Source organism: Salinibacterium sp. dk2585 (genome assembly GCF_008001035.1).
Taxonomy (GTDB): Bacteria; Actinomycetota; Actinomycetes; order Actinomycetales; family Microbacteriaceae; genus Homoserinimonas.
This window is the reverse complement of sequence record NZ_CP042856.1, coordinates 1-54,416: the sequence shown is the minus strand read 5'-3', so window position 1 is coordinate 54,416 and position 54,416 is coordinate 1. Positions and strand designations below refer to the sequence as shown.

General features: G+C 66.3%; 60 protein-coding genes (1 of these 60 running past the window's edge). 19 read left to right on the top strand and 41 right to left on the bottom strand.

Translation table 11 applies throughout. From position 1 onward, the window contains the following. Positions 1–573, top strand: partial view of a heme oxygenase (biliverdin-producing) gene (locus FVA74_RS00295; RefSeq protein WP_147719796.1) — the 3' portion only. Its footprint begins 78 nt before the window's first position; only the last 573 of its 651 coding nucleotides appear in the window; the start codon falls outside the window, past its left edge; the stop codon is at positions 571–573. An 89-nt stretch (positions 574–662) separates the two neighbouring features. On the opposite strand, the gene FVA74_RS00290 is transcribed toward FVA74_RS00295, so the two are convergent. Continuing rightward, entirely contained in the window at positions 663–1,952 is a 1,290-nt protein-coding gene (locus FVA74_RS00290) for an ATP-dependent RecD-like DNA helicase (protein WP_147722986.1), read from the bottom strand. Positions 1,953–2,055: 103 nt separating this feature from the next. On the opposite strand from FVA74_RS00290, the gene FVA74_RS00285 reads away from it, so the two are divergent. Further along, complete coding sequence (locus FVA74_RS00285) at positions 2,056–3,099, top strand: hypothetical protein (protein ID WP_147719795.1); 1,044 nt, start codon at positions 2,056–2,058, stop codon at positions 3,097–3,099. On the opposite strand, the gene FVA74_RS00280 is transcribed toward FVA74_RS00285, so the two are convergent. Next, positions 3,096–5,063: a cytochrome c oxidase assembly protein gene (locus tag FVA74_RS00280; protein ID WP_147719794.1), complete on the bottom strand. Its 1,968-nt coding sequence runs from the start codon at positions 5,061–5,063 to the stop codon at positions 3,096–3,098. The two genes, FVA74_RS00285 and FVA74_RS00280, sit on opposite strands and share 4 nt — an antisense overlap. A 321-nt stretch (positions 5,064–5,384) precedes the next feature. On the opposite strand from FVA74_RS00280, the gene FVA74_RS00275 reads away from it, so the two are divergent. Then, entirely contained in the window at positions 5,385–6,203 is an 819-nt protein-coding gene (locus FVA74_RS00275) for an MBL fold metallo-hydrolase (protein WP_147719793.1), read from the top strand. A 72-nt stretch (positions 6,204–6,275) separates the two neighbouring features. Here the strand turns inward: FVA74_RS00275 and FVA74_RS00270 are convergent, their stop codons facing one another. After that, positions 6,276–7,151 carry a manganese catalase family protein gene (locus FVA74_RS00270; protein ID WP_147719792.1) on the bottom strand — a complete coding sequence of 292 codons (876 nt, stop codon included), beginning with the start codon at positions 7,149–7,151 and terminating at the stop codon, positions 6,276–6,278. A gap of 146 nt (positions 7,152–7,297) precedes the next feature. On the opposite strand from FVA74_RS00270, the gene FVA74_RS13855 reads away from it, so the two are divergent. Further along, the gene (locus FVA74_RS13855; RefSeq protein ID WP_147719791.1) at positions 7,298–8,782 is read left to right on the top strand and encodes an alpha/beta fold hydrolase; all 1,485 of its coding nucleotides are present in this window, start codon (positions 7,298–7,300) and stop codon (positions 8,780–8,782) included. 22 nt (positions 8,783–8,804) lie between these two features. Here FVA74_RS13855 and FVA74_RS00260 read toward each other — a convergent pair whose 3' ends face one another. From FVA74_RS00260 to FVA74_RS00240, 5 genes are all read right to left on the bottom strand, one after another. Further along, a complete protein-coding gene (locus FVA74_RS00260) occupies positions 8,805–9,008 on the bottom strand; it encodes a CDGSH iron-sulfur domain-containing protein (RefSeq protein WP_147719790.1) in 204 nt (67 codons plus the stop codon). Further along, positions 9,005–10,108 (bottom strand): iron-containing redox enzyme family protein, encoded by a 1,104-nt coding sequence (locus FVA74_RS00255; protein ID WP_370454466.1) that lies wholly within the window; start codon positions 10,106–10,108, stop codon positions 9,005–9,007. The genes FVA74_RS00260 and FVA74_RS00255 overlap by 4 nt, the downstream gene beginning before the upstream one ends. 149 nt (positions 10,109–10,257) lie before the next feature. Then, positions 10,258–10,848: a DUF3618 domain-containing protein gene (locus tag FVA74_RS00250; protein WP_147719788.1), complete on the bottom strand. Its 591-nt coding sequence runs from the start codon at positions 10,846–10,848 to the stop codon at positions 10,258–10,260. Continuing rightward, the gene (locus FVA74_RS00245; RefSeq protein WP_147719787.1) at positions 10,845–11,255 is read right to left on the bottom strand and encodes a phage holin family protein; all 411 of its coding nucleotides are present in this window, start codon (positions 11,253–11,255) and stop codon (positions 10,845–10,847) included. The genes FVA74_RS00250 and FVA74_RS00245 overlap by 4 nt, the downstream gene beginning before the upstream one ends. Next, positions 11,252–12,310: a hypothetical protein gene (locus FVA74_RS00240; RefSeq protein ID WP_147719786.1), complete on the bottom strand. Its 1,059-nt coding sequence runs from the start codon at positions 12,308–12,310 to the stop codon at positions 11,252–11,254. The genes FVA74_RS00245 and FVA74_RS00240 overlap by 4 nt, the downstream gene beginning before the upstream one ends. A 176-nt stretch (positions 12,311–12,486) precedes the next feature. On the opposite strand from FVA74_RS00240, the gene FVA74_RS00235 reads away from it, so the two are divergent. Next, complete coding sequence (locus tag FVA74_RS00235) at positions 12,487–13,584, top strand: YihY/virulence factor BrkB family protein (protein WP_370454464.1); 1,098 nt, start codon at positions 12,487–12,489, stop codon at positions 13,582–13,584. Between the two features lie 65 nt (positions 13,585–13,649). On the opposite strand, the gene FVA74_RS00230 is transcribed toward FVA74_RS00235, so the two are convergent. The 8 genes from FVA74_RS00230 to FVA74_RS00195 all read right to left on the bottom strand — a co-directional run bounded on the left by FVA74_RS00230 (position 13,650) and on the right by FVA74_RS00195 (position 18,162). Continuing rightward, entirely contained in the window at positions 13,650–13,937 is a 288-nt protein-coding gene (locus tag FVA74_RS00230; protein WP_147719785.1) for an HU family DNA-binding protein, read from the bottom strand. 132 nt (positions 13,938–14,069) lie between these two features. Then, entirely contained in the window at positions 14,070–14,375 is a 306-nt protein-coding gene (rpsN, locus tag FVA74_RS00225) for a 30S ribosomal protein S14 (protein ID WP_147719784.1), read from the bottom strand. Positions 14,376–14,377: 2 nt separating this feature from the next. Then, positions 14,378–14,545 (bottom strand): 50S ribosomal protein L33, encoded by a 168-nt coding sequence (gene rpmG / locus FVA74_RS00220; protein WP_147719783.1) that lies wholly within the window; start codon positions 14,543–14,545, stop codon positions 14,378–14,380. Then, positions 14,545–14,781, bottom strand: coding sequence for a 50S ribosomal protein L28 (gene rpmB, locus FVA74_RS00215; protein ID WP_147719782.1), 237 nt, complete (start codon positions 14,779–14,781; stop codon positions 14,545–14,547). Before rpmB ends, rpmG begins: the two co-directional genes overlap by 1 nt. Before the next feature lie 267 nt (positions 14,782–15,048). After that, positions 15,049–15,432, bottom strand: a complete 384-nt coding sequence (locus FVA74_RS00210) for a Fur family transcriptional regulator (RefSeq protein ID WP_147719781.1) — start codon at positions 15,430–15,432, stop codon at positions 15,049–15,051. Next, positions 15,429–16,322, bottom strand: coding sequence for a metal ABC transporter permease (locus FVA74_RS00205; RefSeq protein ID WP_147719780.1), 894 nt, complete (start codon positions 16,320–16,322; stop codon positions 15,429–15,431). The genes FVA74_RS00210 and FVA74_RS00205 overlap by 4 nt, the downstream gene beginning before the upstream one ends. Beyond that, a complete protein-coding gene (locus FVA74_RS00200) occupies positions 16,319–17,191 on the bottom strand; it encodes a metal ABC transporter ATP-binding protein (RefSeq protein ID WP_147719779.1) in 873 nt (290 codons plus the stop codon). The genes FVA74_RS00205 and FVA74_RS00200 overlap by 4 nt, the downstream gene beginning before the upstream one ends. Then, positions 17,188–18,162 (bottom strand): metal ABC transporter solute-binding protein, Zn/Mn family, encoded by a 975-nt coding sequence (locus FVA74_RS00195; RefSeq protein WP_147719778.1) that lies wholly within the window; start codon positions 18,160–18,162, stop codon positions 17,188–17,190. Before FVA74_RS00195 ends, FVA74_RS00200 begins: the two co-directional genes overlap by 4 nt. Before the next feature lie 241 nt (positions 18,163–18,403). Here FVA74_RS00195 and FVA74_RS00190 point away from each other — a divergent pair, with 241 nt between their 5' ends. After that, positions 18,404–19,909: an ABC transporter substrate-binding protein gene (locus FVA74_RS00190; protein WP_168220001.1), complete on the top strand. Its 1,506-nt coding sequence runs from the start codon at positions 18,404–18,406 to the stop codon at positions 19,907–19,909. Positions 19,910–19,929: 20 nt separating this feature from the next. Here FVA74_RS00190 and FVA74_RS00185 read toward each other — a convergent pair whose 3' ends face one another. From FVA74_RS00185 to FVA74_RS00170, 4 genes are all read right to left on the bottom strand, one after another. Continuing rightward, positions 19,930–21,252 (bottom strand): dihydrolipoamide acetyltransferase family protein, encoded by a 1,323-nt coding sequence (locus FVA74_RS00185; RefSeq protein ID WP_147719776.1) that lies wholly within the window; start codon positions 21,250–21,252, stop codon positions 19,930–19,932. A 23-nt stretch (positions 21,253–21,275) separates the two neighbouring features. Beyond that, entirely contained in the window at positions 21,276–22,295 is a 1,020-nt protein-coding gene (locus tag FVA74_RS00180) for an alpha-ketoacid dehydrogenase subunit beta (protein ID WP_147722984.1), read from the bottom strand. Positions 22,296–22,309: 14 nt separating this feature from the next. Next, entirely contained in the window at positions 22,310–23,425 is a 1,116-nt protein-coding gene (locus FVA74_RS00175) for a thiamine pyrophosphate-dependent dehydrogenase E1 component subunit alpha (protein WP_147719775.1), read from the bottom strand. A gap of 67 nt (positions 23,426–23,492) precedes the next feature. Beyond that, the gene (locus FVA74_RS00170) at positions 23,493–24,596 is read right to left on the bottom strand and encodes a histidinol-phosphate transaminase (protein ID WP_240792256.1); all 1,104 of its coding nucleotides are present in this window, start codon (positions 24,594–24,596) and stop codon (positions 23,493–23,495) included. 91 nt (positions 24,597–24,687) lie between these two features. On the opposite strand from FVA74_RS00170, the gene FVA74_RS00165 reads away from it, so the two are divergent. Continuing rightward, a complete protein-coding gene (locus tag FVA74_RS00165; protein WP_147719773.1) occupies positions 24,688–25,089 on the top strand; it encodes a phage holin family protein in 402 nt (133 codons plus the stop codon). A 4-nt stretch (positions 25,090–25,093) separates the two neighbouring features. Here FVA74_RS00165 and FVA74_RS00160 read toward each other — a convergent pair whose 3' ends face one another. Then, the gene (locus FVA74_RS00160; protein ID WP_147719772.1) at positions 25,094–26,506 is read right to left on the bottom strand and encodes a hypothetical protein; all 1,413 of its coding nucleotides are present in this window, start codon (positions 26,504–26,506) and stop codon (positions 25,094–25,096) included. After that, complete coding sequence (locus FVA74_RS00155; protein WP_147719771.1) at positions 26,503–26,736, bottom strand: hypothetical protein; 234 nt, start codon at positions 26,734–26,736, stop codon at positions 26,503–26,505. The genes FVA74_RS00160 and FVA74_RS00155 overlap by 4 nt, the downstream gene beginning before the upstream one ends. Positions 26,737–26,895: 159 nt before the next feature. On the opposite strand from FVA74_RS00155, the gene FVA74_RS00150 reads away from it, so the two are divergent. Together FVA74_RS00150 and purB are read left to right on the top strand one after the other, a co-directional pair. Next, positions 26,896–27,417 (top strand): low molecular weight protein-tyrosine-phosphatase, encoded by a 522-nt coding sequence (locus FVA74_RS00150; RefSeq protein ID WP_147722983.1) that lies wholly within the window; start codon positions 26,896–26,898, stop codon positions 27,415–27,417. Continuing rightward, entirely contained in the window at positions 27,414–28,799 is a 1,386-nt protein-coding gene (gene purB / locus FVA74_RS00145) for an adenylosuccinate lyase (RefSeq protein ID WP_147719770.1), read from the top strand. Before FVA74_RS00150 ends, purB begins: the two co-directional genes overlap by 4 nt. Positions 28,800–28,917: 118 nt before the next feature. On the opposite strand, the gene FVA74_RS00140 is transcribed toward purB, so the two are convergent. The 4 genes from FVA74_RS00140 to FVA74_RS00130 form a co-directional block, all read right to left on the bottom strand. Further along, entirely contained in the window at positions 28,918–29,172 is a 255-nt protein-coding gene (locus FVA74_RS00140; RefSeq protein ID WP_147719769.1) for a hypothetical protein, read from the bottom strand. Beyond that, complete coding sequence (locus FVA74_RS00135) at positions 29,169–29,771, bottom strand: hypothetical protein (RefSeq protein WP_147719768.1); 603 nt, start codon at positions 29,769–29,771, stop codon at positions 29,169–29,171. Before FVA74_RS00135 ends, FVA74_RS00140 begins: the two co-directional genes overlap by 4 nt. Before the next feature lie 79 nt (positions 29,772–29,850). Beyond that, positions 29,851–29,991, bottom strand: coding sequence for a hypothetical protein (locus tag FVA74_RS13495; RefSeq protein WP_168220000.1), 141 nt, complete (start codon positions 29,989–29,991; stop codon positions 29,851–29,853). Between the two features lie 214 nt (positions 29,992–30,205). Continuing rightward, positions 30,206–30,934 (bottom strand): SUMF1/EgtB/PvdO family nonheme iron enzyme, encoded by a 729-nt coding sequence (locus tag FVA74_RS00130; RefSeq protein WP_147722982.1) that lies wholly within the window; start codon positions 30,932–30,934, stop codon positions 30,206–30,208. 237 nt (positions 30,935–31,171) lie between these two features. On the opposite strand from FVA74_RS00130, the gene FVA74_RS00125 reads away from it, so the two are divergent. Then, on the top strand, positions 31,172–31,471 hold the full coding sequence (locus FVA74_RS00125; protein ID WP_147719767.1) for a DUF1778 domain-containing protein: 300 nt from the start codon (positions 31,172–31,174) through the stop codon (positions 31,469–31,471). Further along, positions 31,468–31,968 carry a GNAT family N-acetyltransferase gene (locus FVA74_RS00120; RefSeq protein ID WP_147719766.1) on the top strand — a complete coding sequence of 167 codons (501 nt, stop codon included), beginning with the start codon at positions 31,468–31,470 and terminating at the stop codon, positions 31,966–31,968. Before FVA74_RS00125 ends, FVA74_RS00120 begins: the two co-directional genes overlap by 4 nt. On the opposite strand, the gene FVA74_RS00115 is transcribed toward FVA74_RS00120, so the two are convergent. The 6 genes from FVA74_RS00115 to rpsF form a co-directional block, all read right to left on the bottom strand. Further along, the gene (locus FVA74_RS00115) at positions 31,956–33,281 is read right to left on the bottom strand and encodes a hypothetical protein (RefSeq protein ID WP_147719765.1); all 1,326 of its coding nucleotides are present in this window, start codon (positions 33,279–33,281) and stop codon (positions 31,956–31,958) included. The two genes, FVA74_RS00120 and FVA74_RS00115, sit on opposite strands and share 13 nt — an antisense overlap. A 139-nt stretch (positions 33,282–33,420) precedes the next feature. After that, entirely contained in the window at positions 33,421–34,800 is a 1,380-nt protein-coding gene (gene dnaB / locus FVA74_RS00110) for a replicative DNA helicase (RefSeq protein WP_147719764.1), read from the bottom strand. Positions 34,801–35,300: 500 nt separating this feature from the next. After that, the gene (gene rplI, locus FVA74_RS00105) at positions 35,301–35,753 is read right to left on the bottom strand and encodes a 50S ribosomal protein L9 (RefSeq protein ID WP_147719763.1); all 453 of its coding nucleotides are present in this window, start codon (positions 35,751–35,753) and stop codon (positions 35,301–35,303) included. An 11-nt stretch (positions 35,754–35,764) separates the two neighbouring features. After that, complete coding sequence (gene rpsR / locus FVA74_RS00100) at positions 35,765–36,025, bottom strand: 30S ribosomal protein S18 (protein WP_147719762.1); 261 nt, start codon at positions 36,023–36,025, stop codon at positions 35,765–35,767. Positions 36,026–36,073: 48 nt separating this feature from the next. Then, positions 36,074–36,586 carry a single-stranded DNA-binding protein gene (locus FVA74_RS00095; protein WP_147719761.1) on the bottom strand — a complete coding sequence of 171 codons (513 nt, stop codon included), beginning with the start codon at positions 36,584–36,586 and terminating at the stop codon, positions 36,074–36,076. Between the two features lie 3 nt (positions 36,587–36,589). Continuing rightward, on the bottom strand, positions 36,590–36,979 hold the full coding sequence (gene rpsF, locus FVA74_RS00090) for a 30S ribosomal protein S6 (RefSeq protein ID WP_147719760.1): 390 nt from the start codon (positions 36,977–36,979) through the stop codon (positions 36,590–36,592). Positions 36,980–37,136: 157 nt separating this feature from the next. Between rpsF and FVA74_RS00085 the strand changes: the two genes are divergently transcribed. Further along, entirely contained in the window at positions 37,137–38,210 is a 1,074-nt protein-coding gene (locus FVA74_RS00085; protein ID WP_147719759.1) for an inositol-3-phosphate synthase, read from the top strand. 83 nt (positions 38,211–38,293) lie between these two features. Here the strand turns inward: FVA74_RS00085 and FVA74_RS00080 are convergent, their stop codons facing one another. Then, positions 38,294–39,724 (bottom strand): CCA tRNA nucleotidyltransferase, encoded by a 1,431-nt coding sequence (locus FVA74_RS00080; RefSeq protein ID WP_147719758.1) that lies wholly within the window; start codon positions 39,722–39,724, stop codon positions 38,294–38,296. Between the two features lie 113 nt (positions 39,725–39,837). On the opposite strand from FVA74_RS00080, the gene FVA74_RS00075 reads away from it, so the two are divergent. The 6 genes from FVA74_RS00075 to FVA74_RS00050 all read left to right on the top strand — a co-directional run bounded on the left by FVA74_RS00075 (position 39,838) and on the right by FVA74_RS00050 (position 47,132). Continuing rightward, positions 39,838–41,541, top strand: a complete 1,704-nt coding sequence (locus FVA74_RS00075; protein WP_147719757.1) for a DUF6049 family protein — start codon at positions 39,838–39,840, stop codon at positions 41,539–41,541. Further along, positions 41,538–43,205, top strand: coding sequence for a murein biosynthesis integral membrane protein MurJ (murJ, locus tag FVA74_RS00070; RefSeq protein ID WP_240792254.1), 1,668 nt, complete (start codon positions 41,538–41,540; stop codon positions 43,203–43,205). The genes FVA74_RS00075 and murJ overlap by 4 nt, the downstream gene beginning before the upstream one ends. Before the next feature lie 95 nt (positions 43,206–43,300). Then, a complete protein-coding gene (trxB, locus tag FVA74_RS00065; protein WP_147719755.1) occupies positions 43,301–44,281 on the top strand; it encodes a thioredoxin-disulfide reductase in 981 nt (326 codons plus the stop codon). Positions 44,282–44,307: 26 nt separating this feature from the next. Further along, positions 44,308–44,634: a thioredoxin gene (trxA, locus tag FVA74_RS00060; RefSeq protein WP_147719754.1), complete on the top strand. Its 327-nt coding sequence runs from the start codon at positions 44,308–44,310 to the stop codon at positions 44,632–44,634. Between the two features lie 153 nt (positions 44,635–44,787). After that, the gene (locus tag FVA74_RS00055) at positions 44,788–46,125 is read left to right on the top strand and encodes a PLP-dependent aminotransferase family protein (RefSeq protein ID WP_147719753.1); all 1,338 of its coding nucleotides are present in this window, start codon (positions 44,788–44,790) and stop codon (positions 46,123–46,125) included. A 44-nt stretch (positions 46,126–46,169) separates the two neighbouring features. Beyond that, positions 46,170–47,132, top strand: coding sequence for a D-alanine--D-alanine ligase (locus FVA74_RS00050; RefSeq protein ID WP_147719752.1), 963 nt, complete (start codon positions 46,170–46,172; stop codon positions 47,130–47,132). A gap of 26 nt (positions 47,133–47,158) precedes the next feature. On the opposite strand, the gene FVA74_RS00045 is transcribed toward FVA74_RS00050, so the two are convergent. From FVA74_RS00045 to rpmH, 8 genes are all read right to left on the bottom strand, one after another. Next, the gene (locus tag FVA74_RS00045) at positions 47,159–48,124 is read right to left on the bottom strand and encodes a ParB/RepB/Spo0J family partition protein (protein ID WP_147719751.1); all 966 of its coding nucleotides are present in this window, start codon (positions 48,122–48,124) and stop codon (positions 47,159–47,161) included. A gap of 50 nt (positions 48,125–48,174) precedes the next feature. Further along, the gene (locus FVA74_RS00040; RefSeq protein WP_147722981.1) at positions 48,175–49,146 is read right to left on the bottom strand and encodes a ParA family protein; all 972 of its coding nucleotides are present in this window, start codon (positions 49,144–49,146) and stop codon (positions 48,175–48,177) included. A 254-nt stretch (positions 49,147–49,400) separates the two neighbouring features. After that, a complete protein-coding gene (rsmG, locus tag FVA74_RS00035; RefSeq protein WP_147719750.1) occupies positions 49,401–50,033 on the bottom strand; it encodes a 16S rRNA (guanine(527)-N(7))-methyltransferase RsmG in 633 nt (210 codons plus the stop codon). 184 nt (positions 50,034–50,217) lie between these two features. Further along, entirely contained in the window at positions 50,218–50,712 is a 495-nt protein-coding gene (locus FVA74_RS00030; protein WP_240792374.1) for a R3H domain-containing nucleic acid-binding protein, read from the bottom strand. Between the two features lie 42 nt (positions 50,713–50,754). After that, positions 50,755–51,699 carry a membrane protein insertase YidC gene (gene yidC, locus FVA74_RS00025; protein ID WP_147719748.1) on the bottom strand — a complete coding sequence of 315 codons (945 nt, stop codon included), beginning with the start codon at positions 51,697–51,699 and terminating at the stop codon, positions 50,755–50,757. 8 nt (positions 51,700–51,707) lie between these two features. After that, positions 51,708–52,043, bottom strand: coding sequence for a membrane protein insertion efficiency factor YidD (yidD, locus tag FVA74_RS00020; protein ID WP_147719747.1), 336 nt, complete (start codon positions 52,041–52,043; stop codon positions 51,708–51,710). Further along, entirely contained in the window at positions 52,040–52,417 is a 378-nt protein-coding gene (rnpA, locus tag FVA74_RS00015) for a ribonuclease P protein component (protein WP_147719746.1), read from the bottom strand. Before rnpA ends, yidD begins: the two co-directional genes overlap by 4 nt. A 19-nt stretch (positions 52,418–52,436) precedes the next feature. Further along, positions 52,437–52,574, bottom strand: coding sequence for a 50S ribosomal protein L34 (rpmH, locus tag FVA74_RS00010; RefSeq protein ID WP_147719745.1), 138 nt, complete (start codon positions 52,572–52,574; stop codon positions 52,437–52,439). Positions 52,575–52,906: 332 nt separating this feature from the next. On the opposite strand from rpmH, the gene dnaA reads away from it, so the two are divergent. After that, positions 52,907–54,316 carry a chromosomal replication initiator protein DnaA gene (gene dnaA / locus FVA74_RS00005; protein WP_147719744.1) on the top strand — a complete coding sequence of 470 codons (1,410 nt, stop codon included), beginning with the start codon at positions 52,907–52,909 and terminating at the stop codon, positions 54,314–54,316. Positions 54,317–54,416: the final 100 nt, after the last annotated feature.

The following is a 54,416-nucleotide window of genomic DNA, read 5'->3' as shown; positions in this document are numbered from 1 at the left end:
TTCATGACCGACCTCATGAAGGGCACCGGCACGCTCGACGACTACACGCAGCTGGTCGTGCAGCACTGGTACATCTACGACGTGCTCGAGCAGGTCACCGCGGGCATGGCTGACGATCCCATGGTCGGCGCGATCATCGCCCCGGAGCTCGTGCGCATGCCGGCGATCGAGGCCGACCTCGACCACCTGATGGGTGACGGATGGCGCGACCGCATCAGCCCCGTGCCCGCGACGATCGCCTACTGCGAGCGCATGCGCGAGGTCGCCGACTGGAACGGTGGCGTCATCGCCCACCACTACACGCGCTACCTCGGCGACCTCTCGGGCGGCCAGCACATCGGCAAGCTCATGCAGCGCCACTTCGGCCTCGGAGACGAGGGCGTCGCGTTCTACCGCTTCGAGAGCATCCCCTCGGTGACGGAGTTTAAGGACGCCTACCGCGACGCCCTCGACGCGATCGAGTGGACGCCCGAGGAGCGCGAGCGGGTCATCGACGAGGTGCTCGTCGCCTACGACTTCAATACGCAGCTCTTCCACGACCTCGACGCGCAGAAGGCCTCCGCCGTCGCGTAGCGTTCACAATTCAGGAAGGACGCCTTCCCTTCCTGAATTGTGAAAGCCCGCTCCTGAGTTGTGAACGCTGACGCTCGCTGCTCAATCCGCTATTGCGCCGCGATGCCCGGCGTCATCGCCGCCCGCGACATGAAGCGGCGCACGTTGTCGTCGACGATGATGTCGGATGGCCGCAGCGGCCTCGTCATGTAGAGCCCGTCGAGCGCCGTGATGCGGCTGAGGGCCACATAGGTCTGCCCGGGGGCGAAGGATCGCTGCCCCAGGTCGACGATCGCGCGATCGTAGGTCTTGCCCTGGGACTTGTGGATTGTGACCGCCCACGCGAGCCGCAGAGGAAACTGCGTGAACTCCGCGACGATGTCGCGCCGCAGCTGCTTGGTCGCGGGCGAGTAGGTGTACTTGATCTTCTCCCACACCGCGGGCAGCACCTCGTGCTCCTCCCCGTCGACCTCGACGCGCACGGTGTCAGCGATCCGCGTGACGGTGCCGACCGTGCCGTTGACCCAGCGCTGGTCGGGGTCGTTGCGCAGGAACATGACGCGGGCCCCCACCTTGACCTGCAGGTTCTCGTCAGCGGGGTAGGCGCGGCCCCCGAAGTCACCGTTCACTTCTGCCGTCGCCGTGAGGGCGCGTCCGGGCAGTCGGGCGAGGGATGTCGCGTTGATGCGATTCACGGTGTCGTTGCGGGTCGCGAGGGTGATCGCGTCATCCTCTGGCGGCGTTCGGGCACCCATCTCGTTGAGTCGCTGCGCGATCTCCGCGGTGACCATGCCGTGGCGCACCGCGTTGAGCATGAACTTGAACTCCTCCTCGTGCTGCCGGTGGATGACCTGCAGTTCGAAGATGCGCAGCTCCGCTTCATCCCACACCTTCGCGTCGAAGAACCACATCGACTTGTAGGTGTCGGCGAAGTAGGCACGCTCGTCGGCGTCACCGGGCACGGGGGCCAATTGGTAGGGGTCGCCGAACATGACGACCTGCACGCCGCCGAATGGCTCGTTGCGTCGCTGCCGGGCCTGGCGCAGGCTGCGGTCGATCGCATCGACGAGATCGGCGTTGACCATCGAGACCTCGTCGATCACGAGGGTGTCGATCGTGTTGAGAAGTTTGCGCAGCTCGGTGCCCTGCTCGATGTCGTGGTCGGCGATGACCCCGATCGGCAGCCGGAACAACGAATGGATCGTCTGCCCGCCCACGTTGAGCGCGGCCACGCCGGTCGGCGCGCAGATAACGACCTGCTTGGAGGTGTTCCATGCGAGGTGGTTGAGGAGGGTCGACTTTCCCGTGCCCGCACGGCCGGTGACGAAGATGTGGTCGCGCGTATTCTCGATGGCGTCGAAGACGGCGGACTGCTCGGCCGAGAGTGAGAGCCCAGACATCCGCACCTCCTCAACGCCGAGCGTCGAGCGCGCGATCGGCCCGTCCAATCTACCCGCCGGGGCACCGATCTCGCGGTCGAGGGCGCCGTCTAGGATTGGGCCCATGACGACGGGCACCGTGGAGGAGACGACGGGCCCGCAGCATCCGTCACCCGAGCGGATGCCCGGGGTTCCCGGCCCCCGCGCGCGCTTCGCTGTCACGTGGGGCGTGGCCCTCGGCCTGCTGCTCGTGGCCTTCGTCGCGACGATCATCACCCTGAACTCGACCGTGTACTCGGCCTCGGGCTTCGTCTCCGCCTACCTGCAGTCCCTCTCCCGGCACGATGTCGCGTCGATCGTCGCGATGCCGGGCGTCGTCGTCGATGACGACGCCGACGACGCGCTCCTGCGCCGGGATGCCCTCGCCCGCCTCTCGCAGGTGGAACTCGTCGACGATGAGGACCGGGGCGATGGAGAGCACCACGTCACCTTCTCGTACCGCGTCGACGGCCTACCCGGGCAGACGACCTTCGCCGTGCAGCACACGGGCGCGCGCCTCGGCTTCTTCAACGCGTGGGAGTTCATCGAGTCGCCGCTCACAACCCTCGAGGTGGTGCCGCGCAACACGGTCGAGTTCGCGGTCAACGGCGTGCACGTCGTTGCGACCGCGGGTGCCGGAGAGGTCAATCCCCTGCAGGTGCTCGTGCCGGGCGCCTACTCCTTCAGCCACGAATCGCTCTACCTCGAGGCGGAGGAGACGGTGCTCCCCGTCACGTCAACCGAGCGGGTCGAACGCTTCGTGCTGAATGTGACCGCGAGCGACGCCTTCGAAGACGCGGTCGAGAAGGAACTCGCCGCGTACCTCGACCGCTGCGCCGAGGAGGAGGTGCTGCAACCGACCGGATGCCCGTTCGGCAAGGAGATCGCCAACCGCGTCGTCTCGCCTCCGCAGTGGGAGGTATCGGACTATCCGCGCGTGGAGATCATCCCGGGCGAGCAGATCGGCACCTGGATCGTGCCGCCAGCCCACGGCGCTGCGCGCCTCGACGTCGACGTGATGTCGCTCTTCGACGGAAGCATCGCCTCGTTCAGTGAAGAGGTGCCGTTCACGGTCTCCTACCTCGTGACCTTCACGGCCGATGGCGGACTGACGCTCACCCCCCGCTAGCGCTTTCCCGCGTCATCCCGCGCCGCCGCCTTCGCGAGCATCGCGTTGTAGGCATCCAGTTCGGTGTCTCCGTCACGGTCAGCCCTGCGGTCGAGTCGCTTCGTCAGCTTGGCGTCACTGCGCGACCAGGAGATCGCGACCGTGATCGCGAGGATGATCGTGGGGATCTCGCCGACGCTCCACGCGATGCCGCCGCCGACCCGCTGGTCCTCCAGCGCATCCGTGCCCCACCCCATGGCGCCGTACCAGTCGGCGAGCAGCAGCCCTTCGCCCATCATGATGCTGAGCCCGAAGAAGGCGTGGAACGCCATGGTGCCGAGCAGCAGGATGAGCCGCAGCGGGTAGGGCGCCTTATAGGGCACGGGGTCGACGCCGATGAGGGCCATGACGAAGATGTAGCCGCTGAGGAGGAAGTGCACGATCATCCACTGGTGGCCGAGGTGGTCTTCGGCCGCCCAGCGGAACAGCGGTGAGTAGTAGAAGAGCCAGAGCGAGCCGACGAAGATGACGGCCGCGACGATGGGGTTCGCGAGCACGGCGGCATAGCGGGAGTGCACGGCCCAGAGGATCCATTCGCGCACGCCTCGGCTGCCGTCGTTGCGCTTGCGGATGGCGCGGGAGGCGAGCGTGACGGGCGCGCCAGGCACGAGCAGCACGGGAATCATCATGCCGAGCAGCATGTGTCCCATCATGTGCATGCTGAAGAGGTAGCGCTCGTAGACGTTGAGGGCGCCGTTGGTGACGTAGAAGAGCAGCGCGAGACCCGCGAGCCAGCTCACGGTGCGCAGCACGGGCCAGCGGTCGCCGCGCTTGTGCAAGCGCCAGACGCCCGCGAGGTAGAAGAAGGCGAGGAAGACGGGGATGAGCGTCCACAGAGGGTCGAAGCGCCACTCCGTGAGGAAGCTCATTGCCGTGACGGGCGGCGGCAGGGGCTCCCCCGTCAGGATGAGGGCTGGCGTCGAGTCGAGGTACTCCTCCTGCACCGGCGTGGCCGTGCGGGCCAGGGCGGATGCCACGCCCGAGGCGATGCCCATGAAGCCGAGCTCCGCGACCACGAGCCACCAGAACCATCCGCGTGCCTTGTCCGACGCGGCCATGCGCCGGATGACGGAGCGCCGGTAGAGGGCGCCGAAGACCCCGAGTGCGAGCAGCGCGAGCACCTTGACGATGACGAGGATGCCGTAGGGCGTCATGAGGGCGTCGAACTCGCCGACGCGGAGGGCCGCACTGACGTAGCCGGAGATCGCGACGACGATGAAGCTCAGGAGCGCGATGGTCGAGTAGCGCTCAAGCACCGTGACGAGCCGCTCGCCCTTGAGGGTGCGCTGCAGCATCACCAGCGTGAGGAGTCCGCCCAGCCACAGGGCGGCGAAGACGAGGTGCAGGCCGAGGGCATTGACCGCGGTCGCGTGCCCGGCCGTGCCTGCCGCGTGGCCCTGGGTCGCCATCGGCACGAGGCCGGCACCGGCGAGCGCGGCCGTGACGGCGACGGCGGTCGGAGGCCGCACCGCGAAGGCGAGGGCGGTGACAGCGGCGGCAATGAGCGTCGTCACGAGCCACGCGATGCCGAGCTCGGTCTCGGTGACGAACTGGCCGAGCAGGCGCCCGAACTCGGGGTCGGCCGAGACGGGCTGCTGGTAGATGCTGAGGAAGGTGAGGAAGGCCGTGGCGGCCGCGGCGACCGTCCACACGGCCGCTCCGGCGGCGGCGACGTCGATCGCGGTCCCCCACGCCGGCTCGTCACGGGAAAGCGCGAAGCTCGCGAGCACGAGGGCACCGATCGCCGTCGCGGCACCGAGGTTGACGAGCAGCTTGGCGACGGGGAGCCCGTAGCGCACGAGCTCTCCGGGGTCGGCCAGGGCCTGGGCATCCGCGCCGCCACCGAACGCGAGCGAGGCGAAGGTCGCGATGAGGGCGACGACGAGCAACACGGCGGGGCCGGCGACACGTACGAGCCTGATCACCCATCAAGCCTAGGCGAGCAGACCCTGTGTGGATTCCCGCGGTGGTTGCGCCGAGGATCCTCCGCTGCCCCCGTCAGAGAGCTCCATCCGACGGCGGACCACCACGACCGAATGGCGGGACCTGGGTCCCGCCGAGAGTCATTCCCCATGCGCCGACGCTATCCCACCCGTCCCATGCCTCCGTCGTCGAGTTGTCGCAGGCTGCCACGCAAAGTCGGAGATCCGGCGACACGCCGACGATGGATGCCGCGGCGCCCGGCGCGCCGCCGAATCTCCGAGTTTCTGCGGGTAGGCGCCGCCTTTCCGCAGTAGGAAGGACGCATGACCGACTTCGTCATCTGTGCCACGTGCGCCGTCGAGCATTCCGAACAGGTCGAGGTGTGCGCGATCTGCACCGATGAGCGCCAGTACGTGCCCGAGGAGGGGCAGCAGTGGACCACGCTCGACGAGCTCATCGCGCGCGGCGTGACGGCGAGCATCCGTGAACTCGAACCGGGGCTCTTCGGCCTCACGACGAACGAGAGCGTCGGTATCGGGCAGACCTCAAAGCTCGTGCGCACGCCGGAGGGCATGCTGCTCTGGGACCCCCTCGGCTTCGTCGATGACGACATCGTCGCCCGCGTGCAGGAACTCGGCGAGGTGACGGCGATCGCCGCCAGCCACCCGCACATGTTTGGCGTGCAGCTCGAGTGGAGCCGCGCGCTCGGCGGTGTACCCGTCTACGTCGCCGAAGCCGACCGCGAGTGGGTGCAGCGAGCGGATGCCGCGATCCAGGCCTGGGGTGACGACCTCGAGATCCTCCCCGGCGTGACCCTCACGCAGCCCGGCGGCCACTTTCCCGGCAGCGCCGCGGCGCACTGGGCGACCGGCGCGGGTGGCGGCGGCGTGCTGCTCTCGGGCGACACGCTCTTCCCCAACCCAGACCGCAGCTCGGTGAGCTTCATGCGTAGCTACCCCAACCGCATCCCGCTCTCTGCCGCGGTCGTCGATCGGATCGCGCGCCACCTCGACCGCTTCGACTACGAGCGCGTCTACGGCAACTTCGACAATGTCATCCCGGCGGATGCGCGTGCCATCGTGCGCCATTCGGCCGACCGCCACATGGCGTGGGTGCGCGGCGACTACGACCACCTGACCTGAGCTCCCGCCAGCAGAAACGGGCCATTCTCCGGAGAGAATGGCCCGTTTCTGCAGGCTGGCTGAACGGAGCGCTCAGCTCAGCGCATCCTTCACCGCGCCGGCAGCCTTCGCGATGGGTCCCTTCGACAGGGGCATCGTGCCATGCAGGTTGACATCGGGCTGCGTCGCCGGCGGCATGGGCGCCGAGGTCGTCGGGCCGTCGTGGTAGCTGAACTCCCCCTTGCCATCTGGCGTGGGGCCGGATGCCCACTTGCCCTCGGCTGCCGCGGCGCCGTCGGAGAAGTTGAGGTACTGGTACGAGACCTCGCGGTGCTCCTTGCTGATCGGGAAGGTGCTGGGAACGGGAAGCTCCTCGTACCCCTCCTCCTGCAGCTCCGCGGCGGCGGCGATCCACTGGTTCTGGTGCATCGTGTCGCGCGCGAGCAGGAAGGCGAGCAGGTCTTTCACGCCCTTGTCCTCCGTCATGTGCCACAGCCGCGCGACCTGCACACGCCCCTGCATCTCAGCATTGACGTTGGCGGTGAAGTCGGCGAGGAGGTTGCCACTGCAGGTGATGTACGAGCCCTGCCAGGGGTTGCCGTTGCTGTCGACTGGGCGCGCACCCGCACCCGCGACGATCGCGTGCTGCACGTCGCCGCCGCTGATGACCGCCTTGAGGGTGGGGTCCTGGATGGCGTCCTCCGCGTCGTCCTTGGGGCCGCCCTCGAGCAGCTGGGCGATCATGATCGCAAGCATCTCGACGTGGCCCATCTCCTCCGCGCCGATGCCGTAGAGGAGGTCGCGATACTTGCCGGGTAGGTGTGAATTCCAGGCCTGGAAGCCGTATTGCATTGCCACCGAGATCTCGCCGTACTGGCCGCCGAGCACCTCCTGCAGCTTCCGGGCGAAGATGGGGTCGGGCCGGTCAGGCTTGGCCTTGAATTGCAGTTCCTGCTTGTGAAAGAACATTGGTGTTCCCTCTCTCATCTCGGGTCCCTGCCCACGCACAGACGGGTGAGTCGTGCCTTCCGGGGACGTCTGGGCGGCACGCTAGGCGCGGGTACTGGGCGATGCAAGGGGGGTAACCCCACGGTTTGCCTGCGTATCCTCTGGGCATGCGCCCACCTCGCTCACGCCGCGCCGTGACCATTGACGGCACTCGGCGCGACGTCGACGTCTTCACAACCCGCGCCCCGTCTGGCTCCCCCGTCATCGCGCTCGTCCACGGCATCGGGATGTCTCACCGCTACTACGCCCGGCTGCACGACCAGCTCTCAGCGACCGCGACTGTCCACTCGATCGACCTCCCCGGCTTCGGCGCGACCCCGCACCCCGAGCGCGCCCTCTCGGTGGAAGACCATGCGCGCGTGCTCGCCGCCACGCTCGACGACCTGGGCGTGACATCCTGCACCGTCGTCGGCCACTCCATGGGAAGCCAGTTCGTGCTGGAACTCGCCCGCCAGAGGCCAGACCTCACGGAGCGGGTCGCCCTCCTCGGCCCCGTCGTCGACCCGCGGCGACGCACTGTCCTGCAGCAGGCCCTCTCGCTCGGCCTCGACAGTCTCCGCGAGCCGCCGTCTGCCAACTGGCTCGTCTTCACCGACTACCTGCGCTGCGGCCTGGGATGGTACCTGCGCACACTCCCGTCGATGATTGACTACCCGACCGAGGAACGCATCCGCGACGTCACCTGCCCCGTGCTCGTGCTCCGCGGCGAGCGCGACCCGATCGCCCACCCCGAGTTCTGCCGCCAGCTGGCGGCGACCGCACCGAGGGGGCGGATGCTCCAACTCCCCAATCACGCGCATGTGCTGCATCATTCGGCACCCCGCTCGGTCGCGGCAGCACTCACCCGCTTCATCGCCGAGGAGGAGCCCGCGCCCAGGGCGCAGCGGGTGCCGCCGGCGCGCGGCGTCGCGTCACTCGTCGCGCGGGCGTGGTGGTGGACGATCGACTACGCCTACGCGGGATGGTGGCAGGTGCGGGCGTTGCTGCCCGGTGCCCAGCCGGGAAGCTTCACGAGCGGCGACCGGCGACCGGTTGTCGTGATCCCGGGGGTCTATGAGACCTGGCGATTCATGCAGCCGCTCGTCTGCCGGCTGCACGCTGCCGGCCATCCCGTGCATGTCATGCCGAACCTGCGTCACAACCTCGGCAGGGTGCAGGATGCCGCTGCCCTCGTCGCCGCACAGCTCGAGCAGAGCGAGCTGCACGACGTCGTCGTGGTCGCCCACAGCAAGGGCGGGCTCATCGGCAAGGCGCTCATGCTCGACCCGCGCGTCGCGGAGCGCGTGACGGCGATGGTCGCCGTCGCCACGCCATTCTCCGGCTCGCGCTATGCCCGACTCTTCTGGGTGCCGAGCCTCCGCAGCTTCTCGCCCTACTCGCCCACGACCGTGCAGCTGGGGCGAGAGCGCGGCGTCAACTCGCGCATCCGCTCGCTCTTCGGGGTCTTCGACCCGCACATCCCGGAGGGCAGCGAGCTGCCCGGCGCTGAGAACGTGCGGGTGCCGGTTGGCGGCCACTTCCGCATTCTGGCCCACCCCCGCACGGTCGAACTCGTGCTCGACGCGGCGGCCAACGGTGTGGGCGCGCCCTAATCACGCTCCCTCCTCGCGCGCTTCAGTCGTCCGAGCGGAATCCCGTCATCTTGTGGGTGCCGTCGCAGAAGGGCTTGATGGCGGATGCCCCGCAGCGGCAGAGCGCAACCGTGTTGCGTCCATGCCGGTCTATGGGCTCGCCGTCTGGGGTCTCAAGTGCCGCGTCGCCCCGCACCAACAGCGGCCCGTTGGGGCAGGCGACGATCGCGGGCGGGCGGCCGCTCATCGTTCCGCTCCGCTCGGCATGGGCACCCGCAGCGCCGAACGCCCCGCCTCCCAGTGGGCAAGCGCCTCAGCGGAACCCCAGCCGTCCACGAGCAGCGAGCAGTTCGCGCCCCACATGATGTCGGCGAGGAGCGACGGCTCGGCCTCGGCCAACCCGCCGGAGAGGTCACGGCCGGCGATCTGCTCGTGCACCGCATCAGCCTCGACATGCTCGTCGAAGTACCAGGCGATGTCGTCGCTGAAACCCAGCCTGCGCACCCCCTGCGCGATGTAGCGGTTAGGAATCGAGGAGGTCATCTCATAGGCCGAGAAGTGCCCCGCCGTCGCACCCCGCAGACTGCGGTTGAGGCCGAACATCGTCATCATCGTGAACGACGCGATCGTGACCGCCGGGACGCAGTCGATGTAACTGCCGTAGCGGTCGTCGAGGCCCAGGCCGCGCATCGCCCGCGCGAAGATTGCGGAGTGCATCCGCTCCGGGTCACCAGCCCCGTACTCGTCGGTCTGGATCTCCATGAGCGCCGCCTTTGCCCGGGCCGGCAGCCGCGGCACGGCCCACGTCTGCGCGTCGGCTTCCTTGAGGGTGTAGACGGAGCGCAGCACGAGGTACTCGCGCAAATGCTCCTCGCTCGCCTTTCGGGCTACGTAGCGTGAGAAACTCGGGCCCGCGGTCGGCTTGGTCAGTTCGAACAGGGCCGCCGCGACATCCTCGGCCGAAGGGTTCGGCAGCTCGGGAACCGGCACCTGACGGCGTAGTTCCGCCTCGAAGGCCCGCTCGATCGCGACGCGAGCCGCGACGAGGGCCGGATGCCACTCCCAGTCGTCGTCCGATTCGACGACGCCCCCGTAGTGCAGTCCGTGGAGAATGAGCAGCGCGAGCTGCAGGTCGTCATCGCGAACAATGTCGGGCGAGGCCGCGATCGCCACACGAGTCGAATGCTCGAGGTCGCCGAGGCTGTCGCCGGCCGCACGGATGCCACAGGCGAGGGCGTTGAGGATGGTCGAGCTGATGGGCCCACGCGCCGAAAACCGGGGCGGGGCATAGCGCGCCTGCGTCGTCGTGGTGGCGGGCGAGGCGGTGGATGCTGCGAGGCTGTTCACGCGCCCCATGCTGGGCCCGGTCGCCGCCCCCGGCAACCCCGCAATTTCCCAGTCACGAGTGGCATGGGCAGCGGCGTGAGTAGCGCGCTTCGGGTGATGGCAATCGCGCCAGCGATTGCGCGAACCGCGCTACTCACGCCGCGGGGCCGTCAGGACTGTGTGCCCTGTTCCTTCACGTGCTGCGCCGCCGAGGTTCCGTGATCCCTCACCTCGGAGGCCGCGCTCGACGCCTCGCCCTTGACGTGCCCGGCCGCCTCGGATGCCGTGGACTTGACCGATTCCATGGCCTCCTTCGCGGGCTCCTTGAGGTCATCCGCGACCGCCTTGGCGGCCTGCTTGGCCTCATCCACGAGCGGCTCGGCCTTCTCCTTGATGGTGCTGCCGAGGCGCGACTCCTTGTCACTCGCGGGCAGCAGGGAGGAGGCGAGCCAGCCGACGCCGAAGGCGATGAGTCCTACGGCGAGCGGATTGCCCTCGGCAGCCTGCTTCGCCCTGTGGGGCAGCTCGGCCGCGCCGTCCTTGAGGTCGTGCGCCGTGCTCCCCACACTGTCACGGGCGTCACTCGCGACGCCGAAGACGCGGTCACGCAGCCCGCCGACCGCGCCCTTCACCTTGTCGGTCTGTCGGTGCACGATTTTCGACGGCGTCACCTTGTCGGCGAGGGCATCCACATCGGTGCCCAGTTCGTGTCTCGTGCGTTCGATGTCTTCCCGGATCGCATCCGGATCTGTATTGCTCATGAGTTGTCCCCATTCGGTTTCAGTGTGTCTGGAATCTTCTTTGCGGTCTGCAGGGTCTGCGGCATACCGCGGATCTGCTCGAACTCCTTGCGACCCATGACGGCGAGGACCGCCGCGACGATGCCCCACAGCACGGCCACGATGAGTGCGGCCCAGCCCGCAGCCATCACTTCAGAGAGGCCCGCCCAGAGCGCAATCGAGAGGAACAGCAGCACGAAGTGGCCCGCCACTCCCGCGCCGCCGAACATGCCCGCGCCCTTACCGCCGCGCTTCGCGCTCTCGCGCAACTCCGCCTTCGCCAGCTCGAGCTCTTGGCGCATGAGCGTCGAGAAGTCCCGCGTGACCTCGCCGATCAGGTCGCCGAGCGACTGCTTGGGCGCATCCTGGCCAGGGCCTGTGTCGGTCATGGCGTCGCCCCTGGGGTGCGTGTGGTGCCGGAAGCGCCGCCCGGGGTTCCACCGCCCATCGAGCCTGGAACGCCAGTCGCGCCAGGTGCACCAGTCGAGCCGGGTGCGCGCGTCGACGGGGGCGTGCTCTGCGCGGGCATCGACGTGGTCGCGGAAGGCGGCGTTGCCGTGCTTGACGGAGTCGCCGCAGTGTGCGACTGGGAAGCGCCAGAGACCGAGCCGCCCGACGAGTCAGCCGACATGACGGCCTTTGTGATGCGACCCGCGGCAACACCGGCGATGGCTGCGGCCGCGATGAACACGCCTGGCTTGCGCCGCGCGAAGTCCTTGACCTCGTCAAGCAGGTCGCCGGGCTCGCGGTCCTCGAGCCACGAGGCGACCGCGCTCGCACGCGTGCCCGCCATCTGCACGAGTTGGCCGGCAAGGCCGGAGTCCTCTCGACCCTCGCCCATCTGCGCGAACTCGTCGCTGATGGAGCGCAGGCCGGATGCCACGCGGCCCTGCTGCTCGGAGGCCTGGCTCACTGCCTGCGCCCTCGCCTGGTCGAAGAGGTCCTTGGCCTGGTTGCCGGCCTCCTTGACCACGTGCGCGACCTCCTCCTTCGCGGTGCCGGCGACCTGCTTGCCCGCCTCACCCGCGTGGGATGCGACATCCGCTGCTTCGCTCTTCGCAGTGTCGGCGGCGCCGGAAGCGCCGCCGCTTGGCACCGAGCTGCCTTGCCGGGTGCCGCCGCTGGCGCCCGTGCTGCCGGGGGGTGTGCTCCCGGCACCCGTGCTGCCCATTCCTGAGCTGCTCGTTCCTGCACTGCTCGCGCCGCTAGTGCCGGGCACGCCACTCGTCGCGGGCGGCGGGGTGAACGGCGAGCCAGTGGCGCCCGCGCCAGTCGAACCTGCGCTGCCTGTGAATGGATCGGCCATGGGCGCCTCCTCAGCGTTCTCGTCGTCGCGGGGAATCTGCGACTGCGGCGAGCCCGGCTGGGGGGCGGGGTTACCGAGGGGATCCTGGGAGTTCCGCCCCGGGATGCCGGGGTCTCCGGCTCCGAAATTCGTACTCACGATGTGTCGTCCTTCGCTGAATCTGCTACTGACCGACTCTCGGTCCCGGCCTATGCTGCTCCCCCCTTTCGGGGGCCACAATCCCTTGAACTTTCAGGCTTTGGGGCGGACCATGCGAGGAGAAGAGCGGGGGAGCCCGTGACGACCGACCAATGGACCCTCAAAGGAGGCCGCTCATGGCAATGCGACAGGGCAAGGCAGTATCGGGACCCGGAGCGAGCGACCGTCACGGCGCCACGGCGCCCCACCCCGAAGACCCTCGCAAGCCCGACGACCTAACGGATGTCGCGGCCCCCGCCTGGGGCTATGTGATCAGGCGCAGCATCCGCGAGTTCATCAAAGACAGGTGCACCCACCTCGCCGCGGCACTCACCTACTACGCGCTGCTCTCGCTCTTCCCCGCGCTCCTCGCGCTCGTCTCGACACTGGGACTCTTCGGGCAGGGGCAACAGACCGTCGACGCCCTGCTCGGCGCGATCACCTCACTGACGGATGCCTCGGTGGCCGACACGCTCCGGGGTCCAATCGAGCAGCTAGCCGATTCATCCGCCGCCGGTTTCGCCTTCATCGCCGGCCTCGCGGGCGCCCTGTGGTCGGCGTCGGGATACGTGACGGCGTTCGCACACTCCATGAACACCATCTACGAGGTGGAGGAGGGGCGTCCCATCTGGAAGCTGCGGCCGATCATGCTCCTGATCACGGTCGTGCTGCTGGTCATCGCCGTCGTCATGGTGCTGTTGCTCCTGCTCTCGGGCCCCGTCGCCGAGACCATCGGTGCCGCGCTTGGCCTGAACGAGACCGTCGTCACCGTGTGGAACATCGCAAAGTGGCCCGTGCTCGTGGCGTTCGCCGTGCTGCTTGTAGCCGTGCTCTACCACGCGACCCCCAACGTGAAGCAGCCGAAGTTCCGCTGGGTCAGCCCCGGCAGCATCGTGGGCCTGCTCGTGCTCGCCATCGCCACGCTCGGCTTCTTCTTCTACGTCGCCAACTTCGGCAACTACAACGCCACCTACGGCAGCATCGGTGGTGTCATCGTGCTGCTCCTGTGGTTCTGGATCGTCAACCTGGCGCTCCTCTTCGGCGCCGAGTTCGACGCCGAGCTCGAGCGCGGGCGCGAACTGCAGGGCGGCATCGAGGCGGAGGAGACCATCCAGCTGCCGCCGCGCGACACGAGGCAGATGGAGAAGAACGAGGAGAAGGAACAGAAGTTCGTGCAGCAGGGACGCGAGCTGCGCGAGGAGCACGCGCACGAACACCGCGACGACGACAAGTAGTTCCTGAAACGACGAAGGCGCCCACCCCGTGCGGGGTGGGCGCCTTCGTGTGAGGCTGGCGAAAATTACTTCGCGGCGGCCTTGAGCTTGCTTCCTGCGCTGACCTTCACGCCGTAGCCAGCAGCGATCTGGATCGCCTCACCGGTGGAGGGGTTGCGGCCCGCACGAGCGGCACGGTGGGTGCGCTCGAAGGAAAGCCATCCGGGGATGGTGATCTTCGTGCCCTTGCCGACCTCTTCGGCGACGGTGTTGAAGAGGGCGTCGAGCGTCGAGTTGACGGCAGCCTGGCTCTGGCCAGAGGCAGCTGCGACGGCAGCGACGAGCTCGGTGCGGTTGAGTGACTTGTCAGCCATTTAGGAGTCCTCCTCGGACATTGTGCTCTGCGGTACGACCATGGCTGCTCATGAGAACAGTCGGTGTATTCGATCGGTTGGCTTGAATCTGCACGGCCACCACGCGGCGACCGGTCTGTATCCGGACTGAACTTACCAGCTTGACTTGGTGATTCCGGGCAATTCGCCACGGTGAGCCATGTCACGGAAGCGCACACGCGAAACGCCGAACTCGCGGAGGAAGCCGCGGGGGCGACCGTCGATCGCGTCACGACCACGCACACGGACGGGCGAGGCGTTGCGCGGCAGCTTCTGCAGACCCAGGCGGGCCTCCTCGCGCTGCTCGTCGGTCGAGTTGGGGTCAACGAGCGCCTTCTTGAGCGCAGCGCGCTTCTCGGCGTAGCGGGCCACAACGACCTTGCGCTGCTCGTTCTTGGCAATCATGCTCTTCTTCGCCATGTTTAGCGCTCCTCACGGAATTCGACGTGCTGGCGGATGACGGGGTCATACTTCTTCAGCACAAGACGGTCGGGGTTGTTGCGGCGGTTCTTACGGGTCACGTAGGTGTACCCGGTGCCCGCCGTGGAGCGGAGCTTGATGATGGGGCGGATGTCCTGCTGCTTGGCCATTAGATCTTCTCCCCACGTGCGAGCAGGTCCTTGACGACCGACTCGATGCCGCGTGCGTCAATCACCTTGATGCCCTTGGCGCTGAGCGTCAGGGTCACGTTGCGGCGAAGCGACGGCACGTAGTACGTCTTCTTCTGCACGTTCGGGTCGAAGCGGCGCTTCGTACGACGGTGCGAGTGTGAAATGTTGTGTCCGAAGCCGGGTGTGGCTCCGGTCACCTGGCAGTTTGCTGCCATGGCTGTCCTCTTCTCAATACCGTAAGGCGGGGTGCCTTACCCAAGATCTCTTGTCGGCATGACCCTGCCCCGGAATGGTGCATTTGGGGTGGGGTCACACGGCGAGCAGATTGCTCAACCTGAACATCCTACGCGGCGAGCCCTGATTCCCCAAACTCCCGGTTTCATTGCGGCCCACCGCGCGTTGCTTCGGTGGTCATGCGTGCGCTTGAGGGCGCACTTGGCCCGCGAACCCGCACACGGCTCCCCGGTAGCCGCGAACGCGAGTCACGCCCGGCTGCAGTCGGGGCACAGCCCGAACACGTCGACGACGTGGGCCGGTGCCGTGAAGCCGTGCTGCGCCGCGACGGCGCGCGCCCACGCCTCGACCGGTTCCGCCTCCAGCTCAGCCGTCGTGCCGCAGCTGCGGCAGATGAGGTGGTGGTGATGGTGCTCGGTGGCGCACGCCCGGTAGAGGCCCTCGCCGTCGAGCTGGAGGCTGTCGATCTCGCCGCCCTCCGCCAACTTGGCGAGCGTGCGGTACACGGTCGCGAGGCCGATGGGGCTGCCGGCATCCCGCAGTTGCCCGTGGAGGGCCTGCGCGCTCACGAAACCGGTGTTCTCGGCGAGGGCTTCGGCGACAGCATCCCGCTGCCAGGTACGTCGCTTCATGCCGCCACCGGTTTTGTCGACACGCGGCGCCCGCTGGCCCCGCTGCGGTCTCGCCGCCATCCGATGAGGCGGCAGGCCAGGTAGATCGTGAAGGAGATCGTCGTGACGAACGGGCTGATGGGCAGCGCCCCGCCGAGCGAGAGCATGATGCCGCCGACAACGGAGACGACGGCGAACACGACGCTGAGGATCGGGGTGATGAGCGGCGATGCCGTGACCCGCATGGCCGCGGCCGCGGGCGTCACGAGCAGCGCGAGCACGAGAAGGGCCCCCACGATCTGGATGCTGATGGCCGTCGCGAGGCCCAGCAACACCATGAAGGTGATCGAGATGGCGGTGACGGGCACGGCGCGGGCGCGCGCGACATCCGGGTCCACGCTGGAGAAGGTGAGGGGACGCGACATGATGACGAGCCCGACCACGACGATCGTCCCGATCACGAGCAGGAGGCCGAGCTGCGGGTTGTCGACGGAAACGATCTGGCCCGTGAGCAGGCCGAACTTGTTGGCCGCTCGCCCGTCATAGAGCGCGAGGAACAGGATGCCGAGGCCCAGCCCGAAGGGCATCATGACGCCCACGATGGAGTTGCGTTCGCGGGCCCGGTTGCCGAGCAGGCCGATGATGAGGGCCGCGAGCAGCGAACCCCCGATCGACCCGGCCACGACGTTGATGCCCAGCAGGAGCGCAGCGGCGGCGCCCGCGAAGGAGAGCTCGCTGATGCCGTGCACCGCAAAGGCGAGGTCGCGGCTCATGACGAAGGGGCCGATGAGTCCTCCGACGATGCCGAGCACGGCGCCCGCGATGATCGAGTTGCGCACGAGCACGAGCAGTTCGCCGTAGTCGGTGAAGTCGAACAGGGCCGCGTTGACCGCTGAGAGCAGTTCGATCATCGCTGCCACCTGTCGTCGATGTGGTGCTCGAGGTGGTCGTGCACGCCGTAGCCCTCGGGTGCCCCGAGCACGGCCACGCGGCCGCGCGTGCGGATGACCTCGATGGGCGTGTTGTACATGTACGAGAGCACCTCGGAACGCAGCACCTCGTCTGGGGTTCCGATGCGGAAGCGCCCGCCCGCGAGGTAGAGCACGCGGTCGACCTTGTCGAGCACGGGGTTGATGTCGTGCGTCACGAAGACGACGGCGGAACCGATCGCCCGGCGGCGCTCGTCGATCAGGTCGCTCACGACGCGCTGGTGGTTGAGGTCGAGCGAGCTGAGCGGCTCATCGCAGAGCAGCAGGGCCGGGTTGCTCGCGATCGCCTGGCCGACGCGGATGCGCTGCTGTTCGCCTCCCGACAGCGTCGCGACCGGCACGTTAGCGAAGGAGGTGGCGCCGACGCTCTCGAGCACGCGGTCGACCTGCTGCCTCGTCCTGCGCCCCGTCACGGGCAGGCCCCACCGGTGCCCGTTGATGCCGAGCGTGACGAGGTCGCGGGCGCGCAGGGGCGTGCCCTGCTCGATGAGTCGCTGCTGCGGGATGTAGCCGATGCCGCGGTGGCCGCGCCGCACGGGCTCGCCGAGCAGCTCAATGCTGCCCGACGAGAGTTGCTGCTGCCCCAGGATCGCCTTGAGCAGGCTCGTCTTGCCGGTGCCGTTCGAACCCAGCACCGCCAGGAACTCTCCCGGCTTGACCTCAAGGTTGAGGTTCTTCCACAGCACCCGGTCGCCGTAGGCGAGCGTCGCCGACCGCAGGCTCAACACGGGCGTGTCAGCCTTGCTCGTCTCCAGGACCGCGGATGCCGCGGGGTCGGCGCGTTCGGTCATGCGAGTGCGGCACCCACCTCGTCGAGCACCGTGCTCATCCATTCGAGGTAGCCCATGCCCTCGGGGAGGGTCTCCGCGACCGGCACGATGGGCAGCCCTGCGGACTCGGCGAGCGCCAGCACGCGCTCCGTCTCGGGGCCGGCGGTCTGCTCGTTGTAGGCGAGGAGTGCGAGCGTGCCGCTCTCGATGAGGCGTTCCATCTCGAGCAGCACGGAGGGCGCGACATCCGAACCGTTCTCGATGGCGGCGCTGAAGTCGGCGGGGGTCTCGTTCACGAGGCCGAGCTGCTCGAAGAGCAGGAGGGGGGCCGCTTCGGTAACCGCGATGGGCGTGCCGTCGTGCTCGGCCCGGAGCTCGCCGGCCCGCTGTTCGAGCTGCTCGAGTTCGCTCGTGAATGCGGCGAGGTTTGCCTCGAACTCTTCGGCTCCTGCGGGGTCGAGTTCGCTCAGCTGGGCCGCGAGCTCTCCTGCGAGGGCCTCGATCGTGGTGAGCGAGTACCAGACGTGCTCGTTGCCGTCAGCGTGACTGTGGTCGTGCCCCTCGTGGGAGTGGTCGTCATCCGAGCTGTGGTCGTGAGCGTGCTCATCCTCGTGAGCGTGCTCCTCAGCGGCGTCCTCGGTGAGTTCGGTCACCGTGACGACAACGGGCGGTTCGTCCTGGAGCCCGTCGAGCAGCGTGTGGATGAAGGGGTCGAAGCCGCCGCCGTTCTCGATCACGAGGTCAGCGCGAGAGAGGGCCAGTTGGTCGCGGGCCGTGGCCTCATAGCTGTGGGGGTCCTGCGTCGTGCCGGAGATGATCGCGCTCACGTCCGCGCGGTCGCCCGCGATCTCGGAGGCGATATCGGCGTAGACGTCGGTCGAGGAGACGATCGTGAGCCTGCCATCGGCCTCGGAAGGTGCGCTCGAACATCCTGCGAGGGCAAGGGCTGCGAGGCTGAGCGTGGCGATGGCGGTGCGGGTGTATCCCGTCATGGGGGTTACCTGTCTAATTCGGTGTGATGGCTGGAAAGCCAGCGTCAACGCTAATTGCTACTGATAACCATTGTCAAAACCGCGCATAACAATTTACGTGCCCGTCACCTACCGCATCCCAGGAACGCGCTAACCTAACGCCCGGGCGGTCAGGGGGACTCGCCCGCGGGGGACTCGGGGAATCACGTCCATGGGACGGTCGGGCACTCGCTGTCCGTCTACGCCTCTCGGGAGACGCTTCATGACCAAGAACCGCCTGCTCCGCTCGCTGCCCGCCGCCGCGCTGCTCGGCACCCTCTTTCTCTCGGGGTGTTCTGGCGTTCCCGGCCAGGCCGAGGCGAGTGAGCCAAGCGGCGTGCTGCGGGTCAACTGGGGCGGTCTGCCCGAGAACTGGGCACCCGGTCACCAGACGGAGGCCGGCTACATCCGCGTTCCCTATGAGACGCTCACCTCGCGCAACCGCGACGGCGCAGTCGTCCCCATGCTCGCGACCGAGTGGGAACAGAGCGACACCGAACTGACGCTCACCCTGCGCGAAGGGGTCACCTTCCATGACGGGGAACCGCTGACCGCTGATGCCGTCAAGGCGAACCTCGAGGCGATCCAGGCTGCACCGCTGGGAGGCCCGCTCCTCGGGGTCAGTGCGATCGACGCCGTCGACGAGCTGACGGTGCGACTCACGCTCTCCGCGCCCAACTCGAGCCTGCTCACGACCCTCTCCACCGTCATCGCCCCCATCGTGAGCCCCGCCTCGCTGGAGGACGGCAGCATCGCCGAGGTTCCCGTCGGCACGGGGCCGTGGGCCTACGACGCTGAGGCATCCGTGCCCGGCAAGAAGATGAGCTTCACCGTCTTCGACGACTACTGGGGCGCGTCCGTCGGCTACGAGACCATCGAGCTCGTGGGCCTCGGAGACGACGCCGCCGCGGCCGCCCTCATCGCAGGCACGCTCGATGTCAGCGACGCGGAACCCGAGATGCTCACCCGCTTCGCCGATACCCCGGTTCGCACCATGCAGTACCCGGCGAGCCGCACGAGCCTCATGTTCTTCGATCGCGGCCCCGGCGGAGTCTTCGAGAGCCGCGAACTGCGCCAGGCCGTATGCCACGCCATCAACGTCGACGCTGTCAACGAGCTCGAGGGCGCGGGCACGAGCGCGACGCAGTACTTCACGGAGGGCACGGCGGGGCACTTCGATGCACCCGGCTACGCGCACGACGAAGCGGCCGCCAAGAAGCTTTACCAGCAGGCCGGGAGCCCCGAACTGTCCGCCCGACTGGTCGCATCCACCGACAACAACGCCCAGGTCTCCCTGTACATGGACCAGGTCGCGCAGGCCCTCAGCGGCGTGCGCGCGACCGTGTACGAGCTACCCCCCGTCAAGTACAACGCCTCATGGAACACGGGCGACTACGGCCTCGGTGTCGGCATGAGCACCTCGCTGACCCCCTACGACTGGTACCGCACCTGGTTCGCGGCCGATGCCCCCGGCAACCCGGCCGGTGTCGAGAGCGAGGCACTGCGGGAGGCCGCCGACCTCGCGACGAACGCGGGCATCAGCGACAAGGCCGATGCACTGTGGTCGGACGCCATGGAGATCGTCTCCGACGAGGCCCTCAGCTGCGCACACCGCGTCGAATCCGAGATCCTCGCGTGGAACTCCACGACCGTGACAAGCGTCAGCAACCCGGTTGAACCGTGGGAGCCGAACTCGATCAACTACCGCAGCCTCAAGCCGCTCGGCTGAGGCCGGCTGTCGGCGGCGGCTCAGTCGAGCAGCAGGGCCGGTTCCTCGATGATGCTCGCAACATCCGCAAGGAATCGGCTCGCGACATCCCCGTCGACGACCCGGTGATCGAAGCTCGCCCCGAGCGTCGTGACGTAGCGCGGCCGCACCTCGCCGTCGACGACCCAGGGCTTCTGCTTGATCGTGCCAAGCGCGACGATGCCGACCTCGCCCGGGTTCAGGATGGGCGTGCCCGTGTCCATGCCGAAGACGCCGATGTTCGTGACCGTGATGGTGCCGCCCGACATGTCGGAGGGCTGCAGCTTGCCGTCGCGCGCGATGTTCGTCATCGACTCGATCGCCTGTGCGAGGTCGCGCAGCGAGAGCTCCTGAGCGTCCTTGATGTTGGGCACGACGAGGCCCCGCGGCGTCGCCGCCGCGAAGCCGAAGTTCACGTAGTGGTGCACGATGATCTGCTCATCCGTCCACGTCGAGTTCACCGTGGGGTTGCGCCGCACGGCCCAGATCATCGCCTTCGCCATGACGAGCATGGGGGAGACCTTGATGCCCGCGAAGTCGGGGGAGTTCTTGAGCCGCTTGACGAACTCCATCGTGCGGGTCGCATCCACATCGACGAAGACGCCAACGTGCGGTGCCGTGAAGGCACTCTGCACCATGCCGGTCGCGATCGCCTTGCGCACGCCCTTGACGGGGATGTACTCCTCGCGCTCCTCGCCCCAGGCGGGCGTCGCGATGTTGCGGAAGACGCTCGCCTGCGACGCCTGCCGCACGACATCGTCGCGCGTGATCTCACCCGCGAGTCCCGTCGGGTTCACCTCACTGAGGTCGACGCCGAGGTCCTTTGCGAGCTTGCGGATGGGCGGCTTCGCGATGACGGATGCCGCGGCCGCAGCCGGCACGCGTGACGCCCTCAGCGGCGCCGAACCGGCATCCCCCGTTGCCCGACGTCGCCGTGAGTTCACCTGGCCCTTGACGCCATAGCCAACGAGCACAGCGCCGGAACTCTCACCCGAACTCTCATGGGAGATCGTTTGCGCCGTGTCGGCGACCGTCTCAGCCAAGGCATCCGTCGCCGTCGTCGCGGCGGGCTGCTCGGCCTCGGCGCCCGTCGTGACCTGGATGATCGGGCTGCCGACGTCGACCGTCGCACCCTCCTCGACCAGCACGGCGCTGACCGTGCCACTGAAGGGCGACGGCAGCTCCACGATCGACTTGGCGGTCTCGATCTCGACGATCACCTGGTTGACCGTGACGGTGTCGCCCGGCTTGACCTTCCACGACACGATCTCTGCCTCGGTGAGGCCCTCCCCGACATCGGGGAGGAGAAATTCGGAGGTGCTCACGGTGGTGTCCTTGTCTGTCGGGCTCAGTATGCGAGCGCCCGGTCGACCGCTTCAAGCACGCGGTCGGCGTCGGGCAGGTAGGCCGTCTCGAGCTTGGCCGGCGGGAAGGGCACGTCGAAGCCCGAGACCCGCAGCACGGGCGCCTCGAGCGAGTAGAAGGCCTGCTCGGTCACGGTCGCGGCGATCTCCGAGGGGATGCTGACGAAGCCGGGCGCTTCGGACGCGACGACGAGCCGGCCCGTCTTGCGCACCGACTCGATGATGGGCGCGTAATCGATGGGGGAGAGTGAGCGCAGGTCGACGACCTCGATGCTCGTGCCCTCGCCCGCCGCGATCTCCGCCGCTTGCATGAGCACGTTGACCATGGCACCGTGCCCGACGAGCGTCACGTCCTCGCCCGTGCGCACGACCTTGCTCGAGTGCAGCGCGGCGGCGTTGGAGGTGAGGTCGACGGGACCCTTGTGCCAATAGCGGCTCTTCGGCTCGAAGAACATTACGGGGTCGTTGCTCGCGATGGCCTCCTGGATCATCCAGTAGGCGTCGTGGGGAGTGCTCGGGCTGACGAGCCGCAGGCCGGCCGTGTGGGCGAAGTAGGCCTCGGGGCTCTCCTGGTGGTGCTCGACCGCGCCGATGTGGCCGCCGTAGGGCACGCGGATGACGACCGGCATCGTGACGGCGCCCTGGTGCCGGCTCGTCATCTTGGCGAGCTGGGTCGTGATCTGGTCGAAGCCCGGGAAGATGAAGCCGTCGAACTGGATCTCGCAGACGGGCCGGTAACCGCGCATGGCGAGGCCGATCGCGGTGCCGATGATGCCCGATTCCGCGAGCGGCGTGTCCATGACCCGCTTCGGCCCGAAGTCCCGGTGGAGGTGCTCCGTCACCCGGAACACCCCGCCGAGCGGTCCGATGTCCTCACCCATGAGGAGCACGCGGTCGTCGTCCTCCATCGCCTTGCGCAGGCCCGCGTTGAGGGCCTTGGCGAGGGGAAGCTCCTGTATTTCGCGCTCAGTCAGGGTCGCGACATCCGCCCCCTTGTCGGTCATGGTGCCGTGCTGGCTCATGCGTCACCTCCGAGGGATGCCTCGTATTCGCGCAGCCACTCGTATTGCGACTGCGTCACCGGGTGGGGCTCGCTGTAGACGTGCTCGAAAGCGACGGATGCCGGTGGCGCCTGCAGCTCGAGCGTGCGGCGTCGCACATCCGCCGCCAGGTCTGCGGCCTCCTCGGCAACGCTCGCGAAGAAGGCATCTGACTCGCCGCGGCCGCGCAGGTAGGCCTCAAAGCGGGTGATGGGGTCGCGGGCGAGCCACGACTCCGTCTCGTCGTTCGTGCGGTATTTCGTGGGGTCGTCGGAGGTCGTGTGTGCGCCCATGCGGTAGGTCATCGCCTCGATGAGGCTGGGGCCGCGGCCGGCGCGGGCGTCGTCGAGGTGCTTCGCGGAGACGGCGTAGCTCGCGAGCACGTCGTTGCCGTCGACTTGCACGCTCGGGATGCCGAAGCCACGCGGGCGAAGGTAGAGGGGGATGCGTGACTGCACGCTGACCGGCACCGAGATCGCCCACTGGTTGTTCTGGATAAAGAAGACCTGCGGCGTCTGGTAGCTCGCGGCGAAGACGAAGGCCTCGCTCACGTCGCCCTGCGAGGTTGCGCCGTCGCCGAAGTAGACGATCACGGCCTCGTCTCGCTCGGCATCCCCCGTGCCTGTCTTGCCGTCGAGGCCGATGCCCATCGCGTACCCGGTCGCGTGGAGGGCGTGCGAGCCGATCACGAGCGTGTAGAGATGGAAGTTGCCGGTCTCGGCCGGGTCCCACCCGCCGTGGCTGTTGCCGCGCATCATCTCGATGAGCTTCACAGGGTCGAGGCCGCGGATCATGCCGACGGCGTGCTCGCGGTAGGCAGGGAAGATGTGATCCTGGCGGCGGGCGGCTCGGGCGGAGCCGACCTGGGCTGCCTCCTGCCCGCGGTTCGGTGGCCACAGTGCCATCTGGCCCTGGCGCTGCAGGTTCTCAGCCTCCGCGTCGAAGGCCCGGCTCCTGACCATGTCGCGGTGGAACCCGCGGAGGTCTTCATCGCTGAGCGCCTCGACGTACTGCAGGTACTCGGCAGCGACGCCGCTCGTTGCGAGCTCTCCCGATGGGGTCAGCAACTGCACCATGTCTTCCGTCTGCGCCATGCCGCTGACCTCGCTGTCCTTGTGTCGTGAGCTTCGGTGCGTGTGCCGCCGGGGGGCGGGCAAGCATCTAATCTAACGCGGGCCCCTGTGACCCCGTTGCTAGGTTCTCCACAACCTCCCGCGCGGCGCTTAGGAGTTTCTCGACAGATTCGACCTCGCCGATTGTGACCCTGACGCCGTCATCGCCGAGTGCCCTGGCGACGATTCCGTGGCGCAGGAACACCTCGGCGACGGATGCCGCTGCGCCGGGAGCAGGGAACCACACGAAGTTTCCGTGCGGTTGCGGCACGGAGACTCCCGTCTCGGCCAGCCGCCGCCAGGCCTCGTCGCGGCGCGCCGAGAGCTCGCGGACCTGCTCGAGGAGTTCGTCCTCGTGATCGAGGGCGGCGAGCGCCCCGCGCTGTGCCGCCTCCGTGACGGACAGCGGGATCGCGGTCGTGCGCGCGGCACCCAGCACGACGGGGTCCCCGAGCGCGTAGCCGATGCGGAGGCCCGCCAGGCCGTAGGCCTTGGAGAAGGTGCGCAGTACGACCAGGTTGCGGTGGCGGTCGAGGAACTCCGGTCCGCGCACGGCGGAGTCGTCGCCCACGAACTCGATGTAGGCCTCGTCGAGCATGACGAGCACGTCGGCTGGCACCGCGGCCATGAGTCGCTCGAACTCCTCGCGGGTCACGATGGTCCCGGTGGGGTTGTTGGGGGAGCAGACGATTACGGCGCGGGTGCGCGGGGTGATCGCGGCGATCATGGCGTCGATGTCGTGCCCGTGGTCCGCACGCAGTGGCACCATGACACTCGTCGCACCGGCCACCGTCACGAGACCCGGGTAGGCCTCGAATGACCGCCACGCGTAGACCACCTCATCCCCCGGCCCTGCGACGGCGGAGATGAGCTGCGCCAGCACGGCAACGGAACCCGAGCCGACGTGCACCCGCTCCGTGTCGATGCCATAGCGCTCGGCGAGCCTCGCCCGCACGCCGCCCGCGAGGGCATCCGGGTAGCGGTTGGGTTCGGTCGCCGCGATCGCCGCCATGACCGCCGGATGCGTCGGGTACGGGTTTTCGTTCGATGACAGCTTGAAGGCATCCGCCGGCGCCGGCTTGCCCTGCTGGTAGGCGACGGCCTGCAGGATCTCGGGGCGGATGCGGACGGGGCTGCTCTCGGGGTGACTCACGTCGTCAACTCTATTGTTCGGTGGCCAGCTGCTCCCCGTCAGACCCCTGGATATCATTGCCTCGCCGGGTGGGCACTGGGATAGTGGAGCCATGCTCTTTCTCGTGCGACTCCTCATCAACGCCTTCGCCCTTTGGCTGACAACACTCATCGTCGCGGGCGTGCATGTCGTCTCGTTCGAGCCGGGCGACACGACGGCGACCGTGCTGACCTTCCTTCTCGTGGCGCTCATCTTCGGCATCGTCAACGGCGTCATCGGCAACCTGATCCGCATCGTTGCGTTTCCCCTCTACATCCTCACGCTCGGGCTGATCTCGTTCGTCGTGAATGGGCTGCTCCTCCTGCTCGTGGCGTGGATCTCCGAGGGGATCGGCTTCGGCCTCGTCGTGGACGGCTTCTGGTGGGGCGTGCTCGGGGCTCTTGTGCTCGGCTTCCTCTCCTGGCTCATTTCGATCGTCGTGCGCCCCGCGGTGGGGCCCAGCGCGCGGCGCTGAGGCGCTAGTCCTCCTTGCGCCGGGCCAAGTACCGCTCCGAGGAGACACCCACGGCCCCCTTCGTGAAGTCCCTGGTCTGGTCGACAAACGACGCCACGCGGTCTTCCTTTGCGTCATCGAGCAGGGCAGCTGTCTCCTGGTAGCGCGCAAGTTCATGCGCAGGCAGCACAGACGTCGTGGGGATGTCGCCGTCGCCGAACAACGATCGCCGCACGACGATCGTGTCGGGGTCGCGGTGCACCCCTCCTAGGGCGGTCACGATGTCCTCCTCGTGCTCGAGCGCGAGGTACAGCACATCGTCGGGGATCGGCAGCTCTCCCGTCGGGCCGCCGACCGTGAACACCGAGTGCACGGCGAAGTCACTCGAGTTAGCGATGTTGAGCGCCGCCATCGCTCCCTGCGAGTACCCCGCGATCTGGATGGGGTTCTCCGGCGTCACGCCAGCCTCCTTCAGCGCCAGTTCGACAGCCCGGGTCACCGCTGCGGAATCCCGGGAGAAGGGCGAGCTCTCCCCCATACCGGCGAGGTTGCTCGTCATGTCGAAGGGCTCGCTGCCGGGATGCAGTCCGCCCTCTTTCGTGCCGCCCACGTAGACCACGAAACGGTCCGGCCCCTCGGGCACCTCATAGCGCTCGATCGTGATCTGCGAGTTGCTCGACGGTATCCGCTTCGCCTGCTCCGCAAGCCCGGCGGGAGCCTCGACCAGGGTGCTGTGCTTGGTGCGGACGACCGTCACTGGCGTCTCCCGGGCTAGCCCGACGCCCCGCAGGGCATTCGTCACGACGACCGCTGACGTCGAGAGACCCACCACGCCGAGCACGTCACTCAGCAACCAGTGGACGTCCCTGCGCAGTTGAAGCGCCCCCGAACCGAACTCGTCGACGCTCGAGACTGCGAGCCGCACGATGTCGACCAGGCGCGAGTCATTCAGCACTCTGGGGTTCTGCGCCACGAGGTCGAGAAGTGCCTCGCGGCCGTGCTCAGGCGTAACGGCCCATGTCGCTGCCGCGCCCAGCGCGGTGGGCGTCAGCCACGCGAGCAGGAATGGGTAGGCGCCGCCAAGTCGTCGCGCGACTTCGCCAGCCGCAAGGCGCATGAGTTCTCGCGACATCTGCTCTGCCGCGCCGTAGACGTTCGCGGTGGCGTCTAAGGCTCCCGCGATGCCCTCTGCCTGCGCCCGTACAGAGCGGAGCATGGCATCACAGTCATCGAGGGCCTGGCTGGCGGTTGCGGCAGAGATCGGCGCGTCGGCGGCGACGAGGACCCTGTCGCTCAGGGTGCGATCGAGGAATGCCAGGTGGAAGCTGGTGCCGCCGGCCACAGAGGCAAAATCGCGAAGCTGCGCCGCATCGCTCGAGATCTCCTCGGTCGACACCTTCACCCTGCCGCCGCCGTAGACGGTGAGGTCGTCGCTCATCGCGTTCCCACTGTCGTCATTGCACGCTCGGTCGCGTCGAGCGCGAACTGCAGCTTCTCGATCGCGGCGGTGACCTCGATATGCAGCTTGACGAGGCAGATCGAGTACGCCTCTCGCGCGAGCCCCCTCCATTCGTGCCATTCCGGGGTGGGCAGCTGCGCCCTGGCTTCGATCAGTTGGCTGAGCTCGGAAGCGATGATGTTCTTCTGCATGGCGAGGAGTGCGTCCACGCTGCTCCTTTCGTGGGGATCGGGTCGGTGTCCGAGCGTCGCAGGACCCCGGGGGACGCAATGCGTCTCGTCGGAGCGCAGGGGAGAGCCGCGGCATCCGTCGCCTGGGGAGGAAGCCCGCTGCTGCGGCCCGACGAGAACTGCGAGACAATGAGCGGCATGAGCTTCGATCGGCCACTTGACGATTCGGCGCTCTTTCGTATCTGCTTCGTGTGCACGGGCAACATCTGCCGCTCTCCCATGGCCGAGACCGTGTTCCGCGACATCGTGAGCAAAGCGGGATGCGACTCGCTCATCTCCGTCACGTCGGCGGGCACCGGCGACTGGCATGTTGGGGAGCGCTCCGATACCCGCACCCTGACGGCGTTGAGCGAGCACGGCTATGACGGGGCGTCGCACCGGGCGCGGCAGTTCGACCCGGACTGGTTCCAGCACTTCGACCTCGTGGTCGCCTTCGACCGCAGCCAGGAACGCATCCTCAAGAACTGGGCGCAGACCCCCGCCGACCGCAGCAAGGTGCACCTGCTGCTCAGCTTCGACCCCGACGAGCATCTCGTCGATGTTCCCGACCCGTACTATTCCGACGCGGCCCTGTTCGACAGGGTGCTGAGGATGATCCACCAGGCAAGCGCGGCACTGTTCCGCCAGATAGAGCCGGCCCTCCGGCGAGGAGTTTCATGACCCCCCTACCCCTCCAGCCCCTCAGCCCCCTCGACGGTCGCTACCGCGCCGCCGTGAGCGACCTCGGGGAGCACCTCTCCGAGGCGGGCCTCAACCGGGCACGCGTACAGGTCGAGATCGAGTGGCTGATCTTCCTCACCGATCGCTCGCTCTTCGGCTCGGCGCCGCTCGGCGAGGAGCAGAAGGCCGCGCTGCGCGCCGTCGTCACCGACTTCGACCAGGAGGCGATCGACGCGCTCGCCCGCGAGGAGGCCGTCACCCGCCACGACGTCAAGGCGGTCGAGTACTACGTGCGGGCGCAGCTCACACGCCTCGGCCTCGACAGCATCGCCGAGCTCACGCACTTCGCGTGCACGAGCGAGGACATCAACAACCTTTCCTACGCGCTCACGGTGCGCGCGGCTCTCGAAGACGTGTGGATGCCGCGGCTCACGACCCTCGTCGACACGCTCTCGGCGCGCGCCGAGCAGCACCGCGACGTGCCGATGCTCGCCCTCACCCACGGGCAGCCCGCAACGCCCACGACGATGGGCAAGGAGCTCGCGGTCTTCGTGCACCGCCTGCGCCGCGTCATCCGTCGCATCGATGCCGTCGAATACCTTGGCAAGTTCAGCGGCGCGACGGGCACCTTCGCGGCGCATGCGATCGCGGAGCCCAGCCTCGACTGGCCAACCCTCTCGCAGCAGTTCGTGGAGGGACTCGGCCTCACCTTCAACCCCCTCACGACGCAGATCGAGTCCCATGACTGGCAGGCCGAGCTCTACCAGGCCATGAACCACGCGGGCCGCATCCTCCACAACCTGTGCACGGATGTCTGGACCTACATCTCGATGGGCTACTTCACGCAGATCCCGGTCGAGGGGGCCACGGGTTCCTCGACGATGCCGCACAAGATCAACCCCATCCGTTTCGAGAACGCGGAAGCGAACCTTGAGATCGCGGGGGCGCTGCTCGAGTCCCTCGCCCAGACGCTCGTGACCTCACGGCTGCAGCGCGACCTCACGGACTCGACGACGCAGCGCAACATCGGTGTCGCGTTTGGCCACTCCCTGCTCGCGATCGACAACATCCAGCGCGGGCTCGCCGAAATCAACCTCAACGAGGCGCGGCTCGCATCCGACCTCGACGGCAACTGGGAGGTGCTCGCGGAAGCGATCCAGACGGTCGTGCGTGCCGAGGTCACTGCCGGCCGCAGCTCGATCAGCGATCCCTATGCGCTGCTCAAGAAGCTGACGCGCGGCAACCGCGTCGACCAGGCGCAGCTCGTGGAGTTCGTCGACGGACTCGACATCGGCGACGAGGCGAAGGCGCGCCTGCGGGGCCTGACCCCGCAGGACTACACGGGACTCGCCTCGAAGTTGGTCGACCGGCTCAACGACTGAGTTCGACACGAGGGTCGAGAGTTGGCGCGAACGCTCCAAGCGGGAGCGCCAGTTCTCGGCACTCAGAACGCTCAGCGCTCAGCATTCGACACCGTTGGCCGAGCGGATGCGCACCCGCTCAGTGCAGCGTGGGGCCCTGCTTGCGGTCCTGGTCCTCGAGGTCGCTGAGTTCCTTCTCGTCGGGCTTGATCGCCATCGCGAGGAGCGCGAGTGTCATCAGGGTAAGGATGAAGACTGCCCCGAAGCCGATGATCGCGACGATGGGGTCGCGCGTCGTGGCGAGGGCGACGATTCCCGAGAAGAGGGCCAGCACGGCCGCGATCGCGAGGTACTCGTAGGGCCGCATGACGTCTTTGCGGCTCGGCTGGCTCATCGTGTTGCTCCTGTGCTTGGGGGTGTGGCGACGGCGGTCTCGCCCTGCGCCCACTTCAGTGAGAATGCGGCGATCATGAGGTAGACGCCGAGGATGATGCCGTAGGCGCCGATGAATCCGACGACGGCGATGCTGTCGAGGGGCGCAATCAGCAGCACGAGCGCGAAGACGATCGTGCCAGCGCCCACCGTGATCCACTCACGGCCGACCGTTCGCCGGGTGCGGATGCCCGCATACAGTTCGAGCGCGCCCGTGAGCACCGCGAAGAGCGTGGCAAGCAGCAGGAGCGAACCGAGGCCGGCACCCGTGAATGCGAGCGTGAGGGAGATCGCACCGATGAGGGCCGAGAGGACGCCCTGCCCCGTCAGCATCCGGGAAGCCGTCCGGTCAGCGACCCGTCCGCGCCCGAGCAGCGCGATGACGAGACCACCGGCGAGGCCGAGGGCGCCGAGTGCGATCAAGCCGACGCGGGGGGAGTGGTCGGCGAGGAAAGTCACAGCGAGACCCACCGCGAGCGCAACGACGGCGCGCGAGAGCGGCACCGGCCAATAGGCGGCGGTGACGGCCTTGGCTGTGGCCGGGTTTTGGCGTGATGACACGGGGCTTCTTCCTGCGGGCGGGGACCACGCCAGTCTACCGGCGCACGACTGGGGCTCCTCCGCGTCCCTCAGCCGAGCGCTACGCCTGCTCGTCCTCCGGATTCACGGGTGCCGGCCCGCCGTAGCCGCCGCCCATCTCGTCCTGGCTGTTCTCGACCGTGTTGTCGCCGGGCTCATCGAAGTTCTCAGGGGTCTCCGGCTTCTCGTTCTTGTCGCTCATGCTCGGCTCCTTGTCTCCCTCAACCGGACGGGTTTTCAACGGGCGTGCCTTCTTCATCGGTCTTGGTCTCGGGGTCCACGTCTGGCGCGACCTCCTTGACCTCGTCTTTGTCGAAGCCTTCGCGATTCTCCTTGTCCATGGCTCCACGCTCGTCCCATCTGCCCGGGCCTGCAAGCTCCTGTCAGGAGACTCCCTGCAAGGGATGTCGCGGTCGTCAGCGCAGCGGAGTCCAGCCGGGTGGCAGGGGGCCGTCGAGCACGGCTCGTTCGGTGTCAGCAGCCGCCGACCAGCCTTGCGCGGCATCCTTCGCGTCGAAGCCGCCGCGGGCGACGCGGAACCCGAGGTCGTCGTGGTGCATCCCGGGCGCCCCGCCTCGACGCACCGAGGCGCGCACGCTCCACGAATCGTCAGCGAATCCTCCGCCGCGAAAGACGCGATAGGAGCCGTACCGTGCCGGGTCGAGCAGATCCCAGCACCACTCCCATACGTTGCCGAGCGTGTCGAAGAGGCCATTGAGGTTCGGGTGCTTCCCACCCACCGCTTGCGGATTCGTCACGCCGTCGGCGCTCGTCCAGGCGATCTCCGTGAGCGGGCCGTAGTGCGCTCCCGTCGAGCCGGCGCGGCAGGCGTGCTCCCACTCAGCCTCGGTCGGGAGCCGGTAGCCATCGGAGTCGACATGCCACATGACATCCTCACCGTCGACGGAGTAGGCGGGGTCGAGCCCCTCCCATTCGGATGCGGCGTTGCAGAAGCGGATGGCGCGGAGCCAACTGACCTCAACGGCGGGACGTCGTGGGTGGTGGGCAGTCTCGCCGAGCAGTTCCCCGAGCTGCGCCTCGGTGACGGGATAGACGCCGATATCGAAGGCTTCGAGGTCCACGCTCCAGCGCACCTTTTGCCGCGCATCGTGCATCATGACGGTGCCAGCGGCGATGGGCGCCATCTCGATGTCCACTTGCGTTCGCCTCCTCAGCCCTGATGCCAATTCCCAATCTCAATCCCCCGGAATTTCGAACGTGCGTCCGCGCCCTACGCGCCGTCTACGCTCGCCTCAGGTTGCGCCGTCATCTCAGGTCACCACACAGGCCCGGATCACCATGATGTCCCCGCATGAGCTTGTCGTAAGTTGACACTCAGCAACTTATGTACGTACTGTGTGTGTACACGAAGGAGAACCCGAATGTCTGAGTCTGCGGCCGACACCCGGCTTGCCAAGAATCAACGGATCAACTTGCGCGCGACGGACCGACAGGAAAACCTACTCCGTCGGGCTGCTGAAGCGACCGACCACACACTAACCGAGTTCATCCTTGGCAGTGCGGTGGAACATGCAGAGCGTGTTCTGGCCGACCGTCGGTGGTTCATTGCTACCGAGGAACAGTTCGAAGAGTTCAGCCGAATGCTTGATCTGCCACTGCCGAAATTGACTAAATTCGAGAAGCTCTTCTCTAGACCAACGGTTTTTTCGGACGACGTGTGACCCGCTTTAGCTCGCCTCGGAAACTTCAGAAGAGTGATAGGCGTGAAGGGTTTAGTAGCGGAGCGCCCGAACTTGACGACTGGTTCGTGCGGTTCGCCTGGGAGAATCAGGCAGCGAACAACGCAACTACATACGTCACATACCATGGTGAGCGAGTGGCCGGCTTCTACTCGGTCACCATGGCTGCAGTCGCCCAGGACAATGCGCCCGAACGACTCGCTGCTCGCCGACCTACGCAGATCCCGTGCATACTTCTGGCGCGGCTGGCAGTCGACACTGAGTTCAAGGGCAACGGTCTCGGTTGGAGTCTCTTGCGCGACGCCCTCCGTCGCGCATATCAGATCAGTGAGAGCATCGGCGCGGCTGCAGTTCTAGTCCATTGTCGCGACGAGGGAGCGAAGTCGTTCTATCTGTACCACGGTGATTTTCTTCAGTCCCCAGTGGAAGAACTCCACCTCATGGTGCCAATGAAGGCGCTCCGGCGTTATGCCGAGTGAGGTGGGACTGCGGCTTCGAAGTCGCGCAACCAATCTGAAATTGACTGGAATCGCACGCGCGGTTGTCCCGAGAATAGGCTTTGCGGCTCCCAGAGCCACGCGCTTGCGTCCGCCATTCGGTTCGCTAATCGCTTAGCCTGCGCTCGCGCGCCGGGCAAGTCTCGCTGCACGAGTGAACAGGTCACCAAGTTCGCGAGCCGTATCCCGATCGCGTCACTGTCCTTCGGTATCTGGATATTGTCCAGTATCGAGCGTGCCGCTGCAGGATCCTGAATGATGAGACAAAACGCATATGCCAACGCGAAGTGAACCTGCTGAGGCTGAGCCTCGTGGAACCGCCTTGCCATTCGCAGCGCCGTGTCGTACTGACCGCCGTCTAAGAGAGTCGCGAGAGACGCGATGGACGATTCCCCGAGTTTCCTCTCTTCGAAGTCGTCCAGATAGGGCTTCGTGATCTTCGAAGTCACGGCTTCGACCAGAGTGCCACTGGTGACTGTCCGCTCCGTCAGAATCTCCGCGGGTACTCCTGAAACTTGTGCAACAGCCTCCGAGTTCGCGTTAAACGCCAGCTCCCAATTAAGTGACGAGTAGCTCCAGTCCCGCGGAAAAGTGCGCGTGAAGCGATCGATGATCCACAACGTCGCATCACGACCGCCCATGAGGACGAGATCTTTCGGATGACGCTCAACACGAAGGTAGCCGTCGATGCGCCAGCCCACGATGTGGGCGATCGCGGCCTCCCGAAGCCACGCTTCGGCTCGACCCCCAACCGCACCCGCGATAGCGACTGAGGCGACATGAGCTGGTAGCTCCTGTCGATGACTGGCGAGCGCTTTCTCACCATCGAGGAGATCCACCCATGGCTGCAGCACGGCCGGAATGGTCGTATCGGTGCCCAGAGTGCCCGCGCACCAGAACATGGAAGCATCGCGAATGATCTTCAAGACCAAGTCGCGCGCGAAGCCCGTGCGCACTAGCGCGTCGGCGCTGAGCCCGCGCTCCCCAAGCCTGGCCAACGCTGTAGTAATGGCGATCGAGCGCCATAACGGATCTCGAGTCGGCGGCGTGAGGAGCAGGTCTCGGGCAGTTCTGAGCAAAGCACTGGTACTCCAGTTTGCACTCGGCTGCGACAGTTGAAGACTCAGCCGCTCTTTACCGGCGTCGAACTCCGCCGCTTGTCGTAAACGAGCCTGCTCTGCAGCGTGTTCAGTAGCCGCGGTCCGGCAGTGACCGCTCCCGCCACAGAATTCGTGATCTCGACTGTCACACTCGGCCGCGATGCGCTCGACGAAGAGGAGATAGCTATCAACCATGGCGTCGTCTCTACCTAGCTCTGCAGCAAGCTAAAGCGGGTGTATGGCGAGCGCTGGCAGCACTCCATGTCCGTGCTCCACAGTTCATCGTGCCCATCACTGCCTGAAACCCCCTTGCCGCTCGCATTCGGACCATAACTTACATCGGAGCCATGTCGGTGAAGCGCGAGAAGTGGCCCTGGAACGCGACCGTGACCGTGCGGGTGGGGCCGTTACGGTGCTTCGCGACGATGAGGTCGGCCTCGCCCGCGCGCGGGTTCTCCTTCTCGTAGGCGCTCTCGCGGTGGAGCAGGATGACCATGTCGGCGTCCTGCTCGATCGAGCCCGATTCGCGCAGGTCGCTGATGGCGGGCATCTTGTCCTGGCGCTGCTCGGGACCACGGTTCAGCTGGGAGAGGGCGATGACGGGCACCTGGAGCTCCTTCGCGAGCAGCTTGAGTGCTCGCGAGAACTCACTGACCTCCTGCTGTCGCGACTCGACCTTCTTGCCCGAGGTCATGAGCTGCAGGTAGTCGATCACGACGAGCTTGAGCCCGTACTTCTGCTTGAGTCGGCGGCACTTGGCTCGGATCTCCACGAGCGTCATGTTGGGGCTGTCGTCGATGTAGAGGGGAGCGTCGTTGATGCGTCCGCGGGTTGAGGCAATCGTGGTCCAGTCGCGAGAGTCGACCGTTCCCTTTCGCATGCTCTGCAGGGGCACGGCTGCCTCGGCCGACAGGAGGCGCATCGCGATCTCCGAGCGGCCCATCTCGAGGGAGAAGACGATCGACGGCATGTTGTGCTTGATGGATGCCGCGCGCACGAAGTCGAGCGCGAGCGTCGACTTACCGAGCGCGGGGCGGGCGGCGACGATGATCATCTGCCCGGGGTGGAAGCCGTTGGTGAGGTCATCGAGTTCCGAGAAGCCCGTCGGCACACCCGTCATGGAGCCGTCGCTGCCTTTTGCCGCCTCGATCTCGTCGATGGCCGTCTCGACGGCCACGGTGAGCGGCACGAAGTCTTCTGCTTCGACCCCGCCGGTGACGTTGTAGATCTCGGCCTGTGCGTTGTTGACGAGGTCGACGACCTCGCCCTCACTCGCGTAGCCCATCTGCACGATGCGCGTGCCGGCCTCGACGAGCCGACGCAGCACCGCCTTCTCGGCGACGATCGCAGCGTAGTAGCCGGCGTTCGCAGCCGTAGGCACGACGCCCGTGAGGGTGTGCAGGTACTCGGCTCCGCCGGCACGGCCGATGAGTCCCGTCTTCGTCAGCTCATCCGTGACCGCAATGACGTCGGTCGGCTCACCGTGGGAGTAGAGGCTGAGGATCGCATCGAAGATGATCTCGTGCTTGGGGATGTAGAAGTCCACAGCCCGCACAGACTCGATGACGTCGGCCGTCGCATCCTTGCTCAGCATCATGCCGCCGAGGGCGCTCTGCTCGGCAAGGAGATCGTGAGGCGGAGTGCGCTCGGAGGAGCGCGGGTCGTCGGGTCTCTCGGTCGACGAGCCAGCCAGCCCCAGGTGGGCTATAGACATCGTTCACCTCTCGTTGTTCTCTTGCGTCCCAGTCGTAGCGCAGACTGCCGACATCCTCGGCACCGTGGAGCCAAGGGCGGATGTTTCGGGTGCGGGGCACGCGCCGTGGCACTCCCTCGTGGCGGGTTGGGTGCATCCCGCCGACCAAGGCTAGGAAGCCCCATCACGCGCCACAAGCCACCCTGTGGATAACCCTGTGGGAAACCGGGGAGAAACGCCGTGCGACGTGTGCACAAGTTGTGGACGGACCTGTGGGAAACTTGCGAATCCACCCCGTGAAACCCGCTCTGATCTGGCCTTTTTCTTTTCACACCATGTGTGTAAAAAGTTGTTTAGAGTTCGGGTTGAGGGTTTGGAATAATCCACACCCCGGCTGTTGAAAGTGCTTGACACGGGGGCGCGAAACCCGATACAAAACGCCCCGGCTCAAGCCCCATCCACGGCTTAAAACGACGATGGCGGTGGGTACAGGCCCACCGCCATCGCGATCCTAGAAAGGACTACTTCGCTGCAACCACCTGGATGGTGATCGTGGCAACGAGGTCGTCACGAAGGCGAACAGTCGCCTCGTGCTCGCCCGTCACCTTGATGGGAGAGGTGATCTCGATCTTGCGCTTGTCGACAGTGCCGAGCCCGGAGGCGGCGACTGCGTCGGCGATGTCGGAGTTCTTGACCGACCCGAAGAGACGACCCTCCTTGCCAGCCTTGATCGCGAGCTTGACCTTGTTGGCCTCAAGCTTGAGCTTGAGGTCCTTGGCCTCCTCGATCGTGGCGTGCTCGCGCGCAGCGCGGGCGGCCTTGATCTGCTCGACCTGCTTCTCGCCACCGCGGCTCCAGTTCACGGCGAGGCCCTGCGGCACAAGGTAGTTGCGGGCGTACCCGTTCTTGACCTCGATGACGTCGCCAGGAGCGCCGAGGCCGGTGACCTCATGCGTCAGAATCAGTTTTGACATTTCGATGCTCCTTAACGGCCCGAGCCGGCGTAGGGAAGCAGTGCCATCTCGCGCGCGTTCTTGACGGCACGTGCGATGAGGCGCTGCTCCTGAACGGAGACACCGGTGATACGGCGAGCGCGGATCTTTCCACGCTCTGAGATGAACTTGCGGAGGGTGGCGACATCCTTGTAGTCGATGACGCCGACGCGAATGGACTTCGCGGGGGCGGCGTTCTTGCCACCCTTGTTGCGGAGGGGCTTGCGGCGGTCGCCGCTGCTCTTTCCTGCCATGGTTATTCCTTAGGGTTTGGTTTCGTGACCGTGCGCCGTGGGCGAGGTCTAGAAGGGTGTCTCGTCGCTGAAGCTGCCCGGGGTGTTCCAGACATCCCCGCCGGAGTTCGCCGACGACGGCGCCGCGGCTGCCCACGGCTCGTCAGCGACAGCTCCACGCTGCCCGCCGAAGCCACCGCCGCCGCCTTCGCGGGACGATGAGGTGCGGGTGACCTGAGCGGTGGCGTAGCGCAGGCTCGGACCGATCTCATCGATCTCGATCTCGAAGCTCGTGCGCTTTTCGCCTTCCTTGGTCTCGTAGGAACGCTGCTTCAAGCGACCGGTGGCGATGACGCGTGAGCCCTTGGTGAGGGATCCCGCGACATGCTCGGCGAACTCGCGCCACACGCTTGCGCGCAGGAAGAGCGCCTCGCCGTCCTTCCACTCATTGCTCGCACGGTCGAACGTGCGAGGAGTGGAGGCGATGGTGAAGTTCGCCACCGCGAGTCCGTTCTGCGTGTACCGCAGCTCCGGGTCGGCGGTGAGGTTGCCCACCACGGTGATCACGGTTTCGCCGGCCATGGGCTACTCGCTCTTCGCGTCGGCGGCCGGTGCGGACTTCGCGGCGGCAGCCTTGCGGGCGGCCTTCTCCTCGGAGAGCTTCGCGGCGGCGGCGACCTGAGCGATCGCTTCTTCTGCGCGGAGCACCTTGGTGCGCATGACGGCCTCGCTGAGCTTGAGCTGACGGTCGAGCTCGACCGTCGCCGCTGCGTTCGCGGTCATCTCGACGACGGCGTAGATGCCCTCGGCCTTCTTGTTGATCTCGTAAGCCAGCCGGCGCTTGCCCCAGACGTCGACCTTGTCGATCGAGCCACCGTCATTGCGAATGACGTTGAGGAACTTGTCCAGGCTGGGTGCCACGGTGCGCTCATCGATCTCGGGATCGAGAATCACCATGAGTTCGTACTGATGCATGACTAACCCACCTCCTTTGGACTAAAAACGGCCACAGACGGTCTGTGACAGGAGGGTATGTGCATGTCGTTGCCTGCGGAGGCCTCGGATCGAGGCGCGCACACAACCTGTCTAGTGTAGTCATGTAATTCCAACCCCAGCAAGGAGCAATATCGTCATGTCGATTCGGGTCGCTATCGCCGGCGTGGGCAACTGTGCCAACTCCCTCATCCAGGGCGTCACCTTCTATAGGGACGCGGACGACGCCGAGACGATCCCAGGACTCATGCACACGCGCTTCGGCCAGTACGCGGTGCGCGACATCGAGTTCGTCGCCGCCTTCGACGTCGACGCAGCCAAGGTGGGCGTCGACCTCGCCGACGCTATGTGGGCGAGCGAGAACAACACGCTGAAGTTCGCTGACGTCGAGCCCACCGGCGTGACGGTGCTGCGCGGCCCGACCCTCGACGGCCTCGGTGAGTTCTACCGCGAGATGGTCGAGGAATCGGATGCCGCACCCGTCGACGTCGCGCAGGCCCTCCGTGACTCGGGTGCCGAAGTGCTCGTCTGCTACCTCCCTGTCGGCTCCGAGGAGGCGGCGAAGCACTACGCACAGGCGGCGATCGATGCGGGCGTCGCGTTCGTCAACGCGCTCCCCGTCTTCATCGCGAGCGACCCGGAGTGGGCGAAGAAGTTCACGGATGCTGGCCTTCCAATCGTGGGCGACGACATCAAGAGCCAGCTCGGCGCGACGATCACACACCGCGTCCTCGCGCGCCTCTTCGAGGAGCGGGGCCTCGTGCTCGACCGCACCTACCAGCTGAACGTCGGCGGCAACATGGACTTCAAGAACATGCTCGAGCGTTCGCGACTCAAGTCGAAGAAGATCTCGAAGACGCAGGCCGTCACGAGCAACGTCGACCAGGAGATCCGCGCGGAGCACGTGCACATCGGCCCGAGCGACCACGTGCCGTGGCTCGACGACCGCAAGCTCGCCTTCGTTCGCCTCGAGGGCCACGGCTTCGGCAACGCGCCCACGAGCCTCGAGTACAAGCTCGAGGTGTGGGACTCGCCGAACTCGGCCGGTGTCATCATCGACGCCGTGCGGGCGGCGAAGCTTGCGCTGGATGCTGGTCACGGCGGACCCGTTGAGGCAGCATCCGCCTACTTCATGAAGTCACCCGCGAAGCAGTACCCCGACCCGGTGGCGCGCGACATGCTCGAGCAGTTCATCCACGACACCGCGAAGTAGCGCGAACGTGGCTTGAGTAGCGACGCGGGAGCGCATCGACACCTGGACTGGTCCGGGTCTCGATACCGCCCTGGCGGGCCTGCTCAAGCAGTGCGCTCGGCCCACCACGCGCGCAACCGGCGCTCAGCCTCCTCCTCGCCGAGGGGGCCTTCGTCGAGCCGCAGCTCGAGCAGGAAGCGGTATGCCTCGCCGACCTCGCGGCCGGGACGGATGCCGAGCATCGCCATGATCTGCTCGCCATCGAGCTCGGGGCGTACGGCCGCGATCTCCTCCTGCTCGGCGAGCTCCTTGATGCGCTGCTCGAGGTCGTCGTAGGCGCGCGCGAGGCGCGAGGCCTTGCGGCGGTTGCGCGTCGTGACGTCGGCGCGGGTCAGTATGTGTAACCGTTCGAGCTGGTTACCGGCGTCGCGCACGTAGCGCCGTACAGCCGAATCCGTCCATGCACCCTCCGTGTAACCGAAGAACCGCAGGTGCAGCTCGATGAGCTTGCTCACCGACTGGATCGTCTCCTTGTCGAAGCGCAGCGCCTTGAGCCGCTTCGTCGCGAGCTTCGCCCCGACGACATCGTGGTGGTGGAAGGTGACGACGCCGCCGCCCTCGACGCGCTTCGTCGCAGGCTTGCCGATGTCGTGTAGCAGGGCCGCTAGGCGGAGCACGAGGTCGGGGGAGGGCTCATGCTTGCGGGAGCCCTCGAGCTCGATCGCCTGGTCGAGCACTGTGAGGCTGTGCTGGTAGACGTCCTTGTGATGGGCGTGCTCATCCACCTGGAGCCGCAGGGCGGGAATCTCTGGCAGCACCTCGTCGGCGAGCCCCGTCTCGACCATGAGCTCGATGCCGGCGCGCGGCGAACCCGTCAGGAGCAGCTTGGTGAGCTCCTCGCTGACTCGCTCCGCCGAGATGATCGAGAGGCGGCCCGCGAGGGCGCCCATCGCGGCGCGCACCTCGTCGGACACGGTGAAGCCGAGTTGTGACGTGAAGCGCGCGGCACGAAGCATCCGGAGCGGGTCGTCACCGAAGGAGACCTCGGGGGCGGCGGGCGTCGAAAGGCGAGCCGCGAGCAGGTCGTCCATGCCGCCGGAGGGGTCGACGAGCTTCTGCTGCGGCAGGCGCAGCGCCATGGCATTGACGGTGAAATCGCGGCGCACGAGGTCCTCGTCGAGGCTCGTGCCGAACTCGACCTCGGGCTTGCGCGTCTCGCCGTCGTAGGCGTCGGTGCGGTAGGTCGTGATCTCGACCGTGTGCCCCTCGACGACGGCCCCGATCGTGCCGAAGGCGCGCCCGATGTCCCACTGGGCGCTCGAGATGGGGGTGACGATCTCGAGGATCCGTTCCGGCCGCGCATCCGTCGTGAAATCGAGGTCGTTGAGCTCACGGCCGAGGAAGGCGTCACGCACAGGACCACCCACGAGCGCGAGTTCGTGGCCCGCCGCTGCGAAGGCGTCGGCGAGGCGGGAGACGTGCGGCGACTCGGCCAGGGCCGCGAGTCGCGTGATTGCCGAGGCGACGCTGTGCATCGGTCAAGACTATCCGCCGCCCGTGGACTGTAGCCGTGGCATCCGCCTGCCTCTCGGCATCTCGGCCATAGAATCGACTGCATGCTGGCCCAGCGCACGATCGGAGCCGGCCGATGCCACTGACTCGTCTCGCCTCACGGTGGGGCGCGGCCCTCCTCGGCGCCGCCCTCGTGCTCAGTGGCTCGGTCGCGTCGTCGGCGACTCCGGATGCCACGCCCTCACAGACCCCTCCGCCCGGCGTCGCCGCAAGCGACGGTTCCCCGACGAGCCTCGTCCTTGCGATGCCCATCGTGGTGCCGGCCGGCACCGCGAGCCTCCTGTCGGGGGAGGAGCTCGAGCTCTACACCTCCCCGACGGGTGTGCTCACGCGCCAGCTGGATGCCGTGATCGACCGCCCTGTCGCGCTCGGTGTCGACCCAAGGATCCTCGCCTCCATCCGCATCCTGGGCACCGGCGCGCCCGAGTCGGCGATTGAGTGGCTCGATCGCCTGCAGGACGCGAGCAATGAGACCTTCTCGCTCGCCTACGCCGACGCCGACGTTGCGGCCCTTAGCCAGGCGGGGATGACCGACCTGTCGGTGCCCACGGATTTCGTGATCGATCCCTCGGTCTTCCCGAATGAGGTGCAGGAGGGCCCGGGCGCCTCGCCGTCCGCATCCCCCGGCGTCTCGCCGAGCCCTTCGCCCACGACGCCAGCGGAGCCGGTCGTGCCGACGGGGGAGGACCTCATCGACCTCCCGTTCACGCTCGGGCCCGTCGTGTGGCCGCGTGACGACACGGTCGTCGGCGCCGACCTTGAGGTCTTTGCGACGCTCGGCGATGCCGTGACCGTGCTCGATTCCAGCAATGCCTCCTACCCACGCGACGCGATCCCCGCATCGGCGAGGGCCGGTGGCCACCGGATCGTTGTGTCGAACAACGACATCTCCGCCTTCCTCCGCGACGCCGTCTCGGCGCCGACAGAGGCCGCCTGGAACTCCTCGATGTCGCAGCTCACCGCCGCCCTCGCCGGGTGGACCGGCGGCTCGGCCACCGTGCTGGCAACGTTCGACCGCGACATCCCGAGCACCGGCAACCGCATCGCGGCAACCCTCACGGAGCTCTCGACGACGCCCGGGATCACCCTCACGACGCTCTCCCGGACCCTCGCGGAAGACCCGGTCGAAATCGGCATCGTCGACCGCCCGGTGTCGGCCGAGCGCATCACCCCGCTGCAGAGCGCCCTCCAGACCATGCCCGCCACCACCGCGTTCGCGAGTGTGCTCGAAGACCCGAGCCTCATCACGGGAGAACAGCGGCGACGGATGTTCACGCTCGCCTCTAACGCCTGGGTCGAGACCTCGGCGGACTGGCAGGGTGCCGTCGAGGAGTTCGTTGCGGGAGCGGCCGAACTTCTCTCCTCCGTGCACGTGCTCGACAGCAGCACGATCAACCTCCTGAGCGACACGGGCGACATCCCGATCACGATCAGCAATACCCTGCCGTACCCGGTCACCGTGAACGTGCAGGTGTGGGCTAACCGTGCCGTGCTCGACGTGCTCGACGACAGTGTGCCGGTGACGATCTCGGCGCAGTCCCAGGCACGCGCCGCCGTGCCGGTGCAGTCGATCGCGAATGGCTCGGCAGTGCTCGTCGTGACCCTCTCGAGCCAGACAGGGGTCTCGATCGGCGCGCCGCTCTATGTCACGACCAATGTGCAGGCGGGATGGGAGACGGCGTTCACCTTCGTCGTCGCCGGCGTCGTGCTGCTCGTGTTTGTCATCGGCATCATTCGGACGGTCGCCCGCCGCCGCCGCGAGGGGCGCGAGGCGCAGTGAGCGAGGCAGGGGAGGAGCCGGGCGGGAAGGCTCAACGCAGCGTCGGCCGTGCGACGGCGCTCCTGGCATCAGGAACGATGGTCAGCCGCGTGCTGGGCTTCGTCAAGGCCATCGTGCTGGCGCAGACGATCGGCCAGGTGGCATCCGCTGCGGCGGACGCCTTCGCGGTGGCAAACCAACTGCCGAACAACATCTATGCGCTCATCGCGGGCGGCGTGCTCGGCGCGGTGCTCGTGCCCCAGATCGTGCGCGCCGGCTTCCATGACGACGGCGGGGCCAGCTTCATCAACAAGCTCGTCACCCTCGGCATCACGGTCTTCCTGGGTGTCACAGTGCTCGCGACGCTGGCCGCTCCCGTGCTCGTCACGCTCTACGTGCAGCAGGCTGATGATGGCGGGCGCGGCTTCTCGAGCGAGGCCCTCGCACTCGCGACCGTGTTCGCCTATTGGTGCCTGCCGCAGATCTTCTTCTACGCGCTCTACAGCCTGCTCGGCGAGGTGCTCAACGCCCGCGGCGCCTTCGGACCCTTCGCCTGGGCACCCGCCCTCAACAACGTCGTCGCAATCGCGGGCCTGATCGCGTTCCAGTTGCTGTTCGGCGGCGCAGAGGTGAACAGCTCCGTGGATGTCTGGACGACCGAGCGCATCGTGGTGCTCGCGGGCAGCGCGACCCTCGGCATCGCAGCACAGGCCCTCGTGCTGCTCTTCTTCTGGCGCAGGGCCGGCATCCGTTACCGTCCCGACTTCCACTGGCGCGGCGTCGGCCTTGCCAAGACGGGGCGTTCGGCCGGGTGGGTCTTCGCGATGATCCTTGTGACCCAGATCGCCGGGCTCGTGCAGACCCGCACCGCAAGCCTCGCCGCCGCGGAGGGCGCGGGCGCCGCGACCCTCGGAAGCTCCTGGCTGATCTTCATGCTCCCGCACTCGGTCATCGCGGTATCGATCGCCACTGTGTTCTTCACCCGCATGAGCGCGAACGCCGGCGCGGGCGACATCCCCGCGGTGAAGGCGGATGTCTCGGCCTCTCTCCGCGCGATCGGCCTCATCATCATGTTCGCCGCCGTCGTGCTCATCGTGGTCGCCGCCCCCTTCGCCCGCATCTTCGAGAGCCGGCACGACAACGTGCTCGCGATGGCCGCCGTCATCGCGGTCTACATGATCGGGCTCGCCCCCTTCAGCGCCGTGTTCGTGCTCCAGCGCACCTTCTACGCCCTCGAGGACACCCGCACGGTCTTCTTCGTCGAGGTCGCGAAGTCGGCGCTCTTCATCGTCGGATTCGTCGCCTGCACCGCCCTCCCGCTCGAATGGATCGGCGTCGGCATCGCGGCGGTCTCCTCCCTGACGTTCTACGCCCAGTTCGCCCTCACCTTCCTCGTGCTGCGGCGCAAGATCGGGGCGCTCGGTGGCCGCCTCCTGCTCGTGCGCCACCTGCAGTACCTCCTCGCAGCGGGCATCTCTGCGGTTGCCGGCGGCATCACGCTGCGCACGCTCGGCGGCTTCGAGGAACGCGCCTTCGCCCTGTCGACCGTGCCAGGGGCCATCGTGTCGATGGCCCTCGTGGCCATCATCATGGGCGTCTTCTACGCTGGCGTGCTCCTGCTGCTGCGGAACCCGGATGTCGCGCTCGTCCGCGATGTCGTGCTGCGTCGCATCCGTCGTTCCTGAGGCCCCTCGTCACCGTCGTCACACCCGGCGATCGCGGAATAGGCGGCGAATAGGATGTGTTGCACCGCATACGACAATCTTCGAAGGGGGGCGCCTTGCGCCAGCTCATCATCATCGGTTCCGGTCCCGCCGGGTACACGGCTGCGATCTACGCCGCCCGCGGTGGCCTGCGCCCGCTGCTCATCGCGAGCTCGGTGGAGGCCGGCGGCGAGCTCATGAACACCACGGATGTCGAGAACTTCCCCGGGTTCCCCGAGGGCATCCTCGGCCCGGACCTCATGGAGAACATGCGCAAGCAGGCTGAGCGCTTCGGCACCGAGATCGTCATGGACGACGTGACCGAGCTCGACCTCTCCAGCAGTGTCAAGACGGTCACCCTCGGGAGCGGTGAGACTCACGAGGCGCTCAGCGTGATCTTCGCAACGGGCTCGGCCTACCGCAAGCTCGGACTGCCCAACGAGGACCGCCTGAGCGGCTACGGCATCTCGTGGTGTGCGACCTGCGATGGCTTCTTCTTCCGCCAGAAGACCATCGCGGTCGTCGGCGGGGGAGACTCGGCGATGGAGGAAGCGACCTTCCTTACGAAGTTCGCCGACAAGGTCTACGTGATCCACCGCAGCGAGGAGCTCCGCGCCTCGAAGGCCATGCAGGATCGCGCTCACTCCGACCCCAAGATCGAGTTTCTCTTCAACAAGCGCGTCGGCGGCATTCTCGGCGAGGAGCGCCTCACGGGCGTGACCCTCGTCGACACGACTGACGGCAGCGAGTCCAAGCTCGACCTCGACGGGCTGTTCATCGCGATCGGCGCCGACCCCCGCACGCACCTTGTGCACGGCCAGCTCGACCTCACGGAGGCCGGCACGATCGCGGTCGATGGTCGCAGCTCGCGTACCTCGGTGCCGGGCGTCTTTGCGGCCGGCGACGTCATCGACCCGACCTACCGGCAGGCCGTCACGGCCGCCGGATCCGGCACGGTCGCGGCGCTCGACGCAGAACACTACCTCGCCTCGCTGCCGCAGAGCAGCGTGGAGGCCGACCCCATCCCTGAGGCCCCGCTCAGCCCCGCCCACGCCTGAATTCCCCCGACGAAAGAGAGAACGACATGTCCAGTGCACGCGATGTGACCGACGCCACCTTCGAAGCCGAGGTGCTCAACTCCGACAAGCCGATCATGGTCGACTTCTGGGCCGAATGGTGTGGCCCCTGCCGCGCCGTCTCCCCCATCCTCGACCAGATCGCATCCGAGCACTCCGACAAGCTCGAGATCGTCAAGCTCAACGTGGACGACAACCCGCAGACAGCCATGAAGTACCAGATCACCTCGATCCCCGCCATGAAGGTGTTCAAGGGCGGCGAGGTCGTGAAGACCGTCATCGGTGCCAAGCCCAAGCCCGCGCTCGAGGCCGACCTCGCGGAGTTCATCGGCTGACTTTCAGAACTCAGGATGTTGCTTTCCTAGTTCAGGAACGAAAGACATGTCCCTGAACTAGGAAAGCAAGCCGAGGGCCCGCCTGCGAAAGCAGTGCGGGCCCTCGTCGCTTAGGCTTGAGTGATTCCAGCACCCTGAGGACAAGGGATCACCATGACGCCGCACGAATCCACATCGGGCGGGTCGAGCACGAGATTCGACCCGTGGTACGACCACTACGCGCACCGGACTGCCGGATTGAGCGCATCCGAGGTTCGAGCGCTCTTCGCAGTCGCATCGCGACCAGAAGTGGTCTCCCTGGCTGGCGGCATGCCCTACGTCTCGGCGCTCTCGCCCGATCTCGTCACGTCATCGCTCGAGCGCGTCATGCGCGATTCCGGCCCCACAGCGCTGCAGTACGGCTCGGGCCAGGGCACTCCCGAACTGCGCGAGCACATCCTGGAGATCATGGCGCTCGAGGGCATCCGGGGCAGCGTCGACGATGTGGTCGTGACGACCGGATCGCAGCAGGCGCTCGACCTCGTCACGAAGCTCTTCATCGATCCGGGCGACGTCATCCTTGCTGAGGCGCCGAGCTATGTCGGCGCCATCGGCGTCTTCCGCTCGTACCAGGCCGAAGTCGCCCACGTCATGATGGACGAAGACGGCCTCATCCCCCAGGCCCTGCGCGAAGCGATTGCTCGCCTTCAGGCCGAGGGCAAGCGCATCAAGCTCCTTTACACGATCCCGACCTTCCACAACCCGGCCGGTGTCACGCTCACCTGGGAGCGCCGCCTCGAGGTCCTCGAGATCTGCAAGGCCAACGACATCCTGGTACTCGAGGACAACCCCTACGGGCTGCTCTACTTCGACACCCCGCCGCCTCACGCCATGCGGTCGATCGAAGAGGACGGCGTCATCTACCTCGGCAGCTTCTCCAAGACCTTCGCCCCCGGCTTCCGGGTGGGCTGGGCGCTCGCACCCCACGCCATCCGCGAGAAGCTGATCCTCGCCAATGAGTCCGCGACCCTGTGCCCAAGCTCTTTCAGCCAGTTCGCGATCACGGAGTATCTCCGCAGTTCCGACTGGAGGGGCCAGATCGACGCCTTCCGTGACGTCTACCGTTCTCGCCGCGACGCCATGCTGACCTCCCTGCAGGAGCACCTGCCCGAAATGGAATGGACAGTCCCCAACGGAGGCTTCTACGTCTGGCTGCGTCTGCCGTCGACGCTTGATTCCAAGGAGATGCTTCCCCGCGCGGTCAAGGAGCTCGTGGCCTACACGCCCGGCACGGCCTTCTTCGCTGATGGCGGCGGCCGCCAGATGATGCGCTTGTCGTTCTGCTACCCCAATGAGGAGACGATTCGCACGGGCATCCGCCGCCTCACCTCCGTCATCAACGGCGAACTCGAGCTGCTCAAGACCTTCGCGACGAGTGCGCCTGCCGTCACGGGGCAGGTCCCCATCGTCGAGCCGATCCACGTCACGAGCCCGCCGCCCAACATCAACTGACGCGCCCTGCAGGCACCGCAAGACCCCGAAGGAACCCCATCGCAATGGACGAGTTCACCCCGAGTTCCGTACTGATCCTCGCTGGCGGCATATCGCACGAGCGGGATGTCTCGCTGCGTTCCGGCCGTCGCATCGCCGACAGCCTTCGTTCCCAGGGGGTCACGGTCGAACTGCGCGATCCGGATGCGTCGCTGTTCGCATACCTTGAATCCCGGCAGCCCGACGTGGTCTGGCCCGCGCTGCACGGTGCCGGGGGAGAGGATGGCTCGCTGCGCGGCCTCCTCGACTTCGTCGGTGTGCCCTTCGTCGGCTCCCGAGCCGACGCGTCTCGGATGGCGTGGGACAAGCCGACAGCAAAAACCCTGGTCAGCCGGGTGGGCGTGTCGACTCCGCGCTCTATCGCTCTCTCGCGTGACACCTTTCGCGACCTCGGGGCGGTCAACGTGCTCGACCGCATATCGGCCGAGCTGAGTGGCCCGGTGGTCGTCAAGCCGGCCCAGGGCGGTTCCGCACAGGGGGTCACGATCGTCGACGACCCGGCTGACCTCGCGACCGCGATGGTGCATGCCTACCGCTACGGTGACGTCGCCCTCGTCGAGCAGAAGATCACCGGCACCGAGATCTCTGTATGCGTCATCGATACGGGTGACGGGCCCGTTGCTGTTCCGCCCGTCGAGATCGAGCCCATTTCCGGGTTCTACAGCTTCGAGGCACGCTACAACGCAGGGGAGACGCGGTTCTACACGCCCGCGCGTATCTCACACGAGGTCGCCGCCCGCGCGTCGGTGGCGGCCATCGCGGCACATGAGACGCTTCGCCTCCGCCACATCTCGCGCATGGACTTCATGGTGGATGGCGCGGGCACGCCGTTCTTCCTCGAGGCGAGCGTCATGCCTGGCCTGACTGAGACGTCACTGTTCCCCCGCGCCTTAGAGGTCGCAGGACACGATGTGGGCTGGGCGTACCTCGCGCTCTGCCAGGCAGCACTCCGCGACGCGCGCGGATAAATCCCTGGTCAGCGCAGGAATCGCGGCTACTGGAAGCCGGGATCTCCCAATTCGCCGAGGATGCGGTTGAGGTCTCCCACGGTCGCAAAGTCGATCACGATCGAGCCCTTCTTCGCGCCCAGGGTGACCTTGACCCGCGTGTCGAGTCGATCGCCGAGGCGTTCAGCAATTTCGTCGAGTTGACCATGGCGACCGCCGCGGGTGGGGTTAGTGGCGCGCTTAGGTTTGTTCGAGAGTTGGCCAGCCGCCGCTTCGGCAGACCGCACCGACAGGTCCTCGTTGATGATCTTGTCGGCCAGTCGCTCCATCGCCTCAGGCTCACCGGTCGACAGGATCGCGCGGGCATGGCCGGCGCTGAGCACTCCCGCGGCGACACGCTGCTGCACGCTCTCCGGGAGGCGAAGCAGCCGGAGGGTGTTGGTGATCTGTGGGCGGGAACGACCGATCCTCTCGGCCAACTGCTCCTGCGTGATGCCGAAATCTGAAAGGAGCTGCTGGTAGGCCGACGCCTCTTCAAGCGGATTGAGGTTCGCGCGGTGCAGGTTCTCGAGGAGCGCATCGCGGAGCATGGCGTCATCCGCGGTGTTCTTGATGACGGCGGGGATGCTGTCGAGCCCGAGATGCTTGGTGGCCCGCAGTCGGCGCTCGCCCATGACGAGTTCATATTCGGGCCCATCGGGGTCGGCATCCGCAATTGGCCGCACAACGATCGGCTGGAGCACGCCAAACTCGCGAATCGAGTGGATCAGCTCGTCGAGTTCTTCCTGCACAAAGACATGGCGCGGCTGGTTGGCGTTGGGGACGACCTTCTTGGGGTCGATGCTGGCAAGACGCGCTCCCGGCACCTCTGCGAGACCGGGAATTTCTTCCTCGGTGCTCGCGGGACGCGCGTTGGAAGGAAAGAACACGTCGACTGGTCGAGCCGGCGAACCTTCATCGGTGGGAATGAGGGCGCCGATGCCGCGGCCGAGTCCCGTGCGCTTTGCTGCCATTGGTGTTTCCGTTCGTCCTGGTCTTGCTTTGTGATTCTTCGGGCCGGCCGCTATTTGGCGGCGCTGGTGCTCTCGGGAGCCCCCCGTCGGGCGATCTCCGCGGCCGCTTCAAGATAGGAGATCGAACCCGGCGAGTTGGTGTCGTAGCTGATGACACTGAGCCCAAAGCTCGGCGCTTCGCTGATTCTTACAGATCTGGGGATGGGCGTGGCGAGCACTTCGGCGGGGAAGTGCTGTCGCACGTCATCCGCCACCTGGTTGGACAGGTTCGTGCGCGAGTCATACATCGTGAGCAGGATCGTCGAGACGACAAGTTCGGGATTGAGGTGTCGTTCGATGAGCTTGATGTTGTTGAGCAGTTGGCTGAGTCCCTCGAGTGCGTAGTACTCGCACTGGATCGGGATCAGTACCTCACGCGCGGCAACGAACGCATTGATCGTCAGCAGTCCGAGGGAGGGAGGGCAATCGATGAAGACGTAGTGGAAGGGTTCTTCGGTTTCGCTCAGAAACTTGTCGAGCGCAGAACGCAGGCGCTGCTCGCGGGCAACGAGGGACACAAGCTCGATCTCTGCGCCAGCCAGATGAATCGTGGCCGGAAGGCAGTACAGCTCTCCGCCTTCAGTGCTCTTCTTCACGACATTCGCGATTTCGACGTCATTGACGATGACGTCGTAGACGCTCACGGTGTCGGAGCGGTGTTCAACACCCAGTGCGGTCGACGCGTTACCCTGGGGATCAAGGTCGATCACCAGTACGCGAGCACCATTCTTGGCGAGGGCGGCTGCGAGGTTCACCGTGGTCGTGGTCTTGCCGACCCCGCCCTTCTGGTTCGCGACGGTGATCACCCGCGTCGTTCCTGGCAGGGGGAGCTCCTCGGCCTCAAGCGCGCGTCTGCGGCGGGTGATCTCAGACAGTTCGCGGGCCAGGGGAGTGTCGGCGAAGCCTCCGAGCGCGGAGGGTGACGAAGCCTTCTTCGCCTTCGGCTCGCTCGCGGAAGCGGGTGCCTTGCTCGGACTGTCCATGGCGTTGGCAGTGGCGGAATCGACCGCGCCGCCCAGTTCTCGCACGACGTCCCCGCTACCACTCACCGCAAATGCAGACTCCAGTTCCTCGCGGGCACGCTGGTCGAGCTCGGGACTGCCGCTGCCGTTGTCGTGATGTTTCACGTGAAACCTTCTGGTCTATCGAGGGAAGTGTGTCATGCATACCGCGTCGGGTTCGCGTCAGTTCGCGCCGTCCCGGCCGGTGCTCGCGGAGTCCGGGAGCCAGGAAAGGGTCAATCCACTGTAGCCCGAAACACCCGCGTGGGTTCCGTGCCGAGGTCCTCGCCCAGTACGAGCACTTCGATGTCATGCAGGCGATGGCGGCGGATGACCTTCGATGCCGCCTCGATCTCCTTGTCCACGCTCGCTCCCTTGAAGAACAGGACTTCGCCTCCCGACTTCATGAGTGGCGCCACGAGGGGAATGAGCTTACTGAGCGCGCTCACAGCGCGAGCGGTCGCTTGGTCAAGCCACGGGCTGAGCTTCGCTTCCTCTGCGCGTGCCCGCATGACCTCAACGTTGCCGAGGCCGAGTGCCGAGACCTGCTCGTTCAGCCACGCGACACGCCTCTCCATGGGTTCGATCAGGACGAAATCGACGTCGGGACGAGCAATTGCCAGCGCGATGCCAGGGAGTCCTGCGCCGCTGCCGATGTCACCGACACGGCCCGGGCGGAGAAGCGGGGCCATGAGCGCTGAGTTCACGACGTGCCGTGTCCACAGGCGGGGGAGTTCGAGCGGTCCGATGAGGCCCAACTCCTCGCCCCGTTGCCCGAGGTCGGCCACAAAACTCCGGGCAAGTTCTATGCGATCACCGAACAGCGCCGCGGCAGCCTCCGGCTCGCGCTCAATGTTGGTGTCAGGCATATCCATCCTTCGTCGTCGCAATCAATCTCGATTCCGGATCCAAGCTATGTTTCACGTGAAACCTTGCCGCCGCATCGATAAGGCTTTCGCAGCACCCCACATAAGCAGACGTTTCACGTAACACTTCAGGCCGCGGAGCTACTACGACCCAACTTGAGATGTTTCACGTGAAACATGAGGCAGCCTAGGCCCGACGAACCACCGTGTGGCGGTCGCGGCCCTCGCCCTCCGACTCCGAGGTGAAGCCTTTCTCGGCCACGATGTCGTGCACGAGCTTGCGCTCATAGGACGACATGGGCGGCAGCGCTGCGGACGTAGCGCCAGCCTCGATGCGCTCGACCGCACGCTCGACAAGGTCCGCTAGTTCCTTCTGGCGCGCCTCGCGTGATCCGCCCACGTCGAGGATCAGACGCGAGAAGCTTCCGGTCTTGGTCTGCACGGCGATGCGCGTGAGTTCCTGCAGAGCGTTCACCGTCTCGGTCTTGGCAAGTACTCGGAGGTTGCTGTCTTCGGCGGATGTCACCGATACATACGCACGCCCACCACGCACATCGATCTCGATGTCCCCATCGAGGTCAGTGATATCGAGCAACTCCTCGATGTAATCGGCGGCGATGTCGCCTTCTTCTTCGAGCTCGGTCACGGAGCTCGCCGTCTGCTGGACGCCATCCGCTTCGATGGTTGCTTCATTCACGGGGACGATGTTGTCAGTCACGAATGCCTACTTCTTCTTCTTTTTACGGTTCTTGGGGTTGACGGGCTGCTGGCGCTGCGCCGGCTTGGGCTTCTCGACGGCAGGCTTCTCGTCTTCGACGATCGTGATGCCGCGACGCTGCGCCTTCTTGGCCAGACGCGCCTCGCGGGCGAGCGCTGCTTCACTGCCAGGGGTCGGCATGTTCCGGATGACGATGAACTGCTGCACCATCGTCCAGATGTTCGAAACGAGCCAGTAGAACATGACGCCGAGGGGGAAGGTGAAGCCGGAGAACAGGAAGACGAGGGGGAGGATATACAGCAGGATTCGCTGCTGCTTGAACATCGGACTGTTCTTCATCTCGGGCGACTGGTTCTTCGACATGATCTGCAGCTGCGTGATGAACTGCGACGCCGTCATGAGGATGACCATGATCGACGCGATGACGATGACGGTCCAGTTTCCGTCGGCAGTGCTAATGGCGAGTTTGAGTGGCGCACCCAGGAACACCGACTCACCGAAGGAGGTGGAGAGCTTCTCGTTGAGTAGGCCGACGCCGACGCCATTGTGCTGCGCATTCTGCAGCACGGAGAAGAGACCGAAGAAGATCGGCATCTGGATGAGGAGAGGGAGGCAGGAGCTGAGCGGGTTCGTTCCCGTCTTCTTATAGAGCTCCATCGTCTCGCGCGACATTGCCTCACGCGAGAACTGGTCCTTCTTGCCCCGGTACTTGTCCTGGATCTTCTTCAGTTGGGGAGAGACCTCGAGCATCCGGCGCTGACTCTTGATCTGCCGCACAAATAGCGGAATGAGCAGCGCCCTCACCACCAGCACGAGGCCGACGATCGACAGCACCCAGGTCACACCATCGTCAGGGTCGAGCCCGATCGCCGTCAAGACGGTGTGGAACGCGACGAGGATCGCCTCGATCGCCCATTTGATCGGCCAGAGAATCGCGCCTATGAAATCCATGTGCTGGATCAGACCTTTCGTTGGTGCATGTGGTGAACAGGGGAGTGGTGCTCGAGATCCAGCACGAAACCCCAACGACTGAGACGCACTGCATGAGTGCCGTGGGGTGGGACGTCATCAACACCGCCGGCTGCCCACGGATGACAGCGCGCCAGCCGAAGCGAGCCGAGGCCAATGCCCTTGACGACCCCGTGAACCCGGATGGCTTCAAGCGCGTAGGCCGAGCATGAGGGGTAGTAGCGGCACACATCCCCATAGAGAGGAGAGATAACTGCCCGGTAGACGTGCAAGATCGCCACGCACACATTGCGCGGAAGCAACCAGAGCAGACGCAGCGCCCTCATCGTGCACCGCTGAGTGGCGTCGAAGAAGCGAGGAGGGCCTTGCTTCTTTCGAGCAGGCGCAGGACATCGCTCTCAAGCTCCTGGAACCCGGCCGTCGCAGATGCCGGATGGGCGCGGATGACGGCGTCGACACGAGCATTACTCTCCTCTGCAGAGAGCGCGGTGTGACAGATGGCCTTCAGGCGACGGCGCACCCGGTTGCGGGTAACAGCATTGCCAACTGCCTTCGAGACGATGAACCCGAAGCGAGAGGTCTCACCGGAAGAACCCATGAGCACATATACGGTCATGAGTTCACTCGACGCCCGCCGACCTCGCCGGACAGTACGTCGATAATCGGCGGCGCTGACGAGCCGCTCGGCTCGAGCCAGCACCGAACCGGACCGGTCGTGACTAAGCGGAGAGCTCGGTGCGGCCCTTGCGGCGACGCGCGTTGAGGATCGCGCGTCCGGCACGGGTGCGCATGCGCAGGCGGAAACCGTGCACCTTGGCACGACGGCGGTTGTTCGGCTGGAACGTTCTCTTGCTCATGGTGGGATCTCCGCAGGTGGGTGAAAAAAATCGATGTCGTGCATTCGTTCACGCCAGTGAGCGCACTCACGAGAGCGTGGAATGACGAATGTGCCGGAAGGCAGAAGTCAACTGCTTAAAAATACGTTCTTTCTTGGCATCGGTCAAACCGCGCACAGCAACCTGTCATTATCCACATCACGAAATGGTGCTTGTGGATGACCCGCCGAGACAAACTAAGGTGGTGTGACTGCACAGGCAGTGGATAACCCTGTGTATAACTGCGACAGTGACACCGCGCACAGCACGGGCCCGCAGGAACCTTAGACCGTGGATGGGGGAGGAAGCGCCGGATGACCGATTCAGTCGATCCTACGCAGGGAGCCTGGCAAAGAATCGTTGACACCCTGCGCAACGACGACCGAATCACGCCGCAGCTTCAGGGCTTCCTGAGCCTGGCGGAACCTCGCGGAATCATGGCTGGCACCCTCTACCTCGAGGTGCCGAATGACCTCACCCGGGGGATGCTTGAGCAGCGCATCCGAATTCCACTCCTGAACGCGATCGCCGATCTCGACGGCGCCTGGGAACTCAACAACTTCGCGATCGTCGTGAACCCGGAGATCTCGCACGTCACAATGGCCCATGCCGAGGAGATCGACGAGCAGCCCCTCATGGAGCCGGCTCCGTCGACCCCAGCTCCCGACACGGGACGACGTTCTGATTCACGACTCAACCCCAAGTACAACTTCGACAACTTCGTCATCGGTGGCTCGAACCGCTTCGCCCACGCCGCCGCCGTCGCGGTCGCGGAGGCTCCCGCCAAGGCCTACAACCCCCTCTTCATCTACGGCGATTCCGGTCTTGGCAAGACTCACCTCCTGCACGCGATCGGCCACTATGCCGAGAGCCTGTACCCGGGCATCCGTGTTCGCTACGTGAGCTCCGAGGAGTTCACGAACGACTTCATCAACTCGATCGCCAACAACAGGGCATCCGTCTTCCAGTCGCGCTATCGCGACATCGACATCCTGCTGATCGACGACATCCAGTTCCTGCAGGGCAAGGACTCGACGCAAGAAGCGTTCTTCCACACCTTCAACACGCTGCACGACCACAACAAGCAGGTGGTCATCACGAGCGACCTGCCGCCCAAGCACCTGACGGGCTTCGAAGACCGGATGCGCTCCCGCTTCGAGTGGGGACTCATCACGGATGTGCAGGCGCCCGACCTCGAGACCCGCATCGCGATCCTCCGCAAGAAGGCGCAGAGTGAGCGTCTCCAGGTGCCCGACGACATCCTCGAGTACATGGCGTCGAAGGTCTCATCGAACATCCGCGAGCTCGAGGGAACCCTCATCAGGGTCACGGCGTTCTCCAGTCTCAACAAGACGCCGGTCGATCTCTCGCTCGTACAGACGGTGTTGAAGGACCTCATCACGCTCGACGATGACAACGTGATCGCGCCGGTGGAGATCATCAACCACACGGCTGCCTACTTCAAGCTCTCCGTCGACGATCTCTATGGTTCATCGCGCTCCCAGGCGGTCGCGACGGCCAGGCAGATCGCGATGTATCTCTGCCGGGAGATGACCAACCTGTCGCTGCCTAAGATCGGGCAGCTCTTCGGCGGCCGGGACCACACGACGGTCATGTATGCCAATAAGAAGATCACGGAGCTCATGAAGGAGCGCCGTTCGATCTACAACCAGGTGACCGAGCTCACGAGCCGCATCAAGCAGAACCACCGCTTCTCGAGTTAAGCGAGGGCGTTCCGCTTTCCACATCTCGTCCGCAAGCGCGCGCGATAGCAGAACTCGGCGCGCCTTCTCAACATGTGGAAAGCCTGTGGATAACTGTGGA

Bases quoted from the DNA above. Each gene is read 5' to 3' on its own strand.
- FVA74_RS00290 (WP_147722986.1), bottom strand. From the start codon at position 1,952: ATGTCTGGGCTCTCACTCTCGGCCGAGCAGTCCGCCGTCTTCGACGCC.
- rpsR (WP_147719762.1), bottom strand. From the start codon at position 36,025: ATGGCAGGAAAGAGCAGCGGCGACCGCCGCAAGCCCCTCCGCAACAAG.
- rpsF (WP_147719760.1), bottom strand. From the start codon at position 36,979: ATGCATCAGTACGAACTCATGGTGATTCTCGATCCCGAGATCGATGAG.
- FVA74_RS00050 (WP_147719752.1), top strand. From the start codon at position 46,170: ATGGACGAGTTCACCCCGAGTTCCGTACTGATCCTCGCTGGCGGCATA.
- FVA74_RS00115 (WP_147719765.1), bottom strand. From the start codon at position 33,281: ATGGTTGATAGCTATCTCCTCTTCGTCGAGCGCATCGCGGCCGAGTGT.
- FVA74_RS00180 (WP_147722984.1), bottom strand. From the start codon at position 22,295: ATGACCGACAAGGGGGCGGATGTCGCGACCCTGACTGAGCGCGAAATA.
- trxA (WP_147719754.1), top strand. From the start codon at position 44,308: ATGTCCAGTGCACGCGATGTGACCGACGCCACCTTCGAAGCCGAGGTG.
- FVA74_RS00230 (WP_147719785.1), bottom strand. From the start codon at position 13,937: ATGGCTGACAAGTCACTCAACCGCACCGAGCTCGTCGCTGCCGTCGCA.
- dnaB (WP_147719764.1), bottom strand. From the start codon at position 34,800: ATGTCTATAGCCCACCTGGGGCTGGCTGGCTCGTCGACCGAGAGACCC.
- FVA74_RS00055 (WP_147719753.1), top strand. From the start codon at position 44,788: ATGACGCCGCACGAATCCACATCGGGCGGGTCGAGCACGAGATTCGAC.
- rplI (WP_147719763.1), bottom strand. From the start codon at position 35,753: ATGTCAAAACTGATTCTGACGCATGAGGTCACCGGCCTCGGCGCTCCT.
- FVA74_RS00210 (WP_147719781.1), bottom strand. From the start codon at position 15,432: ATGAAGCGACGTACCTGGCAGCGGGATGCTGTCGCCGAAGCCCTCGCC.
- FVA74_RS00150 (WP_147722983.1), top strand. From the start codon at position 26,896: ATGAGCTTCGATCGGCCACTTGACGATTCGGCGCTCTTTCGTATCTGC.
- rpsN (WP_147719784.1), bottom strand. From the start codon at position 14,375: ATGGCGAAGAAGAGCATGATTGCCAAGAACGAGCAGCGCAAGGTCGTT.
- FVA74_RS00160 (WP_147719772.1), bottom strand. From the start codon at position 26,506: ATGAGCGACGACCTCACCGTCTACGGCGGCGGCAGGGTGAAGGTGTCG.
- yidD (WP_147719747.1), bottom strand. From the start codon at position 52,043: ATGAGGGCGCTGCGTCTGCTCTGGTTGCTTCCGCGCAATGTGTGCGTG.
- FVA74_RS00095 (WP_147719761.1), bottom strand. From the start codon at position 36,586: ATGGCCGGCGAAACCGTGATCACCGTGGTGGGCAACCTCACCGCCGAC.
- rpmB (WP_147719782.1), bottom strand. From the start codon at position 14,781: ATGGCAGCAAACTGCCAGGTGACCGGAGCCACACCCGGCTTCGGACAC.
- FVA74_RS00045 (WP_147719751.1), bottom strand. From the start codon at position 48,124: ATGGCAGCAAAGCGCACGGGACTCGGCCGCGGCATCGGCGCCCTCATT.
- FVA74_RS00125 (WP_147719767.1), top strand. From the start codon at position 31,172: ATGTCTGAGTCTGCGGCCGACACCCGGCTTGCCAAGAATCAACGGATC.
- FVA74_RS13855 (WP_147719791.1), top strand. From the start codon at position 7,298: ATGCGCCCACCTCGCTCACGCCGCGCCGTGACCATTGACGGCACTCGG.
- FVA74_RS00085 (WP_147719759.1), top strand. From the start codon at position 37,137: ATGTCGATTCGGGTCGCTATCGCCGGCGTGGGCAACTGTGCCAACTCC.
- FVA74_RS00285 (WP_147719795.1), top strand. From the start codon at position 2,056: ATGACGACGGGCACCGTGGAGGAGACGACGGGCCCGCAGCATCCGTCA.
- FVA74_RS00245 (WP_147719787.1), bottom strand. From the start codon at position 11,255: ATGACCGACACAGGCCCTGGCCAGGATGCGCCCAAGCAGTCGCTCGGC.
- FVA74_RS00080 (WP_147719758.1), bottom strand. From the start codon at position 39,724: ATGCACAGCGTCGCCTCGGCAATCACGCGACTCGCGGCCCTGGCCGAG.
- rpmG (WP_147719783.1), bottom strand. From the start codon at position 14,545: ATGGCCAAGCAGCAGGACATCCGCCCCATCATCAAGCTCCGCTCCACG.
- purB (WP_147719770.1), top strand. From the start codon at position 27,414: ATGACCCCCCTACCCCTCCAGCCCCTCAGCCCCCTCGACGGTCGCTAC.
- FVA74_RS00175 (WP_147719775.1), bottom strand. From the start codon at position 23,425: ATGGCGCAGACGGAAGACATGGTGCAGTTGCTGACCCCATCGGGAGAG.
- FVA74_RS00235 (WP_370454464.1), top strand. From the start codon at position 12,487: ATGGCAATGCGACAGGGCAAGGCAGTATCGGGACCCGGAGCGAGCGAC.
- yidC (WP_147719748.1), bottom strand. From the start codon at position 51,699: ATGGATTTCATAGGCGCGATTCTCTGGCCGATCAAATGGGCGATCGAG.
- FVA74_RS00260 (WP_147719790.1), bottom strand. From the start codon at position 9,008: ATGAGCGGCCGCCCGCCCGCGATCGTCGCCTGCCCCAACGGGCCGCTG.
- FVA74_RS00140 (WP_147719769.1), bottom strand. From the start codon at position 29,172: ATGAGCCAGCCGAGCCGCAAAGACGTCATGCGGCCCTACGAGTACCTC.
- FVA74_RS00200 (WP_147719779.1), bottom strand. From the start codon at position 17,191: ATGACCGAACGCGCCGACCCCGCGGCATCCGCGGTCCTGGAGACGAGC.
- FVA74_RS00040 (WP_147722981.1), bottom strand. From the start codon at position 49,146: ATGGACAGTCCGAGCAAGGCACCCGCTTCCGCGAGCGAGCCGAAGGCG.
- FVA74_RS00205 (WP_147719780.1), bottom strand. From the start codon at position 16,322: ATGATCGAACTGCTCTCAGCGGTCAACGCGGCCCTGTTCGACTTCACC.
- rpmH (WP_147719745.1), bottom strand. From the start codon at position 52,574: ATGAGCAAGAGAACGTTCCAGCCGAACAACCGCCGTCGTGCCAAGGTG.
- rsmG (WP_147719750.1), bottom strand. From the start codon at position 50,033: ATGCCTGACACCAACATTGAGCGCGAGCCGGAGGCTGCCGCGGCGCTG.
- FVA74_RS00190 (WP_168220001.1), top strand. From the start codon at position 18,404: ATGACCAAGAACCGCCTGCTCCGCTCGCTGCCCGCCGCCGCGCTGCTC.
- FVA74_RS00130 (WP_147722982.1), bottom strand. From the start codon at position 30,934: ATGGCGCCCATCGCCGCTGGCACCGTCATGATGCACGATGCGCGGCAA.
- FVA74_RS00165 (WP_147719773.1), top strand. From the start codon at position 24,688: ATGCTCTTTCTCGTGCGACTCCTCATCAACGCCTTCGCCCTTTGGCTG.
- FVA74_RS13495 (WP_168220000.1), bottom strand. From the start codon at position 29,991: ATGAGCGACAAGAACGAGAAGCCGGAGACCCCTGAGAACTTCGATGAG.
- FVA74_RS00270 (WP_147719792.1), bottom strand. From the start codon at position 7,151: ATGTTCTTTCACAAGCAGGAACTGCAATTCAAGGCCAAGCCTGACCGG.
- FVA74_RS00275 (WP_147719793.1), top strand. From the start codon at position 5,385: ATGACCGACTTCGTCATCTGTGCCACGTGCGCCGTCGAGCATTCCGAA.
- FVA74_RS00195 (WP_147719778.1), bottom strand. From the start codon at position 18,162: ATGACGGGATACACCCGCACCGCCATCGCCACGCTCAGCCTCGCAGCC.
- dnaA (WP_147719744.1), top strand. From the start codon at position 52,907: ATGACCGATTCAGTCGATCCTACGCAGGGAGCCTGGCAAAGAATCGTT.
- FVA74_RS00075 (WP_147719757.1), top strand. From the start codon at position 39,838: ATGCCACTGACTCGTCTCGCCTCACGGTGGGGCGCGGCCCTCCTCGGC.
- FVA74_RS00250 (WP_147719788.1), bottom strand. From the start codon at position 10,848: ATGAGCAATACAGATCCGGATGCGATCCGGGAAGACATCGAACGCACG.